Origin of the sequence: Kosakonia sp. HypNH10 (genome assembly GCF_029850615.1) — a bacterium.
GTDB lineage: Bacteria > Pseudomonadota > Gammaproteobacteria > Enterobacterales > Enterobacteriaceae > Kosakonia > Kosakonia cowanii.
The window spans coordinates 229,985-285,792 of the sequence record NZ_JAOTIU010000004.1; the positions used below are offsets into that span (position 1 = coordinate 229,985).

Genomic DNA, 55,808 nt, shown 5'->3' on the forward strand with positions numbered 1-55,808 from the left:
TCGTCGAAAATGCGCCATCAACACGCGGCGTATAGGGATAAAGACGCAGCCAACAAAGATGCAGAGTGAAGGATAACGTGTTACACAAAATCATTCGTGTTGCGTCGAGGCGGCAAGGATGAATATCCCCAGGAGCTTACAAGAGTAAGTGACTGGGGTATGAAGACGCAGCCAACAAAGAGGCAGCGCGAAGGATAACGTGTATAATCGCCGGCTCAGTTTAAAGAGGAACACGTAATGTCTGCTTTTACCCCGGCAAGTGAAGTCTTGCTGCGCCACAGTGATGATTTCGAATCTAACCATATTCTTTTTGCCGGTGATCTGCAGGATGACCTGCCTGCTCGTCTGGAGAGTGCCGCGAGCCGTGCCTGGACCCAACAGTTTCATCAATGGCAAACCCTGAGCCAGCAGATGGGCGAGCGCGCCAGTTTTAGCCTGGTGGCGGATAGCGCGATGATTGGCGAGAGCGATACGCTTATTTATTACTGGCCGAAAAATAAGCCGGAAGCGCTGTTTCAACTGATGAATTTGCTTTCGCTGCTGCCGGTGGGAACGGATATTTTTGTGGTTGGCGAAAACCGCAGCGGCGTGCGCAGCGCCGAGCAGATGCTGGCTGAGTATTGCACGCTGAATAAAGTCGACAGCGCGCGTCGCTGTGGGCTTTATCATGGCCGCCTCGATAAAAATCCTGCCTTTGATCCTGACGGTTTCTGGGGCGAGTACGCGCTGGACTCCCTGACCATTAAAACCATGCCGGGCGTCTTTAGCCGCGATGGGCTGGATGTGGGCAGCCAGTTGCTGCTCTCCACGCTGACGCCGCATACCAAAGGCAAAGTGCTGGATGTTGGCTGCGGCACTGGCGTGTTGGCGGCGGCGCTGGCAAGCCATTCGCCGAAAGTACGTTTGACCCTGTGTGACGTCTCGGCACCGGCGATTGAAGCCAGCCGCGCGACGCTTGCGGCGAACGGGCTTGAGGGCGAGGTTTTCGCCAGTAATGTCTTCTCTGAGGTGACCGGTCGCTTCGATATGATCATCTCCAATCCGCCGTTCCATGACGGGTTGCAGACCAGCCTCGAAGCGGCACAAACACTGATTCGCGGCGCGGTTCGTCATCTCAACAGCGGCGGCGAGTTGCGCATTGTGGCGAACGCCTTCCTGCCCTATCCGGACGTGCTGGATCAAACCTTCGGTTTCCATGAAGTGATCGCGCAGACCGGACGCTTTAAGGTTTACCGCACCGTGATGACGCGCCAGGCACTGAAGAAATAAGCCCTCTCCCCGGCGGGCCTGCTCGCCGGGTGAATTTCCCTGGCTGTTAGCCGACGCCCATTTTTGCAGCAATCGACGACTCTGCGCGCAATTAACTGTTGACGAAAAGTTGAAAACATCTAGAATGCGCCTCCGTGGTAACGATACTTCTGGTATCGATGGTATGCGAAGGTGGCGGAATTGGTAGACGCGCTAGCTTCAGGTGTTAGTGTCCTTACGGACGTGGGGGTTCAAGTCCCCCCCCTCGCACCATAAACCACGCAGATATCGCTCGCACTGTGCGAAGGTGGCGGAATTGGTAGACGCGCTAGCTTCAGGTGTTAGTGTTCTTACGGACGTGGGGGTTCAAGTCCCCCCCCTCGCACCAACGAGGCGATATCTACAAGTAAGATGACTGTGCGAAGGTGGCGGAATTGGTAGACGCGCTAGCTTCAGGTGTTAGTGTCCTTACGGACGTGGGGGTTCAAGTCCCCCCCCTCGCACCAGATATCTTGCTCACCCCTCTTCTCTCCCCTTCTGTTACATCATCATTTTCAAATTCAGCAGCATCAAAATGACTCCGCCAATCAGAGCAATGCTTGATGGCAACAGGACGTAATGACGTAACCGTTTGTGGTAAAGCATTACTGGCGTCAATAACAAACCCAGTAAAATTACCGCGCGCCAGCTGTTGACCGAAAGGTCTGCCAGCACTAATGCGGCCACAATCATGCCCGGAAAAACGATCCCCCAACGACTTCCCAACGCGCGCTGCAGCATGGTTTCATCTCTTCAATCACGAATGATAACCAATATCATATGATAAAATTTCTCATTTGTCAGCGAGGTCGTACTGTCTGAAGATTCTGCATCTTCTAATGACAGCCATTCAGTAAGGTGATAAATTAAGCACCGCTTAAATAAAAATTCTTATTACTAATATTTCGCGATGACGATTTCATTGCGTAACTTTATTTTACGACTCATAACGCACTGAAAAACTGCGGATAAATACGACTTATAGGTATGACATCACAAACATGGCAATCTCTTTGTAATAAGAGATATCGATTGTCCCTACGTCTCTTTTTACTGCTCAACGCCATTTCAGCACTCTTTTCTATGATGGTGCCGCTCTACAATCTGCACGCTGTGACCGTGCCGGTTGGCGCGATCTTCACGCTCAGCGCGGTATTGCCCGCGTGGCACAAATTTTACCCCAGAAGCAAAATCAACATCACACTGATCTCACTGCTGTTTGGCTGCCTTTGGGCGTGGCATGTGGTTCTTAAAGCGAAACTGATAGGAGATGATGCTTCGGCCTATCTGTTAATTGCGCTGCTCAGCGTTCTGTTTATTGGCACTATCGCTTTCTCCAATAATGTCATCGCCTTCCTGCTCCACTCCCTACCGCTTTTTGTAACCTGTTTGTGGCTGAATGAATCTGAAAGCTGCATGCGCCTCATCTATAGCTTCTCTCTACCCGTTATCGGCATTGCTATTCAGCATGCGATTCAGAAGCGTAACGATAGCTTCGCCCGCGCTTTGATGCAGCGCCTGATGCAGGAGCGGAAAACGCTTAACGACCTGAGCATGCTCGACCCACTCACCGGTCTCTATAACCGCCGCGGATTGCAGCATAAACTCGATAACCTGCTTGCTGTCGATGACAGCAGCCGTTTTGTCCTGCTGTTGGATATCGATCACTTCAAAGCCTATAACGACCATTACGGGCACATGATGGGCGACCAGGCGCTTATCCGCGTCTCTGCTGCGCTGCGCGACGCGGTGCGCTCACGGGATATCGTGGCGCGCTTCGGTGGCGAAGAGTTCATGATTTTGTTGAATAACATCGACCAGGATCAGGCGCGGATGGCCGCAGAGCATATCCGCCAGCGGGTCTACGACCTGAAGATCCCCCATATGTTTAATGAAAGCGTCGCCACTAATGTCACCGTCAGTATCGGTATTGCGCCGTTGCAGAATAACGATATTGATGCCGCGCTGACGCAGGCGGATAAAGCGCTGTATGAAGCCAAGCACTTAGGCCGTAACAGTATTCTGGTCAGCGGAGACTTACAGATCGCCTGATGTGCGCTGGCGCTAACTTTACGATAAACATCTTGCTATCGGTTTCGCCTCTGGATAGGATTGGCAATCATTATCATTTAGATTCCTTCTCCAGCTGGGGCTATGGCATACCGTACCGCATCGATTACGCAACATGTTATCTGGCAAAGCCCGCTTCATGATGAGCGCGACTCGCTGGCGACTGCCATGCGGGACGCCATTGCCAGCACGCGGGCCCATCTGCTCGATTTCCTTCGCCTTAATGAAGATGCGCCTCATCAGGCGATGACCCTGGCAGAGTGGTCGCGCCCAACGGCGCTAAGCTCGCTTATTGCCACCTACTCCGATCATATTTACCGTAACAATCCTACTCAGCCGCGTGAAAGCAAACCGCTGCTCTCGCTGTGGGCGCAATGGTATCTCGGGCTGATGGTGCCGCCACTGTTGCTGACGCTGTTAACGCAAAAAAACGCGCTGGATTTAGACCCCGATAACTTCCACGTCGAATTTCATGAAAGCGGGCGCGCCGCCTGCTTCTGGATCGATGTTCAGCAGGATCACAGCCTGACGCTGAAAAATGATGCGGAACGTATTGCTGCCCTGGTCACCCAGACCATTCAACCGGTAATAAAGGCGCTGGAAGCGACGGGCGACATCAATGGCAAACTTATCTGGAGCAACACCGGTTACCTGATTAATTGGTATCTGGGCGAGATGATACCGCTTATCGGCGAAGCCCGGCTCGCGGCCCTGCGCCAAATCTGCTTTTTCGAAAAATCGCTTGCCGACGGAAGCGACAACCCGCTGTGGCGCACGGTAGTGCTGCGCGACGGCGCGCTGGTTCGCCGGACGTGCTGCCAGCGCTATCGCCTGCCGGATGTTCAGCAGTGTGGCGATTGCACGCTGAAATAGCGTTGTACGCTGGAATAAAAAGGGGCGATGATTCGCCCCTTTTTTGTATCAGGCAACCTGTCGATTCTCCTCTTCTGCGCGGCGCGCCTCTTCTGCCTCTTGCTCCAGCAGCTGCTTCTCATACACCTTGAAGAAGGGGTAGTAAATAACCGCCGAGATCGCGGCGAGGAGCAGAACCAGCACGGCGGCACGGAAATCCCAGCCTAGTGCCCACGCGGCACCAATCGGCGCGGGTGCAGTCCACGGCACAACCGAAATCACGCGGCCAATCAGATCCATCTTCATCACCGCCCAGGCAATGATCGCGTTGAGCGTCGGTGCCAGCAGGAAGGGGATAAAGAACACCGGATTCATCACAATCGGCGTGCCGAAAATCACCGGTTCATTAATGTTAAACAAGCTTGGCACAACGCTGAGACGGCCAATCGATCGTAAATGGACCGAGCGGCTGCGCAGGTAGCAGAACACCAGCCCCATCGTCGCACCCGACCCACCAATCACAATAAAGAAGGTCCAGAATGCCTCCATAAAGATGTGCGGCAGCGGCGCGCTCTGTGCCAGCGCGCTCTGGTTGATACCCAGGTTGGTCAGCCAGAACATTTGCAGCATGCCGGAGACAATCGCTGCGCCGTGGATACCGGCAAACCAGAGCAGATGACCAATGATCACCGCCAGCAGGATCGCAGGCAGAGAGTCTGCCGCCGACACCAGCGGTTTAAACAGCGCCATGATCGCCTGCGGGATGAGCATGTTGAACTGGGACTGAATCAGCAGGCTGAGCGGATAGAGCGTCAGTACCACCACCAGCACCGGAATCAGCAGATCGAAGGAGTTCTTAATCATCGGCGGCACCTGGTCCGGCAAGCGGATGCCGATATTGTGCGCCTTCAGAAACCGCATCATCTCTACGCAGTAGATTGCCACCAGGATCGCGGTGAAAATCCCGGTGCCGCCAAGGCTGTCCACCGGCAGCGTGCCGCTGGTTTTCGGCGCGGCAACCAGTAAAAATGCCATCAGCGAGAGCATTGCGCACATAAAGGGATCAAGCTGATATGACTTCGCGTAGTGCTTGCCAAGGTTGTAGGCGATAGCGGCGCAAATGTAGATCGACATGATCCCCATCGTCATATCAAACGGCGTGAGGATCCGCCCTTCATACTGCTTCGCCAGATCCAGCCAGCCGCGGGCAAAGCCCCATGTGGTATCCGGCGAAAAAGGCGGGTAAGCAAACACCAGTAAAAATGAGCCGACGATCATGAAAGGCATCGCGGAGATAAAGCCATCGCGGATCGCCATAACGTGACGCTGGGAAGAGATACGCCCGGCTATCGGGCTGACGTAGTTTTCAATAAACCGAAAGATAAGGTTGAACGCAGCATGGTTAGCAGACATCGTCGATCTCCTGTCAGAGTTGCAAGGTAATGGCAACAGCAGCGGTGCAGCCGTGCCGCGATCGGTTTCGGATGGTTGAAACCATGCTGATTGTCAGGCCAGCATTACAACTGAGTAGGGTAGGTTTCATAAGAGGCTCTTTTTTATTTTAGGGTCAGGGGGAGTGACAAAATGAGTATTAACCTGCCCTGACAACACTGCAACTGGTTCATGTAACCGGTTTCCGCGATTGTGAAGGGGATCGAGAAACGTAATGTAAGCGGTTTGTCATGAAGGATTATTTACAGAGATAACTCGCTTGTGACAGATTAGCTGCGGTCTTTCGCAGGAGAACATCATGAGTTTGCAGTCCGTGCGGCAATTCTTTGCCGATAACGCCCCCGATATCGATATTATTGAACTCAATCAAAGCACGGCAACCGTTGCGCTGGCTGCGGCGGCCCATCGCGTCGAGCCGGGACAGATCGCCAAGACGCTGTCGTTGAAGGTGAAAAACGAGGTCATTCTGGTTGTCGCGAAAGGGGACGCCCGGCTTGATAATAAAAAACTGAAAAACACCTTTGGTGCCAAAGCGCGGATGTTGAGCAGTGATGAAGTGGTCACCATTACTGGTCATCCGGTCGGTGGCGTCTGCCCTTTTGGGCTGGAAACTCCGCTGGCGGTCTATTGCGATGTTTCGCTCAGGCAGTACCCGGAAGTGTTACCGGCGGCGGGCGCTATTCATAGCGCGGTCCGTATCTCACCGGAACGCATGGCGGCACTAACCTCTGCAAAGTGGATTGACGTTTGCCTGTAGTGTTTCTGCGCCAGGCCCGGTCCTGGCGCTTATGCGCAATGTGGCGAGCGTTACATCAGCTCTGATGCCGCCCGGGTACTGGGCGGAATCCAGGTCAGAATATCCGCGGCATCAAGTAAACCGACATCGGATGTCACGCCCAATTTTGTCATGGCATTAAATTTATGCGCGCGGATGGTTTTCACATTGCGGTCCAGCTGCGAGGCAATCTCTGCAATGGAAAAGCCCCGCGTCATATAGTGCAAAATCTCCCTTTCAGTTGGGCTCAGCATACGAAACTGGCTGACGTAGCCATGATTAATCATGTTTTCGTTAACCCGCCGGGTTTCGCCAAGCAGCGTAGTGAGTTGTTCAAGCAGCATCGGCAGCTCTGATGATTTACTTAAAATACCGTGCAGGCGCGACGGCGAGAGATGCCCCACCAGCCGCGCTTCTCTGTCATCTCCCGCCAGCACAATGCGCTGAACGCCCGGGCAGGAGAGCGAGAGCAGATGCAGACACATCAGGCATTCGCGCCGCTCTTTACGCTGACCAAAAAGCGAATAGATGACCGAGAAATAGGTAGACTTTTTTAATGCCTGCCTAAAGGCAATATGATCCTTAAAAAAATGAAAAGAGTAGTTTGCAAAAACGGGCTCGCTGAATAAACTCTGCAACCCTTCCCGACTCATCATGCATTTTTCAATGATGGCTACATGTCCCGCTTGGCTAATGTTTTCCATTCATTATGGTCTCCATATGCTGATCCTAAATTCAGCTCTTTCATACCCTGATGGCTATTAATCCACGTGTACAAATCTGCATTACTGCGCAGCGATAAACGTCGCATTGCGCTATTTTTCTGCGCGCTGACGGTTTTGTTGCTTTTTTTGAGCAACATGGCGATTTGGTTTATTCCCCACCCCTTTCCAAGAAGGCGTAACACTTTCCGTTCGGAAAAGGTGAGTAATTTTCGCGGCGCTGGCGACTCTGCACAGTGCTGTCGTACCGCAGAAAGTAGCGTCGGACTCACTTTAGGAGCGTTTTCATCTCCGCCGCGTAGCGCATTAACCACACTTTCGATCGGCTCAATATCGGCGAGCAGCATGGTTTGCGGCTGGATTAAAAAGTCCACCGCATCAGGATAAAATTCTGGGGAAATAAAGAAGAGCCAGCGCGTTTTATCGCACTGCGAGATTAAGGTGTAGTAGTGTTCACAGCGCTGCTGCGCAGACCGCAACCCACCGGAGAAATCAATGATAACCAAGCCGCTACCCGCTAACTGCGGCAGCGTGACCTCCTCTATCGTGGCGTAATGCGTTACCGGATACTCAGGAAAATGATGCTCAAATATGCTGCCAATACCGGCCCTAAGTACGGGAGCCTGGCTAATAATAATCCCGTGATTGCCGCCTGGTGATAGCATAAAAACCTCCGCTTCCATTTGCGCTCTCTATCAATCCTCGTAATGAGTATTTACTCAATCGGTACCAATATTGCGTAAATTAGCAATAATGTTCCGAACCAGCCGTTATAAGAATTGTTGGAGTTTATGATTAGCTATTTAATATAAATATTTAAAATCATAATATTGCCAACGTGCGTGACAACATAGCACAAGGACTCTTCAAATACTTAGTGCCTTATTAAAAATAAAATAATTAAAAGAATACAATCAAATTGTATATAGTTAATAAAAGATCAATAACCTTAATAAATATTTAAGCGTCCGTGTAAAGTAAGAATATTAACGCTTACCAGGATTATCCGTAATATGTCGCCGTAATTTATATGGCCTTTGTAATAATATTCTTAGGTCTATTGCTATGGTAAATAATCAAAGGCGACTCATTACCAGAATTTATTGCACACTTCTTGATCTGCGTTAGCGCCAGCCTCACCCGCTCTTGTGCTAAAAAGAGGTGTTCCGTTCCCCCTTTGCGAGCGGTGTGACCAGATAACCAGGGCAAGCATGCAAACAGACCACTCAACGCAGCGAACCATTACGCGCTTGTGTATTCAGTGCGGCCTTTTTTTGTTACAGCATGGCGCAGAGAGCGCGCTGGTGGAGGAGCTGTCGACGCGCCTGGGGAAAGCCCTCGGTATGGACAGCGTCGAGAGCCTGATCTCCTCAAATGCCATTGTGTTAACCACCATTAAAGAGGGCCACTGTCTCACCTCAACGCGCAAAAGCAGCGATCGCGGCATCAATATGCATATGGTGACGGAGGTGCAACATATCGTCATTCTCGCCGAGCACAAGCTGCTGGATCTTCAGGATGTTGAAAAACGCTTCGCCCAGCTAAAACCGCTGCGCTATCCGCGCTGGTTGGTGACGCTAATGGTCGGGCTCTCCTGCGCCTGTTTCTGCAAACTCAATCGCGGCGGCTGGGACGGTGCGTTTATCACCTTTTGCGCCAGCAGCTTCGCAATGTATGTCCGTCTGCTGCTGGCAGGAAGGCATATGCATCCGCAAATCAACTTTTGCATCACCGCTTTTGTCGCCACTACCGTTTCCGGGCTGCTGCTCACCCTGCCCGCTTTTCTGCACTCCTCAACGGTGGCGATGGCCGCCAGCGTGCTGCTGCTGGTGCCGGGTTTTCCGCTTATTAACTCTGTGGCCGACATGTTTAAAGGGCATATTAATACCGGGCTGGCGCGCTGGGCGATTGCCAGCCTGTTAACACTCGCGACCTGTATCGGCGTGGTGATGGCGATGACACTCTGGGGGCTGCGCGGATGGATATAATGTCGTTCTTCTACGCACTGGCACAAGATATGCTCCTGGCCGCTATTCCGGCGGTCGGGTTTGCGATGGTGTTTAATGTCCCTCACCGCGCGCTGCGCTGGTGCGCGCTGCTGGGTGCTATCGGTCACGGATCGCGTTTCGCCATGATGCACTGGGGTTTTAATATCGAATGGTCGACGTTTGTCGCCTCAATGCTGGTAGGCTGCATTGGGATCCGCTGGTCGCGATGGTATCTGGCGCACCCCAAAGTCTTTACTGTGGCAGCGGTCATTCCCATGTTTCCGGGAATTTCAGCCTATACGGCGATGATCTCGGCGGTAAAAATTAGCCACGTCGGCTACAGTGAAGCATTAATGATCCTGCTGTTGACCAACTTCCTGAAGGCCTGCTCGATCGTTGGCGCGCTGTCGATCGGTTTATCCCTGCCGGGGTTGTGGATCTACCGCAGACGGCCGCGCGTTTAAGCGGCCCAAAAATAACTTGCAATTAAATCGTGCGCTACCTATATTTAAAACCATGAAGAAAAACTCAACTTCCACCGCGAACGAGCAGCTCGCGTTAGATAACCAGTTTTGTTTTGCGCTCTACTCAACAAACCTGGCGCTGCATAAGCTTTATCGGCAGTTGTTAACGCCGATGAACCTGACCTATCCGCAGTATCTGGTCATGCTGGTGCTGTGGGAGAAGGACGATCTTACGGTGTCGGAGATTGGCGAGCGTCTGTTCCTCGACTCCGCCACGCTGACGCCGCTGTTAAAACGTCTGCAAAGCGCCGGGCTGATCGATCGCCAGCGTTCGCGCCATGATGAACGCCAGGTGGTTATCACCCTGAGCGAAAGCGGCCGTGAGTTACAGCAGCAGGCAAAAGCCATCCCCGAAGCGATACGCTGCGCGGTGGCCTGCGATGATGCAACGCTGAACGACGTCAAAAAGCAGCTGGAGCAGTTTCGCCAACAGTTTCACCAGGCATAAATTCCCTTTCGGGTATTTATGCTGATATATAAATCGCACGCTATTTTATAGCAAACACTCAAGATAATAAGGAACCTGTCATGTCTTTAGAAAAAGTTGTTTACACTGCCAAAGCCAAAGCAACCGGAGGCCGTGACGGCCGCGCAACCTCTTCTGACGGCGTTCTCGACGTCAAACTGGGTGTGCCGAAAGAGATGGGCGGCGCGGGCGGTGAAGTAACCAACCCGGAGCAGCTGTTTGCCGCAGGCTACTCTGCCTGCTTCCTCGGCGCGATGAAGTTCGTGGCTGGCCGCGACAAGATCAGCATGCCTAAAGAAGCCTTTATCGAAGGTGAAGTGGGTATCGGCCCGTTGCCGACCGGTTTTGGTATTGAAGCCAAACTGAACATTCACCTGCCGGGGATGGACGCTGAAGAAGCGAAAAAACTGGTCGACGCCGCGCACATCGTCTGCCCTTACTCCAATGCCACCCGTGGCAACATCGACGTTACGCTGAACATCATCGCGTAACGCGTTTTTAGCCAGCACGTTTGGGAAATGACAAAGCCGGGGCAACCCGGCTTTTTTCGTGCTGTGATCCCCTTTCCGCGCGCTGTGTTACTATGTGCCTTTCTGTCGGCGGCCTGTACTGTGCCCGCTACTCTTTCTGTCGTTACCCTGTTTGAGAACGTGTTATGTCTTCCAGAATCCTGACGTCGAATGTTATCGGCATTGATGAATTTATGCGCGATAACGCCGCGATACTGGCGCGCGCGGAAGGCGGTACCGTCGCCGTATTTGCAAATAACAGCCCCGCGTTTTACGCGCTCACCACCGAGCGCCTTGAACAGCTACTGGCGCTGGAAGCGCAGCTTTCGCGCCCGCCAAGCGACGTGTCGCTTGATGCGCAATTCTATGAAGAGCCCACCGCCACGCCGGTAAGCGTGCCGATGGGCAAATTCGCTATGTATCCGGGCTGGCAGCCAGACGCCGATTTTCAGCGCCTGGCCGCGCTGTGGGGCATCGCCCTCACCCAGCCAGCCACGCCGGAAGAGCTGGCGTCGTTTGTCGCTTACTGGCAGGCGGAAGGGAAAGTCTTCCACCACGTGCAGTGGCAGCAGAAGCTGGCGCGCAGCCTGCAAATCGGGCGCAGCAGCCAGAGCGGCGCGGCGAAGCGCGATATCAACACGCTCTCTGAACCGGACAACCACATTCCACCTGGCTTTCGAGGTTAGCGATGAAAAACGTTGGCGAATTGATGAAGCGGCTGCAAAAGATGATCCCGGCTCACGTCGAACCGGCGTTCAAAAACAGCGAAGAGTTGATGGCCTGGCAAAAGCAGCAGGGCGAACTGCGCTCGGCGGCGCTTGAGCGTGAAAACCGCGCCATGAAGATGCAGCGCACCTTTAACCGTTCCGGCATCCGTCCTCTGCATCAAAACTGCTCTTTTGATAATTATCGCGTCGAGACGGAAGGCCAGATGCGCGCCCTCAGCCAGGCGCGGCAGTATGTCGAAGAGTTTGATGGCAACATTGCCAGCTTTATCTTCTCCGGCAAGCCGGGCACCGGCAAAAATCATCTTGCCGCCGCCATCTGCAACGAACTGCTACTGCGCGGTAAATCGGTGCTGATTATCACCGTAGCGGACATCATGTCGGCGATGAAAGAGACCTTCGGCAACCGCGAAAGCAGCGAAGAGCAGCTGCTGAACGATTTAAGCAGCGTCGATCTGCTGGTGATCGACGAAATTGGTATGCAGACCGAGTCGCGCTACGAAAAAGTGATCATCAATCAGATTGTCGATCGCCGCTCCTCCTCTAAGCGCCCGACCGGCATGCTGACCAACAGCAATATGGATGAGATGAATAAGCTGCTCGGCGAACGCGTGATGGATCGCATGCGCCTCGGCAACAGTTTGTGGGTCATCTTCAACTGGGACAGCTACCGCAGCCGCGTCACCGGTAAAGAGTACTAGAATCAGCCGCTTCAACGCCGTGTTATCTCCAACGCGGCGTTTTTCTCCTTTTCTCGCTGTGCGATAGCGATCACCTTTCCCGCTTTCTAAACCAATTCTGAATAAACCGCCAATAAGATGACACTACAATTGCAGGTGTGTGACATCGTCATTAAATTATGCTTCCTGTTACAAATATTCATGACCAGTAATATCTCTGGCACTTTTGAGGAATAACGGTTGTCCGGATTGCTCTCCCTTGCCCTGTTTATCGCCTCGGTGGCGATTTATGCTACGAAAGCGGGCCGCAATAAGTGGTGGTTTAGCGCCACGCTTCTCGTATTAGGCCTGTTCGTTCTATTAAACATCACCCTTTATGCCAGCAACTACTTTACCGGCGACGGTATTAACGATGCGGTGATCTATACCCTCACCAACAGCCTGACCGGCGCGGGCATCGGCAAATATCTGCTGCCCGGCGCAGGCTTAGTGCTGGCGCTGGTCGCCGTCTTTTGCGCGCTCGGCTGGGTGCTGCGCCGTCGCCGTCATATGCCCCACCATTTCGGTTACAGCCTGCTGGCGCTGGCGCTGGCCTTAGGATCGGTGGATGCCAGCCCGGCCTTTCGCCAGATAACGGAGCTTGTGAAGTCGCAAACCCGCGAAAGCGATCCCGATTTTGCCGCCTGGTACAAAGTGCCTGCAAAACAGATCCCCAATCCACAACTGAACCTGGTCTATATCTACGGCGAAAGTCTGGAGCGCACCTACTTTAATGAGGATGCTTTTCCCGGACTGACGCCGGAGCTTGGCGCGCTGAAAGCCGAAAGCCTCGATTTCAGCCATACTGAACAGTTGCCGGGCACCGATTACACCATCGCCGGCATGGTCTCTTCCCAGTGCGGCATTCCGCTCTTCGCGCCGTTCGAAGGCAACGCCTCCGCCTCAGTCTCCAGCTTCTTTCCGCAAAATCTCTGCCTCGGCGATATTCTGAAAAACTCCGGGTATGAGAACCACTTTGTGCAGGGGGCGAACCTGCGTTTTGCCGGTAAAGATGTGTTCCTCAAATCCCACGGCTTTGACCATTTGATTGGCGCCGAGGAGCTAAAAAACCAGGTCGCCGATCCCCGTTATCGCAACGACTGGGGCTTTTACGACGATACGGTGCTGGATACCGTCTGGCAGCAGTATGAATCTCTCTCCCGCGCCGGGAAGCGCTTCTCCCTGTTTGCGCTGACGGTGGATACCCACCACCCGGACGGCTTTATCTCCCGCGGCTGCGAGCGCAAAAGCTACCGTTATGACGATAAAGTGAACCAGTCATTTAGCGCGGTGACCTGCAGCCAGCAGAATATCGCCAGGTTGATTAACCGGATAAAAGCGTCGCCGTGGTTTAAAGATACGGTCATTGTGGTCTCGTCCGATCATCTGGCGATGAACAATAGCGCCTGGAAGTACCTGAACAAGCAGGATCGCAGCAATCTCTTCTTCGTCCTGCGTGGCGACCAGCCGCAGCAGGATCTCTCCGGCATTAAGCGCAGCACGCTGGATAATGGCGCCACCGTGCTCGATATTCTCGGCGGCGATAACTTCCTCGGCCTCGGTCGCAGCAGCCTCTCCGGTCAGTCGCTCTCCGGCGTCTTCCTCAACATGAAGCAGAAGGTGCTGGCGTGGAAGCCGGATATCATCCGCCTGTGGAACTTCCCCAAAGAGATGAAAGATTTCACCATCAATGGCGAAAAAGAGACCATCACCTTCTCCGGCAGCCAGTTCCGCCTGCCGCTGCTGGTGCGCGTGTCGGAGAAAATCGAGCCGTTGCCGGAGAGTGAATACTCCGCGCCGCTGCGTTTCCAACTGGCGGATTTCGCGCCGCGCGACAACTTTGTCTGGGTCGATCGCTGCTACAAAATGGCACGGCTCTGGGCTCCTGAACTCGCTCTTTCAACCGACTGGTGCGTCTCGCAGGGCCAACTGGGCGGAGAACAGCAGGTGCAGCGCGTCGATAAACCGCAGTGGCAGGGGAAAGCGGCGTTTAAACAGTCGGTTATCGATACCGATCGCTATCAGAAGAGCGTCGAGACGCTGAAGATCCTTGATAATGACATTCGCTACAAAGCGGACAGCTTTATCTTTAATGTCGCGGGCGCGCCGGAAGAGGTGAAACAGTTTAACGGCATCTCCCGCCCGGAAAGCTGGGGGCGCTGGTCAAATGCCCAGCTCGGCAAAGAGGTGGCTATCGAGTACCAGCAACCGCTACCGGCACAGTTCGATCTGGTGATCACCGCGAAAGCCTTTGGTGATAACGCTAATCGCCCGATTCCAGTGCGTGTCGGTAACGAAGAGCAGATGCTGACGCTAAGTCATGAGGTAAGCACCACTACGCTCCATTTCACCAATAGCGCGGGCAGTAACAAGCTGGTGATTGTGCCGCCGGATCCGCAGTCGACCAACGAAGGGAATATCCTCGGTCACGCGCCGCGTCAGCTGGGAATTGGTCTGGTAGAGATAAAAGTGGTGAAACGCGAAGGGTAAAAGCGCGCCCTGCAGAGCAGGGCGCAGCGGGAAATCAGAAGGTTTCCCAGTTTTCGCCAGAGGTGGTCGCTACCGCTTTACGCGGCAGCACTGCCGGCGCAGCTTTGTTACCACCGGCTGTTTTCGCAGCAGCACGCTGCTCGTTCATCAGGCGGAACACGGCAACCGCTTCGGTCAGACGGCTGGCCTGCTCTTCCAGCGCGGCGGCCGCCGCGGCAGACTCTTCCACCAGCGAGGCGTTCTGCTGTGTGACGCGATCCATCTCGGCAACGGCAAGGCCAACCTGGTCGATACCGCGGCTCTGCTCATCAGAGGCAGAGGCGATTTCGCCCATAATATCGGTCACGCGGGTAACGGCGTTAACGATCTCATCCATCGTTTCACCGGCGCTCTCAACCAGCGTGGAACCCACTTCAACGCGTCCAACAGAGTCTTCAATCAGGCTCTTAATCTCACGCGCTGCCTGGGCACTGCGCTGGGCAAGGTTACGCACTTCACCAGCAACCACGGCAAAGCCACGGCCCTGTTCACCAGCACGCGCCGCTTCCACCGCCGCGTTGAGCGCCAGGATGTTGGTCTGGAAGGCAATCCCATCAATCACGCTAATAATGTCAGCGATTTTCTGCGAACTGGCGGTGATATCACGCATGGTCTGCACCACGTTATCCACCACTTTGCCGCCTTTCTGTGCCGTTTCCGACGCGCTCAGCGCAAGGTTGCTCGCCTGACGGGCGTTCTCGGCGTTCTGTTTCACCGTCGCGGTCAGCTCTTCCATGCTGGCAGCGGTCTCTTCCAGAGAAGCGGCCTGCTGTTCAGTACGTGAAGAGAGATCGTTGTTACCAACGGAGATTTCGCTGGCACCGCTGTAAATCGCGTTAGCGCCATTACGCACGTCGCTAACGGTGCGCACCAGTTCGCCCTGCATATGACGCAGGCTATCAGCCAGCACGCCCATTTCGTTGGAGCCCTGCACTTCAATGCGCTGGCCCAGATCGCCACCGGCGATATGGCGAATGTTGTCGATCAGGTGGTTCAGCGGTGCGATCAGCGCACGTTTGATGCCGACCCATACGGAGATAATCACCAGCAGCACCACCAGCAGCACGCTGATAATGATCCAGATGGCAGAACCGTAGGAGCTCTCACTGTCAGCCACGGCGGCGTCATACAGACGATCGTTCTGCTGTAAGTAGGAGACATACTGCTTCTCGAAGCCATCCTGGTAACTTTGCGTCGGCTGATCGAAGAACTCGTTGATCTTGCCTGCGCCAAGTAACTGGATCAGATCCGCCAGCGCGTTGTGGTAGATATCGTAATTACGCTTGATCTCCGCCGCCGCCTCTTCGCTCTGACGCGGATCGCGCGGCAATGCCTGGTAGGCATTCCAGTTCACTTCCGCCTGTTTTAGCGAGGTGCTGGCAATCTGCATCAGTTCCGGAACGGTCGCGCCGCTGCCGATATTGTTCTGATCCATCATGTAGCGGATACCCGCGCGGTTCAGGGTGTTACGGGTTTGCAGCAGCGCAACCCAGCTGCCGTTAAGCGTGGATTGTTGCTGACGAATGGTTTGAAGGACGGTGAAGTTTTCTTTGTCTTGCTTTAGCGAATTAAAGAACAATCCGCCGGAGGTGAGTTGTAAAAGGCCAAATAATCCGAGAACCAGTAACAAGCTGGTCACGATTTTGATGCGCGTTAACATATCATTCTCTTTCCTTATAGATAGTAAGTAGATTTTCGGCCTGACGAGGAAAAACTTTATGGGTAAATGCACTATTTTGTAGGGATATTAATAGCGGCATCAGCTTGTTACGTTGGCTAACCTGTTGCGATCTTACGTGATCTTGCTCACATAATTTTTCGGAATAGTTGCAGTGTAAAACCTCTTAGACCCACTTCGATACCGCTCACCGCGCTTATATAACCGCTCGGCAAAATCGCCCCCTTTCACGCGCGTGATTTGCCATCATGGCGGGCAGCATTTGTCCTGTTTAACACCACACACATCTCTTCCCTATTTCTGATAAAAACCAGGTCTGCTATGGATACAAAAAAACTCTTTAAGCACGTTCCGTGGGTCATCCTTGGGGTCATCGGTGCTTTTTGTCTGTCGGTCGTCGCGTTACGCAGGGGTGAGCATGTCAGCGCCCTGTGGATCGTGGTCGCCTCCGTCTCTGTTTATCTTGTTGCTTATCGTTACTACAGCCTCTACATCGCCCAGAAGGTGATGAAACTCGATCCAACCCGCGCCACACCTGCGGTGATCAATAACGACGGTCTTAACTACGTACCAACCAACCGCTACGTGCTGTTTGGTCACCACTTTGCCGCTATCGCCGGGGCCGGTCCGCTGGTCGGCCCGGTGCTCGCCGCGCAGATGGGCTACCTGCCCGGCACGCTCTGGCTGCTGGCGGGCGTCGTGCTGGCCGGTGCGGTGCAGGACTTTATGGTGCTGTTTATCTCGTCACGGCGTAACGGCGCGTCGCTCGGCGAGATGGTGAAAGAGGAGATGGGCCGCGTGCCGGGCACCATTGCCCTCTTCGGCTGCTTCCTGATCATGATTATCATCCTGGCGGTGCTGGCGCTGATCGTGGTGAAAGCGCTGGCAGAGAGCCCGTGGGGCGTCTTTACCGTCTGCTCAACGGTGCCGATTGCGCTGTTTATGGGCATCTATATGCGCTTTCTGCGCCCGGGCCGCGTCGGCGAAGTGTCGGTGATCGGCATTGTGCTGCTGGTGGCCTCAATCTGGATGGGTGGCGTGATTTCCCAGGACCCTTACTGGGGCCCGGCGCTGACCTTTAAAGACACCACCATCACCTTTGCGCTGATTGGTTATGCCTTTATCTCTGCCCTGCTGCCGGTATGGCTGATCCTCGCCCCGCGCGACTACCTGGCAACGTTCCTGAAAATCGGCGTGATTGTCGGCCTGGCGCTGGGGATTGTGATCCTCAACCCGGAACTGAAGATGCCTGCGGTAACGCAGTATATCGACGGCACTGGCCCGCTGTGGAAAGGTGCCCTCTTCCCGTTCCTGTTTATTACCATCGCCTGCGGCGCGGTCTCCGGCTTCCATGCGCTGATCGCCTCCGGTACCACACCGAAGCTGCTGGCGAATGAGACCGATGCGCGCTTTATCGGTTATGGCGCGATGCTGATGGAGTCCTTTGTGGCGGTGATGGCGCTGGTCGCGGCCTCCATTATCGAACCGGGCCTCTATTTCGCCATGAACACGCCGCCTGCGGGTCTTGGCATCACCATGCCAAACCTGCATGAGCTCGGCACTGCAAATGCGCCGATGATCATGGCGCAGCTACAGGATGTCACCGCGCACGCCGCGGCGACGGTCAGCTCCTGGGGCTTTGTGATTTCGCCAGAACAAATCCTGCAAACCGCGAAAGATATCGGTGAACCCTCCGTGTTGAACCGCGCAGGCGGTGCGCCGACGCTGGCTGTCGGTATCGCCCATGTGTTCCACAAAATCATTCCGATGGCGGATATGGGTTTCTGGTATCACTTCGGCATTCTGTTTGAAGCGCTGTTTATTCTGACCGCGCTGGATGCGGGCACCCGCGCAGGCCGCTTTATGCTGCAGGATCTGCTGGGTAACTTCGTGCCGTTCCTGAAGAAAACCGACTCGCTGGTCGCCGGAGTAGTGGGGACTGCCGGTTGCGTCGGCCTGTGGGGTTATCTGCTCTATCAGGGCGTGGTCGATCCGTTAGGCGGCGTGAAGAGCCTGTGGCCGCTGTTCGGTATCTCTAACCAGATGCTGGCCGCCGTGGCCCTGCTGCTCGGCACCGTGATCCTGGTGAAGATGCAGCGCACCAAATACATCTGGGTAACGGTCGTTCCGGCCACCTGGCTGCTGATCTGCACCACCTGGGCGCTCGGCCTGAAGCTCTTTAGCAGCAACCCGCAGCTGGAAGGCTTCCTCTACATGGCTAACCAGTACAAAGCGAAGATTGCCGCGGGCGGCAGCGAGCTGAGCGCAGAGCAGATTGCCAACATGAACCATATCGTGGTGAACAACTACACCAACGCCGGGTTAAGCATTCTGTTCCTCGTGGTGGTTTACAGCATCATCTTCTACGGCATCAAAACGTGGCTCCAGGTGCGTACCGATAAAGAGACACCGTATGTGCCGGTGCCGGAAGGCGGCGTCAAAACCTCTTCGCACCATTAATCTCAACTCAATGCCGGAGCGGGCTCGCCCCTCTCCGGCATTACCAATATCTGGAGGCGCGAATGTTTGGTAACTTAGGCCAGGCTAAAAAGTACCTCGGGCAGGCGGCAAAAATGCTGATTGGTATTCCGGACTATGACAACTATGTTGATCATATGAAAACCAACCATCCCGATACGCCCTATATGACCTACGAAGAGTTTTTCCGCGAGCGTCAACAGGCGCGATACGGCGGCGATGGCAAAGGCGGCGTCCGCTGTTGTTAAAGGAGAGTCCATGACACCTGTTGCAGTTACCCTGCTGACCGGCTTTCTCGGTGCCGGCAAAACCACCCTCTTGCGCCACATCCTTAATGCACAACACGGCTATCAGATTGCGGTTATCGAAAATGAGTTCGGCGAGGTTTCCGTTGACGATCAGCTGATTGGCGATCGCGCCACGCAGATCAAAACGCTGACTAATGGCTGCATCTGCTGTAGCCGCTCGAATGAGCTGGAAGATGCGTTGTTGGATCTGCTCGACGGGCTCGATCGCGGTGAACTCCATTTTGATCGGTTAGTGATCGAGTGCACCGGCATGGCCGATCCCGGCCCGATCATTCAGACCTTCTTCTCTCATGAGATCCTCTGCCAGCGCTATCTGCTCGACGGCGTGATTGCGCTGGTCGATGCGGTGCATGCCGATGAGCAGATGAACCAGTTTACGCTGGCGCAATCGCAGGTCGGTTACGCGGATCGTATTCTGCTGACCAAAACCGATGTCGCGCCGGATAACGCGCCGCTACGCGAACGGTTGGCCCGCATCAACGCCCGCGCGCCCATCTACACCGTGACCCAGGGCGATATCGATCTGGCGCTGCTGTTTAATACCAGCGGTTTTATGCTCGAAGAGAACGTGGTTACCGCTAAACCGCGCTTCCACTTTATGGCCGATAAGCAGAACGATATCAGCTCGATTGTGGTGGAGCTCGATTACCCGGTGGATATCAGCGAGGTGTCGCGGGTGATGGAAAACCTATTGCTGAGCTTTGCGGAGAAGCTGCTGCGCTACAAAGGGATGCTGTGGATCGATGGCGAGCCGAACCGCCTGTTATTCCAGGGCGTGCAGCGCCTCTACAGCGCGGACTGGGATCGCCCGTGGGGTGACGAAACACCGCACAGTACGCTGGTGTTTATCGGCGTGCAGCTGCCGGAGGAAGAGATACGAGCGGCGTTTGCCGGGCTGAAAAAGTAACAGCCTGATGGCGCTACGCTTATCAGGCCTACAAAAACACAGCAGCACGTATGTACGCCGAGCAACAAATGCACTGGCTGACCCGTAGGCCGCATAAGGCAACGCCGCCATCCGGCAAAACGGAATGGCGACTCACAATGGATATGGGGTCGCGCGTAGGCCGGATAAGCGCAAGCGCCATCCGGCAAGCGATGCCAGCTACGGCTACTGGCGCACCACCACCAGCTTCTGGTTAACAAACTCTTTGATCCCCAGATCTGACAGCTCACGACCAAAGCCCGAACGTTTCACCCCACCAAATGGCAGTTCCGCTGCGGTATCGGTCAGCCAGTTGATGTACACCATCCCGGTTTCAATCCGCGAGGCCAGACTTTTCGCCCGCTCAATATCGCGGCTGAAGATCGCCCCGCCGAGTCCATAATGAGAGTCGTTCGCCAGGCGTACTGCCTCCTCATCGTCCTGCACCACATAAATCTGCGCCACCGGGCCGAAGAACTCTTCGAAATACGCCGGGTTGTCGCGGGTAATATGGGTCAGAATCGTCGGCTCAAAGAAGTTACCTTCGCTGTTCGCCGGTTTACCGCCGAAGTGGAGTTTTGCCCCCTTCTGCACCGCTTCACTCACCTGTTTGCTAAGGGTCTCCAGCGCATCTTTCGACGACAATGGCCCAAGCGTGGTGCTCTCATCAAGCGGGTCGCCCATCTTCACCTGCTGGAAAGCGTCAGTGAACTGGCGCAGGAACTGATCGGCTACCTTCTGGTGCACAATAAAACGTTTTGCCGCCGTACAGACCTGCCCGGCGTTAGCCAGACGCGCCTGCACACCGGTTTTCACCGCCTTCTCCAGGTCGGCATCATCCAGCACGATAAAGACATCATTACCGCCCAGTTCGAGGGTCGATTTTTTGATGTGCTTCGCCGCCTGCGACGCCACTGCACTACCCGCTTTTTCCGAGCCGGTCAGGGCTGCGCCCTGCACGCGCGGATCAGCGATAATCGCCGAGACCTGATCGGAGGAGATAAACAGGTTAGTCCATGCCCCTTCCGGTGCACCCGCTTCGCGCACCAGATGGGCGAAGGCTTCGGCGCAGTGCGGCACGATGCTGGCGTGCTTACAGATCACCGGGTTACCGGCGGCAAGGTTCGGAGCCAGCACGCGAATGAGCTGGTAGTACGGGAAGTTCCAAGGCTCGACCGCCATGATGATGCCGATCGGATGGTGCTCAACCCAGGCATCGCCCAGTTCGGTGTCATATTTCACCGGGGCGAGGAATTTTTTCGCGTTGTCCGCATAGTAACGGGCGATCTGCGCGCAGATCTGCACCTCGCTGCAGCTCTGGGCAATCAGTTTCCCCATCTCCTGGGTGGCGATTTTCGCCAGCTCCTCCTGATGGCTCTCCAGCAGGTCAGCCAGTTTATGCAGTACCGGCAGCCGCTGGTCGATGCTCCCTTTTGCCCACTCGGAGTGGTAAAGGGCGTCAGCCTGGCGCAGCGTCGCCTCAATATCGGCATCGCTATGGTTCGGATACTCTTTAATCAGCTGATTGTTGAAAGGATTCACTGTCTGGTAAGCCATATGGGTCTCCTTAATTTACCGCTTAGGGTAATAAGGGTAGTAAAGCGTCGGCAGACCTGAAGTAAAGTTGAGTATATCCGGAGTGTTCTTATGTTTCATTTAGCGTGATATTTTTGCCGCCATGAAATTTAAAACTCAAACAAGAAATTAAAAATCAAAGGCTTATATTATTTTTAAAGTAACATAACCTTATTTAACCCTGAACTATTTCTGGATAAGTAAATAAACGCTCCTGCCTGTCACTTTTTGTTCAATTAAAGCTTAATTAACGCCGCTTTATTTCCACCCCGTCTGCTTCCGCTATGCTTAATACCAGACAAATAACAGGAGGAAATATGCAGCAGAGCATTCGCGGAATTGATCATATTGGTATTACCGTGCCGGATATAAAAGCCGCTACCCGTTTTCTTACCGAGGCATTGGGCGCGGAGCTGATTTACCAGTCCGTCGCACCGGAAGATGAGGATATCGATAGCGAAGCGCAGCAAAAGACGCTGCGGCTGGTGCCGGGCACGGTGATCAAAGCAGTCAGCATGCTCAAGCTGCAACACGGGCCGGGTATTGAACTGTTTGAAATGCAGGGGCCGTCACAACGTGAACCACTGCGGGCAAATGACTTTGGCCTGCAACACTTTGCGGTCTATGTCGACGATATTGACGCCGCGCTGAAACAGTTTTCTGATGCGGGCGGGGAGGTCTTTACCGAGCCGCAGCCGCTCGGTTTCCCGACCGAGAAGGGTGACGGCAACTGCTTTTGCTATGGCCGCACGCCGTGGGGCAGCATCGTCGAATTTATCGCTTACCCAACGCCAATGCCCTACGAGCGCGACATGCCGCTGCGCCGCTGGAAACCGTGACGATTAACCCGCGCCCACCATATGTGGCGGCTTCTGCACAACGCGTTTCACGATCCCAGGCGCGCTGTGTTATACCGGAAAACCGCCCCCGACCGAGGTGATGAATGGCCGTAACCCGCGATATCGCACAAACCTTTTTCCGCTCAGCGGCGCTGCCCGGCGTGGAGTTGCGTAGCACCCGCAACAGCACGCAGGCGTATAAGCGCCACCGCCACGCGGAACTCTCCATCGGCGCGATTATCGACGGCCAGACCCGCTGCGTCTGCCACCAGCAGGAGTACCTGCTGCGCCCAGGCGATCTGATTGTGATTCCAGCCCTGACGCCGCACAGCTGCAACCCGCTTGCCGGGCAGCCGCGCAGCTACCATATGCTCTATCTGGCAGATGAAAACCGCGCCCGGCAGGTGATTCGCGATCCGCAGTTGTTCGAACACTTCCTGCATATTGTCGCGCTGATGGAGAACAACCAGACGCAGCCATTGCCTGATGCCATCAGGACTTTGCTCGCCGCCTTACCGAAAGTGCCTGACGATGAACCACTCCGCGCGATTAGCGAGCAGGTGCAGATAGCATTGCAGGAGAATTTGCAGCAGCCACCGACGCTGGATGCGCTGGCCCACGCCTTTTCGCTGCGCAAAGAGACGCTGATCCGCACCTTCAAGCGTGACACCGGCTTAACCCCCGGCAGCTTTCTTAACCTCGCCCGCGTTGAGTTTGCCAAAAGCCGGCTGCGCGCCGGAGATAAGCTGGCAGATGTCGGCTACCAGAGCGGTTTTGCCGACCAGAGCCACTTTCATAAAACCTTTGTCAGCTATACCGCCGCCACGCCGCGCCAGTACGCGCTCGGATCAATATCAGACAATAAATAGCGCCGCGCAGCGGCTATGGTGACCGCAATTTTTATGCGAGGTCACTATGGATATCTTTCCCGCCGCTTTTCCCGCTCTGGCGCTGGCGCATTTTGTCGCGCTACTCAGCCCCGGCCCGGACTTTTTCCTGCTGATAGGTTACGCCATCCGCTACCGCCTGCGCGGCAGCGCCGGGCTCTGCCTCGGCATCGCTTTGGGTAACGCGCTCTATATTCTGCTGGTGATTATCGGGGCCAGCGCGCTGCGCCACTTCCGCGGGCTGTTTACCGCCATTGAACTGCTCGGCGCGCTTTATCTGCTGTGGATTGGCTCACACCTGGTGCGTAGCCGCCCGCAAACGCTGGCGCTGGATGAGACGCGTCGGCGCTGCCCCGGCATCGGTAAACAGTTTTTACTTGGCCTCGGCTCGGCGCTGCTCAACCCGAAAAACGCCCTCTTCTACCTGGCGTTAATGACCGCCCTGCTCGGCCCGGATGTGACGCTACTGCAACAATCGGTCAGCGGTGTCTGGATGGTGATGGTAGTGCTGCTGTGGGATGTAGCGCTGGTCAGCCTGATTGGCCTGCCTGCGCTGCAACGGCGTCTGAACCGCAGCATCTGCTGGATAGAGCGCATCGCGGGCGTAGTGCTGATGGTGTTTGGCGGGTGGATCTTATGGAAAACCCTGTAGGCCGTTATTCGAATAGCTCGGCATGGGTACCCAAATCGGTGAATACCACCAGATGCTTTTCGTCATCAAGGCGATAGACCAGCAGATAGTCGCCGCCAATATGCAGCTCGCGAAACCCCTGCATATTCCCGGTTAAAGCATGATCGTTATAGTGGGCGGGAAGTGGGTTGCCGGAGAGCACCATCGACATGATAGCAGCCGTCTCATGCATATCCCGGCGTCCCGCTTTGTTGTATCGCTCCCAAGCCTTTACAAAGGTTTTGGTGTAATCGGAGCGGAATGGAAGGCGCGCGCGTTTACTCTTTCCCATCGTTTAAGCTGTCCATTAGCTGTTCAACACTCTCAAAGCGTCCCTGCTTTTGCGCGGCGATCTCTTCGGCTTCTATCATTGCGTTACGTAACCGGGCGGTTGGTTTCGTACTAATTTCAAAGGGTATCCCTTCGTTTTTTACAATTTGCTCAGCAAACAGACGTATCGCCGTGCTCCAGTTGAGGCCGCAATTTTCAAGCACCAGCCCGGCGCGTGCTTTAAGTTCACTGTCGATACGCGATCGGATAACAGAATCCATATAACCTCCTGTGCATTTGTGGGCACAGTGTAGCTACAAAATTGATTCTTTGCACCTTCCCCTCGTCTCGCTCTATGCTTATCAGATGGAAAAATTAGCTGAACTGAAGCGCGCCAAACGACTGGCGCTGTCGCTGCTGCTGATCGCCGCCGCGGTATTTGTTACCACTCTCTTTCTGCCGCCGAACTTCTGGGTGAGCGGGGTCAAAGCCATTGCCGAAGCGGCGATGGTCGGCGCGCTGGCCGACTGGTTTGCGGTGGTGGCGCTGTTTCGCCGCGTGCCGCTGCCGTTTATTTCTCGCCATACGGCGATTATTCCGCGCAATAAAGACCGGATTGGCGACAATCTCGGTCAGTTTGTGCAGGAGAAGTTTCTGGATACCCAATCGCTGGTGGCGCTGATCCAGCGGCATCAGCCCGCGCAGATGATCGGCGTCTGGTTCAGCCAGCCGGAGAACGCGCAGCGCGTTGGCACGCATCTGTTGCAAGTAATGAGCGGCTTTCTCGAGATGACCGATGACAGCCGTATTCAGCGGCTGATCCGCCGGGCGGTGCATAAAGCGATCGATAAAGTCGACTTAACGCAGACCAGCGCCCTGATGCTGGAGAGCCTGACGCGTAATAATCGCCATCAGAAGCTGCTGGACACGTTAATTACTCAACTGATTGCGCTGTTGCAGCGAGAAGGTACGCGCACCTTTATCGCCCGCCAGGTGGTGCACTGGCTGGAGACCGACCATCCGGTGAAGGCGAAAGTGCTGCCGAAAGAGTGGCTGGGGGAGCAGAGCGCGGCGCTGGTCTCCGACGCCGTCAACTCTCTGCTGGATGATATCAATGCCGATCGCACGCACCAGATCCGCCAGGCGTTCGATCGCGCGACGATGAAACTGATCGCTAACCTGAAAAGCGATCCGGAGATGGCGGAGCGCGCGGAAAACATCAAAGAGTATCTGAAGAATGATGAGGCCTTTAACCGCTACGTAGGCGAGATGTGGGGCGAGCTGCGCAACTGGATGAAAGCGGATATGCAGTCTGACGATTCAAAGATGCAAAAGCGCATCAGCGAAGCCGGGCTGTGGTTTGGCGAAACGCTGCTGGCGGACGGCGCGCTGCGCGCCTCGCTTAATGAGCACCTTGAGCAGGCGGCCCATCGCGTGGCACCGGAGTTTTCGGCTTTCCTGACGCGTCATATCAGCGACACGGTGAAGAGCTGGGATGCGCGGGATATGTCTTACCAGGTGGAGCTGAACATCGGCAAGGATCTGCAATTTATCCGCATTAACGGCACGCTGGTCGGCGGCTGTATCGGCCTGATTTTGTACCTCTTGTCGCAGATCCCGACGCTCTTAAACCTCTCTGCCCTCTGAACTGCCGGATGGCGGCTCACGCCTTATCCGGCCTACAAAAGCGCCCTGCACGCGAATCGTAGGCCGGATAAGCGCAGTGTCATCCGGCAATTCGTCGCCTCGTACGACCAAAAGCATCACCACACCGTAGGCCGGATAAGCGCAGCGCCATCCGGCAGTGAACTCACTCCTCAATCACAAACCGTGTCGCTTCAAAGCGGTTCAAAATCAGGTGCACCAGATAAACCATCGTAAGCGTCGCCACCAGCGAAACCGTGACGGAGACAATGCGGTACAAATCACTGAACACCAGGTCGGTGTCCGGGTGCAGGTTCTGGCCAAACATAATGCCGATGGTGGTGACGCTGGCGAAACCGACGCCTGCGCCCACCTTCTCCATCACATGCAGCCGCGCGCTAAACGCCAGCCCCAGGCCGATCAGCGGCATCATCAGCAGCATATGGCTGCTGTGGTTATAGAGAATCAGCTGCACCAGCAGGATATAGAGACACGCCAGCACTACGCCCACCACGCGCCACAAAGAACTCAGCACCGACCCGCGATAGTGCATCGGAAAGAGGATCAAAATTCCCGCCATCAATGCCGAAAGGGAATCGCTCAAATCGCTCATCTGGAAGACAACAAAAATCATCGTCGCCACCGTGCCGGAGAGCAGCGATTCGTGGCGCACCCGCGCAGCGTTTTTCTCAATCAGCGGCGGACGGGTGCGCGGCTCGACGTCCGGCAGCAGAAAGTGCATCAGCGCGCTAAGGGCGACGGCCATAATACTGGCCTCAATATTGGAAAAGAGCAGTGTGTGCCAGTCGCTTGACGGGTAGCTCATAAAGTTAAGCATCGTGCTCTGGCACACCACGCCGGTAGAACCAAAGAGAAACAGCGGGCCTTTGCTCATAAAGCGAAAACGCATCACATAGAGCCCAAACACCACCAGCGTCATGATCACCGGCCACTGCATCAGATAGCCGATGATAAACACCATTTCGATGCAGTTAATCACCGCGCTGAACACAAACTGTTTGGCGACATGGCGGTTAAAGACCGGCACCAGCGACAGCAGCATCACCGGGTAGATAACATAGAAGACGCCATACTGCGTGTTGTAAAAGCTCGACACGCTCAGGGCGATCATCCCGGAGAAAACGATGCGCAGCGTCTGGCGAAAATCATTCGCCGTGTAGACGATATTGCCGTGCGGCGTAAAGACGCGGGCCAGCGTGTTAATAGACATAGTGCAGCAGGCTTACCAGGCGGATTTGCAGCCCGGAGAAGAAGCGGGCGAAGATCCCTTCGCTGTTATAGAGCTGCACCGTGGCGCGCGCGCCGGTCGGCAACTCTTTTGGCAGCGGCTCATCCAGCGCCACATGAATGCGCATGCGCTGCGCATCGCGCACCCAGCGGTTGGAAGTTTCCGGCTTCGATAGCTCGCCGTTTACCGCTTGCTGCCCGGCAAGTGTCCCCGCATCGCTGCTGGTGACATGCGCGTGAAACACCTGGCCCGGCAGCGCATCAAACACTACCGCCGCATCGGTGCCAACATGGGTATGGCGCAGGCTCTTTTCACGAAAATCGGCGACGATATCGCTCTTTTCATGCACCAGCGCCAGCGACGCGCCGCCCGCCTGGGCATAAAAACCGGGGCTGAGTTGCAGGTTGCTGACCGTGCCGTCCGCTTCGGCGCGTACCTGCGTCCAGCCAAGGTTCAGCTGCGCCTGTTGCAGGGCGTTGCGATATTTTTGCAGCGTGACGTTATGTGCTTCATCACGTTCACCGCGCTGAATACGCAGTGCTTCAATGCTGGCGTTAAGGTTCGTCACCGACTGCTCGCTCCCCTGCCAGGTGGTGCGCACGTTATCGAGATCGGACTGCGAGACACTCTGCATTTTGCCGAGTCGCTGGTAACGCTCAAAGGTGACGCGATTATTCTGCGCCGTCAGCTGCGCCGTTTTCAGGCTTGCCTGCGCAGCAGCGATCTGCGCGTCGAGCTGTTGATTAGTCAGACGCGCCTGCGCCAGCGCAATCTCCGCGGCTTCCACCTGGTTTTCAAAGGGAGTGGCGTCGAGTCTGTAGAGCAGATCGCCGCGCTTCACCCGGCTGTTGTTCTGCACGTAAACCTCAGAAACATAGCCAGAGACGCGGGCAGAAATCGGCGTCACCACGCGCATTACGGTGGAGTCCGGCGTCAGCGGGATCCAGATATCCGCGACAATAAAATAGACAAACATCAGCAGGAAAGAGGCAATACTGACCCTTACCCAGCGGGCAAATTTTTGTTCAGGTGTCATCATTTTCTTATTCGGTTTTATTATCTTCTTCGCGCATCACGCGCAGATTACAGGCGAGTTGGCTCAGCGTGGCGCTGAACTTTTGCAGATCTTCCGCCGGGATATTCTTCGTAGCCCGCAGCTGGCAGGCTTCAATCACTTGCGTGATTTTCTCCAGCAGAGCACACCCTTTGGCGGTCAATTTCAGCAGGCGGATGCGCTTGTCGTACGGCGATGTCGTACGCGCAATCAGCCCCTGCGTCTCCAGCTGGGCGAGCGTGCGCATCAGCGGCGGCAGCTCAATGCCCTGCACTTCCGCCAGCTCGCTGACCGAAATATTGTCCCCCAGTTGCTGCAACTGCATCAGCACCGTCCAGCTCGACTGAGTGATGCCGGTGTCGCGCAGGGCATGATCAATGGTTGCTCGCCACTGGCGCACCACCATTGCCATGCGCATTCCCAGCGGTCGGCGGGCAAACAGTTCATCTTCGGTCATTACGTCCCCTCACATTAGCGGAGGGGCACGATAAAGGTTATCAGGGTAACTATCAAGAAACGGCGGGGCAAAGAGCATGGATTGTGAAAGGCGAGGAGGTCAATCAAAAAACACCATTCCCTTATAGGGCTTCGCACGACAAGCCGCCAGACGCTGCGCCAGATCGCCGACATGTGCTTCCAGCTTATGACCGTCCGGGTCAAGGAAGTAGTACGACGCCCCTTCGCTTTTGTTCACCTTCCAGCTCACCACGCCCGCCTGTTCCAGCCGCGTAATAAACGCCGCCAGTTCGCCCTCGCCAATGCTGAAGGCGTAATGGGTGTAATCGCTTTGATCGGCAGGCGTCACCCGGCGCACCTCATCGACGGAGAGGCAAATCCAGAGATCGCCGCAGGTGAGATATGCGCCGTTATCCCAGCGCGCATGCAGCTTCAGGCCGAGAAACTGATGGTAGAAATCAACGCTGCGCGCCAGGTCGCTGACCGCCAGCGTAAGGTGGTTAAGGGTAGTTAGCACGGTCTCGTTCTCCATTAAAAGTTAAACGCCGAAGCCATTCTTTCCTGCTCGCTACGCGCGATGCCCAGCGTTTCAGCATGGCTGCGCCACTGGCTTACGCTGCTTAGTACTTCTTGTTTAATCGTGTGCGCTTGTGAACGACTCAACTGGAAAAAATCGATAACTGACATCGCCAGTTCAAAATCGAGGCTGTTATCGCTATCGCTGATATTAAGATGCAACCCTTGTGCATCCGGCACCGGGTTAATGTCATAAGCGGGCGACAAACGCCAGCCACCCTGCTGATAAATAAAACCGTGGTTACGCAGGTGATCGTCGTTATTAGAAACGGCGATATTGAAAACGATGCGTCGCCACAGCTGGGCTAAATCGTCGCGGCTGCGGGCACCCTTTTCCGTCAGGAACTGCGCCAGCTCGAGGTAAGACGCCTCGTAATCACCGTCGTAATAACCAAGCTGCGTCATTGCAGAGGTAAAGTGCAGCCGCGAATCGGCCGTTCTGTCAAAGCGCTTAGTCAGAAAAGTATGGTACTCGCGGTCGAAACGCTCAATACGGCATTCAGCCATATCGATTCCCGCATTACGCGCCAGTTGCCAGGTCAGAAACTCCCACGCCGCGATATCGTAATCATCGTAGCGGCTGGGAAATTTGGCGATCCATAAATGATCATCTTCATCACGCACGCTGGCTTTAGGCCGCGCGCCACCCAACGAGGAGCCCGGTGACATCAGCATTTCCAGCCATTTTAGATATTCAGCATCGTCACGCTCGTCATGACGTTCGACCTGCTCTGCCGCATGCTCCAGCTCTCTTAACGAGGTCAGTGGCGGTGCCGCTAACCGGTGATTATCGTCAAGAAAAGTGCCGTCAGGATCGCGTTTGAAGCGCAGCGCGCCCTGGCGGTGAAAATCATGCACCCCCAGCAGAAAATCGATTTCGCCCAGTTGCCGTGGACGGCGCGCTTCATGCCGGGCAAGAATGGCCTCCCGCCGTTTCATCAGTAGCCGCCCCCAGCGATCCGGGCAGGAGTCGAGAAAAACGCGAAAATTCCGTGATGCCTGGCTGTGCTGCTCGCCGGAGTAGAGTTCCAGGTCGGGATCGACTTTCTGCGCGAAGGGCGAAATTAGCCACTCATCGTCATAGCGAAAACTAAAATGCTCGCCATTGCGTATTCTGTCCGCACGCAGCAGGCCAACCCGCGCAGGCTCAGCAAAATCTTGCCAGTCGGCATACACCCAAACATCCGTTGTCATTAACGCGGCTCTCCTCTCTTCCTTAAAAGCTCAATATCCTGCAACTTGCGCCCCAGCTCATCATCCCTGGCAAGCAGAAGAAAATCATCGACCAGCCCGAGTACGCCAAGCACAGCCACATAGTGCCCAAGCGAAACCTTTGGGTCGCCCTGCTCGATTTTCCGCAAGGTAAGACGGCTCAACCCCGTTCGTTCTGAGAGCATAGTCTGAGTGAGTTTTCGGCGTTTACGGGCAAGTTTGATGTTCTCACCAAACTGCGTAAGCACTTGCTGATGGCGGGGAAAGATAACCGCGCTGCGTTTATCTCTTGCTGTCATGGTCACTATACTTACCATTAATATTGAATTTGGTAAGTATAGTGACCATTAAATCGAAGGTAAAGTATATAAAATGAACACCCACGCATTCTTTTATCAGGTCGCGGGGGTGTTCAGAGAGTTATTTCGCGGCTTTCACCTCGGCAACAAACTCGGGAAGCTCCCAGGCACCGCCCGCGCGAATGCCGCGGCACAGGCCGGTAGTGCTTCCGCTGCTCTTACGAAACGCTTCGCCGTCCCACACCCACTCGGCTGATGCCCAGCAGTCGCCAATTCCGCGCCCGCGCTGAGCGAGGGTGATGGCACCATCACTGTAATCCGTTCCCGAGCTGGTGATGAACTGCGGTTTCTCTTTCAGGGCGTTATCAACTACCCAGTAGCCGTAACCTTCGTTGTAGGCGGCGCGCCAGCAGAGTGTGGACACCAGGCCATGTTTTGCGTCCAGCGGCGTCAGGGTGAGATCATTTTCACCTTTGATCACCTCCTCTTCCGGACTGGAGAGCCGGCCACAGTCATCATCTTTAGCGATGGCCGCCAGCAGCCGGGGCGTGAGTTCTTTTGCTTCAGCGGCACTCAGGGCGCGCGCGTTTTCCTTGCTGACCGGCGCGGCCTGGATCACCGGGGCGGGGATCGCAGCGGTAACCGAGGTTTCGGGCTTATTGCCTTTTTTACTCAGTGCGCCCGGCGTGCCGACGCGCCCCTGCACATCGTCAATCTTCAGCAGCGCGGCGGAAGCGCCGTCGCCAGAGAGCACAAACGTTTTCGCGCCGCCTTTAAAGACCACCATGCCGCTGCCCTTCACCGCAGCAATCATCTGCGCTGCCTGCTCGTCCGTCAGACGCCAGGTGTCGTTATCGCCGGGGGTTAACGCGCCGAGGGGTTTACCGTTAATCCACAGTGCCAGCTTCGGCGGCGACGGCGGTTCACTGCCGTCCATATCTGCCAGCACCACCTGCACGGAAACCGGCGTCTGCGGCCCCGCTTTACGGGTGATCAGCACCGAGCCGGAGGCATCCTCTTCCGTGCTGTAGCCCGCAGCGCGGCAGGTCAGGGTGTTATCGCACACCACTTGCCAGTCTTTATGTTCGAACGAGACGCTGGCAGGTGCCGCCAGCACGGGAAGGCTCAGGGTCGCTGCGGTTATCAGCGCCGCGGTGATACTTTTTTTCATGCCATCACTCCATTGAGAAAGGCGTCAGGGGTGCGAAACAGAATCAGGAAAATGATGAGGCGAGAGAGTTCCCGCCTCAGAAAAGCACAGTCGATTAGTCGAGGTTGAGATCGGCGTAGGAGTTGACCACGCGGGAGACAATGCCGTAATCCATCGCCTCTTTGGTGTTCATCCAGAAGTTGCGATCGGTGTCCTGCTTCACTTTCTCCACCGGCTGGCCGGTCGCGTCAGCAATCATGCGGTTGACGCGCTCAAGGGTGCGGATGATCTCTTTGGCTTCGATTTCGATATCGCTCGCCTGACCACGCACGCCGCCCAGCGGCTGGTGGATCATAAAGCGGGTGTTCGGCAGCGAGTAGCGATGCTCTTTTTTCGCCGCGAGGAAGATGGTGATCCCGGCGCTGGCGACCCAGCCGGTGCCGATGATATGCACTTCCGGGGTGATAAATTTGATCATGTCGTGGATGGTATCTGCCGCTTCGACATGGCCGCCCTGGCTGTTGAGATAGATTTTGATCGGCGCATCGCTGATGCCCTGTAACAGCAGAAGCTGGGTTACCACTTTCTCTGTCAGCGCCTGGTTGATCTCACCGGAGATGATGATCGAACGCGCATCCAGCAGTTTCTGCTGCATCAGCTGGCTGGCATTGCCCGCTTCTTTCTCTTTTTTGTCGTCATCATCGTGGTTAGTAATAAAATGCATGGGCTCTCTCCCTTCAGGTTATGGAGCTAAGCATAGCCCAACGCAGGGTGGGCGGGAACCACCAGATATTTCCAGCGCCCGTTTTGCCTTCAGCTTATATCGCTACGCCGTAGTCCCATATCTTTTAACTGTTCGTCACTCAGCCTGCGCAGTTCGCGTCGGGTTTTCGCCAACAGGTGCCAGCGCCGCAGCTGGTGCCAGAGTAAAACAAACCCGGAAAACGGGCGCTGTGGTCGATTTTCGAAAAATTCCATGTTGCTCTCCTCGCCTGAAAAGAGCTCTATCTTCGCTGCGATCGTCCTGCACAATACAGACTCAAAAAATAGTTTTCTTTACCATACAGATGACGTAAAAAGGGATCTGCACGCCGCTTTCTCGCCCAATCTGTACTGTTTTTTGCAACTGTATGGTGACTTTTTAGGATACAGCATGACCCGCTACCAACATCTGGCCACTTTGCTTGCAGAGCGTATTGAACACGGCTTATATCGCCACGGTGAAAAATTGCCTTCGGTGCGCAGCCTGAGCCAGGAGCATGGCGTCAGTATCAGCACCGTACAGCAGGCTTATCAGGTACTGGAGACGTTGCAGTTAATCACTCCGCAGCCGCGCTCCGGCTACTTTGTCGCGCCGCGCAAAGCCAAACCGCCGGTGCCGGCGATGTCGCGCCCGGTACAGCGCCCGGTTGACGTCACACAGTGGGATGAAGTGCTAACTCTGCTTGATGCGCGCACGGATAAAGAGATTGTCGCTTTCGGCGGCGGCGCACCGGACCTTAACCAGCCGACCCTCAAACCGCTGTGGAAAGAGATGAGCCGCATCGCGCAGCACCAGGTGATGGATGCACTCAGCTATGACCCCCTGCCCGGCCAGCAGGAGCTGCGCGAACAGATCGCCCGCCTGATGCTTGATGGCGGCACGTCGTTAAATGCCGAAGAGATTGTTATCACCGCCGGCTGCCACCCGGCGCTGTCGCTGGCGCTGATGGCGGTCTGCGGCCCCGGCGATATTGTCGCCGTCGAGTCGCCCTGCTTCTACGGCACCATGCAGCTGCTGCGCGGGCTGGATATCAAAGCGATCGAAATCCCCACCGATCCGGAAACCGGGATCAGCATTGAAGCGCTGGAACTGGCGCTGGAGCAGTGGCCGATCAAAGGGGTGATCCTGGTGCCCAACTGCCAGAACCCGCTCGGGTTTACCATGCCGGAAGCACGCAAAAAAGCGGCGCTGTCGCTGGCACAGCGCCACGATATTGTCATTTTCGAAGATGATATTTATGGCGAGCTGGCCACCGACTATCCGCGCCCGAGTACCATCAAATCCTGTGATATCGATGGCCGCGTGCTGCTGTGCAGTTCACTGACCAAAACCGTGGCACCGGGTCTGCGTATTGGCTGGATCGCGCCGGGGCGCTATCTGGATCGGGTGATCCATAAAAAATATGCCGCCATCGGCACCAACGTCCCTTCCACCCAGCTGGCGGTGGCGGCGTTTATCCGCGACGGGCACTATCACCGCCACGTACGCCGGATGCGCCAGATCTACCAGCAGCGGCTGGCTGTCTACACCTGTTGGGTAAGGCAATATTTTCCATGCAATATCTGCGTGACGCGCCCGCAGGGGGGATTTCTGCTGTGGGTCGAACTGCCGGAAAGCGTCGATATGGTCTGTGTTGCACGCCAGCTATGCCGGTTAAAAATCCAGATCGCACCCGGGTCGCTCTTCTCGGCTTCCGGCAAGTATCGCAACTGCCTGCGCCTCAACTGCGCTCTGCCGCCGGATGAAGAGAGACGGGAGGCAATCAAACAGCTGGGCGCGGCGATCCACCATGCGCTGGAGGAGTAGCCTCAGAGAATCGCCTCGTTAGTCAGAATACGCCGCGCGCCGAGGTAGTGATCCTGCCAGTAATCATTGGTCAGGTTACTGATACGGATCTTCAGCCCGCTGCGCGGTGCTTCGATAAAGGTATTGTTGCCAAGATAGACGCCAACGTGATCTGCCGGGCCGCGCGTTTTACTGCGGAAGAACACCAGATCGCCGCGGCGAAGTTTATGGCGGGCTACTTTTTTCAGCCCCTTATCCCTGAACATCGCACGGGTGGTGCGCGGCAGTTTTCGATCCAACACTTTGTTATAGGCGTAGACCACCAGCCCGCTACAGTCGAACCCCCGCTGCGGTGAGACGCCGCCGCGCACGTAAGGTTTACCGAGCTGTTTCTCCAGGCGGTTCATCACCGCAAGTAACGATGCGCGAACGCGCGCTTTTCGCTGCGCCTGATGATGCGCGGCAGTTGTCTGCGCGTTCGTCTCAGATGCGGTTAACAGAGGCGCCGCTGTGCGCGAGGGCGTTTGTACACACCCGGTTGCCAGCGACAGCACAAGAAGAGTAAAAAAAAGCCCCAAAAACCCTCGGAGCAAGCTCCGACTGGGGGCGACGATGGATGACAAAATCACAGCTTTCACAAGAACAACACATTTATACCAACGAGTTAAACGTAAGCACCGGCAATAGCCAGCACCGCGGATAGCGCGTTTATTGACGAGTAAACGCCTGAACCTTCTGGGCAATCACTTTATTAAGCTGGCAAACACGCGCTTCCGATACGCCGATCACCTGCGCAATCTCTTTCAGGTTCAGTTCATGCTGGTAATAGAGCGCGAGGATCAGCTGCTCACGCTTGTCGAGGCTGGCTACCGCGCTGCGTAACGTGTAGGCGGGAAGCAGTTCATCCTCGAGCTGGCGGCTATAGAGCGCGCTGGCGTGCAGATCGCTCTCCAGCAGGTTATCCAGGCTCTCCAGCGCACTGGCCGAGTGCAGCAGCAGATATTGCTGCCAGGCTTCCGGCGTTACCGACAGCCGTTCACTCAGCTCCTCAAAGCGCGGCTCATACCCCAACTCACGGGTGATCTCGCGGATCGCATCCGTCAGCTTATGCGTCTGTTGACGCAGCCTGCGCGGCCGCCAGTCCTGCTGGCGTAACTCATCCAGCACCGCGCCGCGAATACGCTGAATGGCGTAGCCGGCAAACTGCGCGTCCGGCGGGCCATAGCGGCGCAGCGAGGCCAGCAACCCCATCAGGGCAATCTGCCGCATATCCTCTTTGCTCATTACGCTGCTGGTCTGCCAGCTGAACTGTTTGACGACTTTATGTACCAGCGGCAAATAATCACTGATATAACGCGCTTCATCAGCGGGATTTAAGGTTTTTGCGGCAGTTAAATTCATCATTTACATTACGTATGAGGAACAGCGGATAAAACAATTAATAAAAAGTTTCGGCAACACCTAATTAACAAAATGAGAAGAGAAGTAGCGAATAACTTACAAAAGCGCTCCTCAACGGCGTCAAACAATACACCACAAACCCGTTTTTTAATCCTTTGAAAAGCGGCAACTAATGAAATCACATGTAATTTACCCGTAGCCTTCCGTATTATTAACGCCACAAACCGGTGAACTACGAATATTTATTCTATTATTTATCCGATTCAGCCGACGACATTATTTCTTGTGATAAGCCTCTGCCGGATTGGCCTCAATCGTTAACCTTTTATGAATAAAACCAATTGCACCGTGAATAACTGGGTCATCGTTCCCGCCTCAGGCGCGATCCACCATGTGGTGACTGGCGAGGAGAGACGGCTGGGAACGCACCCGCTCAGACTGCTGGCTGTTTTGCAGCAACACCCCGGCGAGATCCTCTCCCATGAGGCGTTGACTGCGCAGGTGTGGGAGGATCGCGCAGTCAGCAGCCACAGCCTGCCCAACGCCATTCACACGCTGCGTACCGCCCTGGCGGATAACGGCAAGCAGCAGCGAATTATTCGCACCATCCCGAAACAGGGCTACGTGCTGGAGGCAAAATATTGTCGCCCTCTGGTCAGTGGGCCGCCGCCAGATCCGCGCTCTTTAACGCCTGAAATCGATATTCCCCCGCAGGAGACGCCACCTGCCGCGCCTGCGTTACCCGCACCAACCCGGCAACAGACGCCTGTTGCTGCACAACCTTTTCCCTATATAAAGGTCCTGCTTATTATGCTGATCTTAATATTCAGCACTCTCTGTAGCGGCTATCTGGCGCTCACCTATAACAACAAAATAGTGGCAAAAGAGGTGGCGAAAAATATCTACAGCCATCTGCGTATTTTTGCGCTGCTGGCACCGGGCGAAAGAATGAAAGAGCCGACGGCTATTTATGATCGATTAAAGGAGAGCTATACCCGGCTTAATCAGCAGGCAAAGCAGAAGGCGCTGCGTATTGCTATTTACTATCGAAGCCAGAACCAAACACTGAATTATACCTTCCGCATACATACTCCCTGCGAGCAGCGGGTACTGGTGATGCAAATTGACCACTGGCGCTCCGACACGGCGTTATTAAATAAGCTGATCATGAGTGAAACACGGAGAAAAATGGATGAAATGGCACTTTGTCACCGCCAATAAACAGTCACTATTACTGCTTGCCACCACTCTGGCGGCGCTGGCCTGCGGCATCGTTTTCCAGCGTGAACAGCGCGCCCTTTATCAGACGGGGGAGATCGTACAGCAGGTGGGGTTTTATGATTTGATGCTGCACCAGCAGGAGATCTACGATTCGCGCATCAGCACGGCGGGCAATATTATTGTCAGCACGCTCAGCAGCCCGCACGATGCGGCCTTTATGCTCAAAAGTAACTTTGTCCACACGCGCCAGCGCTACGGTAAACACTATTTTGCCTACGCACCGGTGCTGTTCAACCCGGCAAAAGGTAACCGCATGGTGACCAACAATGTTGATCTGCTGACCTATTCAGAAAACGCCATGCAGCAGATTGCACCCGATGGCGTGCCGCTGGTCTGTCAGCAAAATGGCATGATTTTTCGCTATCAGCTGGAGCGGGATTAAGCAAAAACCCGGGGATTAAGTTTGCAGCGACGGTGGTCGTTTTAGGTAGCCAGATAGCCGCCAAACGTTAACCGCCCTCTGTGAGACGCACATCATGACAGCGCCCCCATTTTCTGACGCGACCCTCTTTTTGCTTAACCAGGCGCAGGCCGACCTTGATCAATTGCCGGAGGTTGACCAGCCTAAGATTGAACGCCTTCGCGCAGCGCTTAACGCTGGCGAACTTGAGTTCGATCCGGATGCGCTGGTGCAGGCCATTTTCACTTTTCATCAGCGCTGACGCGCCGCTTAATGATGACTTATGCGCATCATGAGCAGCGTCACACTCTCGTTTCGCGCCCCGTGTAAGAATAAATTATTCTTAAATTGATAGTTATGAATAATATATTATTCCTTTTTCGGTTGCCGGGGCCGCGACGCGGCAGGCAGAAAGTCATAACGCAGAGTGAAGTGAGACGTGATGAACATTGATCTATCCACATTGACGACCGAAGGCCGCAACAGCGCCAGCGCCAATATCGACATGCTTGATACCGAGGCGATGTTACGGGTGATTAACCGTGAGGATCAGAAGGTCGCGCTGGCGGTTGAGCAGGTGATCCCGGCGATTACGCAGGCGGTCGATGCGATTGTCAGCGCCTTTAAAAAGGGCGGACGTCTGATTTACTGCGGCGCGGGCACCTCCGGGCGTTTAGGCATTCTGGATGCCAGCGAATGCCCGCCCACTTACGGTACGCCGCGTGAGCAGGTTGTCGGCCTCATTGCTGGCGGCCATCGCGCGATTTTGCAGGCGGTGGAGAACGCCGAAGATAGCCTGACGCTCGGCGTCGACGATCTTAAATCCCTCAATTTCAACGCCAACGACGTGCTGGTCGGCATCGCCGCCAGCGGGCGCACGCCCTATGTGATTGCCGCCATGGAGTACGCCAAAAGCCTGCATGCCACCACCATATCGCTGACCTGCAACGCCGGTAGTCCGATGACGCAGATTGCCGATATCGCCATTACGCCGGTGGTCGGCGCGGAAGTGGTTACCGGCTCCTCGCGCATGAAAGCGGGCACGGCGCAAAAACTGGTGCTCAATATGCTCACTACCGGGGCGATGATCCGCAGCGGCAAAGTCTACGGCAACTTGATGGTAGACGTGGAAGCGACGAACCAGAAGCTGGTGCAGCGCCAGGTCAATATTGTCATGGAAGCCACCGGCTGCGACAGCGATGAGGCGAAGCACGCGCTACAGACCAGCAACGGCCACTGTAAAACCGCCATCCTGATGGTGCTGGCGCAGGTTGACGCCGAAGAAGCTGCGCGTTTGCTCGCGGATAACGGCGGGTTTATTCGCCAGGCACTGGCCCACGCAGGAGTGAAGTGATGGCCAAAATCACGCCGGAACTGATCACCTCCATCCTGCAACGGGTCGGTGGCGAAGCAAATATCAAAAGCTGCGGCAACTGCATGACGCGCCTGCGCCTGGCGCTGCATAACGACGCGCTTGTCGACAAGGCCGGGCTACAGGCACTGCCGGGCGTGCTCGGCGTGGTAAACAGCGACGATCAGTTGCAGATCATCGTTGGCCCCGGCAAAGCGCAAACCGCGGCAGAGATGATGAGTATCTTAATCAGCCGTGACAATGCGCCCGCAGAATCGGCCTCGCTTAAAGAGGTCGCCCGCGACACCAAACAGCAGATGAAGGCGAAGCAGACCAGCGGCCTGCATCAGTTTCTGGCGAAATTCGCCACCATTTTCACACCGCTTATCCCCGGCTTTATCGCCGCCGGGATGCTGCTCGGCTTCGCCACGCTGATTGAGCAGAGCCTGCTGGTTGGCGCGCAGGATAAGAGCAGCGCGCTCGCGCACGTCGTCGGTTATATGAAAGTGTTCGGCAAAGGGTTGTTCACCTTCCTGCCGATCTTGATTGGCTACAACGCGCAGAAAGCCTTTGGCGGCAGCGGCGTCAACGGCGCAATTATCGCCGCGCTGTTTGTGCTTGGCTACGACGCGAAAGCGACGGTCGGCTACTTCTCCGGGATCGATACCTTCTTCGGCATGAGTATCGATCCGCGCGGCAATATTATCGGCGTGCTGATCGCCACGATCCTCGGCGCGTGGATCGAGCGGCAGATCCGCAAATTTGTGCCCGACAATCTCGATATGATCCTCACCTCGCTGCTGACGCTGCTGATCACCGGTGCGCTCACCTTCACATTGATCATGCCGATCGGCGGCGAGCTGTTTAAAGGGATGTCGTGGCTGTTTCTGCACCTGAACGGCAACCCGTTTGGCTGCGCGGTGCTGGCGGGCCTGTTCCTGATTGCCGTGGTGTTTGGCGTGCATCAGGGCTTTATTCCGGTCTACTTCGCCCTGATGGATGCGCAGGGTTTCAACTCGCTCTTTCCAATTCTGGCGATGGCGGGCGGCGGCCAGGTGGGCGCGGCGCTGGCACTTTACTTCCGCGCGGCGCGTGAATCGACGATCCGCAACCAGATCCGCGGGGCGATCATTCCCGGCCTGCTCGGCGTCGGTGAACCGCTGATCTACGCCGTGACCCTGCCGCGCGTTAAACCTTTTGTTACCGCCTGTATTGGCGGTGCCTGCGGTGGATTTTTTATGGGTGCCGTGGCGTGGCTTGGCTTACCGGTCGGGTTGAATACGGTGTTTGGCCCTTCCGGGCTGGTGGCGCTGCCGCTGATGACCTCCGATCATGGCATCTACGCCGGGATGGCGGTCTATGCGGCGGGCGTGGTGGTGGCCTATCTCGGTGGGTTTATCGTCACCTGGCTCTTCGGCCATAAAGGCGTCGATCTCAGCTAAGAAAAAACCCAGCGCAGCGGCCGGGTTTATCACATCAGAATGCGTAAGAGAGGCTGCCGACGATGCTGCGCTCGGCACCAAAGTAGCAGTAGTTGGCGGAGTTACACGAGGCGACATAGCGCTTGTCGGTGAGGTTATTCACGTTCACCTGTGCGCTCAGCCCTTTCAGCCCGATATTCGACAGATCGTACCCGACGGCCAGATCCACCAGCGTGTAGGAGGGCAGCGTGTGGGTATTCTCACGATCGGAGGTGATGCCGTTAACATACCGCACGCCGGAACCGAGGGTCAGGCCGTTCAGCGCACCCGCTTTCACGTCATAGCTCAGCCAGGCGCTGGCCTGGTTACGCGGGGCGTAAACCGCGCGTTTGCCCTGCTCCTCGGCGCTGCTTTTCTTATAACGAATGTCGTTATAGGTGTAAGCCGCTTGTAAGCGCAGGTTATCCGTCAGCTGACCCACCGCTTCCAGTTCAACCCCTTCTGACTCAATCTCGCCGATAGCGCGGTAGGGATCGGTCGGCTCCACTTTGGTGGCGATATTGTTCTGGTTGATGCGGTAGACCGAGGCGCTGTACATGGTCTGCGACCCTTCCGGCTGGAACTTCAGCCCCGCTTCCCACTGCTTGCCCTTCATCGGTTGCAGGATCTTGCCGTTCTCATCGGTAAAGCTGGTCGGCGTAAAGGCCGTCGAGTAGCTTACGTAGGGCGCAAATCCGCTGTCGAAGAGGTACATCAGTGCCGCACGGCTGCTGATATGGTCTTTCTCCAGCGTATCGTGAGTGTCACCGATCTTATTGCTGTTAGTGATCTTCACCTGATCGTGACGGCCGCCGAGGGTCAGGCGCCAGCGATCGAGCGACATCTGATCCTGTACATAGATCCCGGTCTGCTCCAGTTTATGCTTTTCACGGCCATACACGGAAATTGAGAGCGGATCGGCACCGTAAACCGGGTTAAAGGCATCGATCGCCGGGAAGCTGCCATAGGACGAGGTGACATTATTATTGCGATGCTGATAATCGACGCCCACCAGCAGACGGTGGTTAATGGCACCGGTATCGACGCTGCCATCAAGCTGGTTATCCAGCGTCACCGCCGAGAGGGACTCATCCGAGCCGGAGTAACCGCGGTTCAGCTCGGTCTCATTCAGCCAGCCCGAGGCATAAACCTGATTGAGATCGACTTTGGTACGCAGGTAGCGCAGCTTCTGGCGCACCGACCAGCCGCTCTCAAACATGTGCTCAAAGTTATAGCCAACCATGTTTTCACGGCGTTTGTACTTGTCGTACTGATCTTCGCCCTCAAAGAAGGTGTTGGAGATTTTGCCCCCGGCGTGCGGCACTACGGTGCCTTCATAGGGCAGGCCAGAGTGGCTGCCACCTTCCGGATCGCGATGCAGATAGGCCATCACATCGAGGCGCGTGCTGTCGGTAATACGCCAGGTGACGCCCGGCGCGATGGCGTAACGCTGCTCTTTCAGGTGATCAAACTGGGAGTCAGCATAGCGGGTCATACCGGTTAAACGCACCGCCACGCGATCGTTATCATCCACCGGCCCGGTCACATCAAACGCCGCGCCGCGCTGGTTGTTATTGCCCGCGAAGAGTTTCACTTCACCGCCCGGATCGAACGACGGTTTACGCGAGTTCAGCGCCACAATGCCGCCCGGCGACGAGCGGCCATAGAGCACGGATGCCGGGCCGCGCACCACTTCAACGCTGTCTAAAAACCACGGGTCGATCACCAGCGAGCTGTGGGAGTTGGTGTCGCCCATCATCTTCAGGCCGTCGAGATAGACGTTATCGAGGCTGCCGTCGGAAAAGCCGCGCAGCACGATGTAATCGAAACGGTTGGAAGCACCAATTTGGTTGCTGTAGACGCCCGGCGTGTAGCTCACGGCCTGGCGCACGCTGGTTGCGCCCTGCTCTTCATACTGCTGGCGCGTGACGATCGAGACCGCCTGCGGCGTTTCGATATCCGGCGTCTCCAGCTTGGTCGCGCCGCTCTGCACCTGCGACGTTACTACCACGGTATCTTTGGCGTTTTCCTGCGCCAGCGCCGAAACGCTCATCCCACCGGTTATGCAGCCAATCATCAATGCCAGTCGCGTTTTTGCGAACATGAAACTCTCCAGAAGCGGTTATTATTGTAAATAAGAATTATTACCCTTTTGGATTCGCCAATAGCTATGCGCAATGACAATTCACATATGCGCGGTGACAAAATGGCGCCCAGGGCGAGAGAAAAGGTCTACGGGGAGGCGATCGGCTGGCGCGCTTCGCTCGGCGCGATGCCGTACCGGCGGCGAAAGGCGGTAGAAAAGTTGGTGGCGTGTTGATAGCCCGACATCCAGGCGGCTTGCTGCACGCTGTAACCCTGGACGAGGTAGCGCCGCGCCAGCGCCAGGCGGCAGTCGCGCAGATAGTCAAACACCGAGTGGCCATACGCCTGGCGGAACTTCACCCGCAGGCTGCTGGTGCTCATCGCCGCCAGCTGCGCCAGCGCGGTCAGGGTGTACTCTTTTTCCGGCTGCTGCTCGAGCAAACGGCGCACCGACTCAAGCCGTTGCCCCTCACCGCCGCAGGCGCGCGTACAGCGTTCAACGCCCGCCATCCGCTGTGACAGCGCGTGCCCGACCAGTTGCAGCATCACCCCTTCGAGGATCAGTTCGCGCGACAGTGCGGGCAGCGTCGAAAGCTGGCTCTGTTGTAAACCGGAGAGCAGAAACTCGGGCACCTGCCATAAAAAGGTTGGCGCACCGTGGGATTCCCACTGCTCCAGCAGTGCGGTAAGCAGCGGAGAGCGCTGGCAGCTGGCGGGATCGACGCCGAGCGACAGCGTGCGCAGGGCGTTATCCGCCAGATGACGGGCGTTCATCACCTGCTGCTCGCTCAGGCGCGAGGTAAAGGCCATGCCGGAACGGACGATAAACTCCTCACCGTTAAGGCGCAGCATTACGCTGCCTTCCAGCACCACCAGCATATAGAGCGGGCAGCTGTGCAGGGAGGTGGTTTCATAGGGTTGCAGAACGCGAATATCGGAGCGGGTCAGGTTCAGGCCGCTGGAGAAGCGCATCTCCTGCACATCGCCCTGAATCACGATGCGTCGCTCTTCGCTCAGCGAGCGGCAGGAAGCCAGCGCCGGAAAGCGGTAATCGATGCCGTAGCGCTCGCCAAAGCCGATAAAATCTTCAACGGAAAAGTCTCTTTTTTGCATAACCGGCAGCCGTTCGTTCTCGGTCAAACCCAGGCCCCACGCCGGGCGAAACGGCCTACACCTTACCATCCGCTCCCGGCTGCTTCAATGCTATTGAGAACGATTCTCATAAAAGGATCACAGTCAGAAGGATAACCGGCGCGCTTACCACTTTTTGCCGCCCGGCTTTAAGCCCCGGTGAAACTCATTAATGCGTTTCACCGTTTTTATCGCCCGCTGCGAATTGGCTGACGCCACCGACAGCACAATCATCTCCAGGCAGAGCAACACCGTGCCGTGCAGCGGGATTTTGCCCTTCTCGCCGCCGCGCGGGACATGGATCACCACATCCGCTTGCTGGCTGAAGCGCGAGTCGACGGCGTTGGTCAGCAGGATCACCGGAATGCCGAGCCGCCGCGCCTCTTTCAGCGTGGTCAGCCCTTCGCGGTGCGCCGATTTCTGCGCCATCATCACCAGCACATCGCCGCGCTGTAGCCCAATCAGCTGCTCAGAAAGGGCGATGCCGGTGCGGTTAAGTTCAATAGCGGGTAAGCCGATGCGGTTGAAAAGCCGCGCGCTGTACTCCGCCAGGATCCCCGATGCGCCAATACCGAAAATCGCCACCTGGCGGGCGTCGACCAGCAGTGCCACCGCCTGCGCGATGGCGTAACGGTTGGCGGGCGCGGAGAGCACTTCGCAGGTGTGTTGATGCCCTTCGAGGACAAAATCGATACCGGAATTGACGTCGCAGGCGAGCGCATTCACCGTGGTGCTCATCTTTTCGGCCGACGAAGCCGCCGGGCCAAACCACTGCTCCAGCGTCTGCTTCAGATCGCGCAACCCGGCAAAGCCCAGCGCCTGAATTGCCCGCACGACAGTGGCGTCAGAGGTGTGGGTGGCGGCGGCAATCTCCATCGCCGTCTGCTCCAGCACCGCTTCGCGATGATCGTGGATATAACGCGCCACCGCCTGCAAACGCGGCGACAGCGTCTGCGCCCGCGCGCGAAAACGCTCGCCGTAGACATCGACGCGGCTTCTGGCCCGCTTTGCGTTCTGCATCTTCACTTCCCTTGTTGCGGCAGCGGTCGCCCGGCAATCTGCGACTGCACCTGCGCCACCATCAGGCTTAACGAGGCAAAGGAGTTAGAGATCGCCTCTTCCCGTGAAATCAGTACATAGCGCCCGTTGTGACAGGCGGTGAGGAAATCGCACCAGCCGGGCATCACCGCGTTCATGGCGGCCATCTCATCCTGCGGTGTGCCGCCGGTATCGCCGCGCCATGTCGCAAAGACAAAGTCCGCATCCAGCTCCGGTAGCCGCTCGGCGCTGACGTCCATCCGCCCGCCTTCGGGGATGCTGTCGATAAGCGGCGGGAAGCGAAAACCGGCATCCCGCAGCACGCGGCCCAGCGAGTGGTAGCTGTGCAAGACGTTGATTTTGCCGTTGTTCGCCTGAATAACCGACACCGTTATCTTGCGGGTATCAATGGTCTTTTTCAGCGCCGCAATCTGCTCCTGATAGCGCCGCATCAGGATCGCCAGCCGCGCCTGCGTGCCGGTCAGCTGCGCCAGCTTGCGGTAGATCTCCGGCGCGCCGCCCTGCAGGTGATCGATGCTCACAGTCGGCGCGATCTTCTCCAGTTGCTCTACTGGCGTATTACGGCTGGGCTCGGTGATGATCAAATCGGGTTTTGCCGCAGCCACCGCTTCCATATCGATATCGGCAGAGCCGATAAAGCGGATGTCAGAGTTATCAAAGTCGACGCCGGTTAACAGCGCGCCGGAGCGTAAAACGTGGCGACCATCCGCCTGCGTGCGCCCGTGGCTGGCGACCGGCGGCACGCCAAGCTCAATCAGCGGAATGGTGATATCAAGATCGTGCAGCGAGACAATGCGTTTCGGGTGCTGCGGTACCTTGACCACGCGCCCTAAATCGTCGGTGAAACTCTGCACAGGCTCTGCGGCAGCGGCGGCGAAACCGGCCAGCAGCAGCAGGGAGAAGAGGATGCGCATAGAACTCCTTAAGGTTACAAGCGATCGCGCCGCTGCCAGAGCAGCAACAGGAAAAAGGGGCCGCCCACCAGCGCAATCACAATCCCGGCGGGAAGTTGCAGTGGCGCAAACGCCAGCCGCCCAATCGTATCGGCAGCCAGCACCAGCAAACCACCGAGCAGTGCGCTGCCCCACAGCAGCGCGCGCTCGCCGCCGCGCAGCAGAAAGCGCGCCATATGCGGGGCGATCAGCCCGACAAAGCCGAGGCTGCCGACGCAGGAGACGCTGGCCGCGGTCAGCAACACCGGCGCGAACACCCGCAGGCCGTTAAGCAGCATCAGCCGCACGCCGAGACCGGTTGCCGCCTGGTTACCCAGTTGCGCGACATCCGCCGCGCGGGCGGTGAGCAGCAAAATAAGTGCCGCAGGCAGCACCCAGCAGAGCGCCACGCCCAGCAGCGGCAAGCTGGCAGCCTGTAAACTGCCCGCCAGCCACAGCATCGCGGTCTGTACGTCGCGCACATCAGCGGTGGTCATAAAGAGGCCGATACCGGCGGCGAAAGTCCAGGAGAGGCCAATACCCAGCAGCACAAAGCGCGGGCGGGAGACATCCCGCGCCAGCGCGATCACCAGGCCTGCGGCAAGCAGGCCGCCCGCCATTCCCGCCAGCGGGCGCCAGACAACGCTCACCGCCGGAAAGCTGAACACCAGCGTTAACACCGCAACGCTGGCCCCCTCTTTCACGCCAATTAAGCCCGGATCCGCCAGCCCGTTGCGCGTCATGGATTGCATCGCCGCGCCCGCCATGCCGAGCATCGCTCCGCAGAGCAGCGCCATGCAGAGCCGCGGCAGGCGCAGATCCCACACCACATAGTGTTGCTCGCCGCTGAGCATCTGCGGCATAAACAGCGCCCGGGCAAGGTTTGATGTCGGCACGGGCAGCGATCCGTGCGAAACGCCGAACAGCAGCAGCCCCAGCGCCAGCAGTAGCAGGCCGCTCAGCCACAGCAGCGCACGCGGGCGCAGCAGGCGGGAGAAGCCGCCGATCCGGAATACACGCAGCCCGGCGCGATGCAGTTGGTGGCTCATTTGAAGAACCTCGCCGCCAGCAGCATGAACAGCGGCGCGCCGACCAGCGCAGTCATCACCCCGGTCGCCAGCTCCTGCGGCGACAGCAGCGTACGCGCGGCGATATCCGCCAGCAGCAGCAGCGCCGCGCCTCCAAGGGCGGAAAGTGGGATCACCACGCGCAGATCGCTCCCCGCCAGGCGGCGCACCATATGCGGCACCACCAGCCCGACAAACCCGACCGGCCCGGCAATGGCCACCGCCGCGCCGCACAGCAGCGCAATGGCGAGTAAGGAGAGCAGGCGAATGCGCGCCAGCGAAACACCAAGGCCGCGCGCCAGCGTATCGCCGAGCGCCAGCATATTCAGTGCCGGTGCCAGCCCAATCGCCAGCGCGAAGCCAGCGGTGGCAGCCATCGCCGCAGGGGTGATTTGCGCCCAGCTTAGCCCGGCAAGATCGCCCGCCAGCCAGGTGCGCATGCTCAGCAAGGTCTGCTCATCAAGGATCAGGATCGCGGCGGTGATTGACGAGGCAAAGGCCGACAGCGCCACGCCGCAGAGCGTCACCTTCATCGGCGTGAAGCCAGCGCGCCCGGCCGAACAGAGCAGCATCACCAGGGAAAAGAGGATGGCCGCGCCGGTGGCGGCAATCAGCGGTCGGCTAACGGCGGCATCGCCCACCGTGATGCCAAGCGCGGTAGTTGCCACCACCGCCAGCGCGGCTCCGGCATTCAACCCAAGGATGTGCGGCTCACCTAAGGGGTTGCGAATAACCGACTGCAAGAGTGCTCCGGCAACGCCCAACGCGCCGCCGGTAAAGATCGCGGCGACGAGGCGCAGCAAACGCAGGCTGATGATCACCCGGTGATCGAAATTGTGCGGATCAAAGGCGATCAGCGCCTGCACCACTGTCGGCGGTGCGATGTAGCGCGCGCCAAGTCCCAGGTGGGCAATGGCCGCCATCATCACTAATGCCAGCAGGCCAAGCGCGGCGATGCTCACGCGGGCAGAGTGACGAATGATCATGCGCCGCTACCGCCCGGTTTGCGAAAGGGGATAAAGAAGGGCTTGCCGGTCAACGGGTTAACCGACATCTGTACCTCGACATCGAACACGCGTTTGATCAGCTCCGGCGTGCAGGCTTCGCCTTCGTTGATCACCCCCTGCAAACGTCCCTGCTTGAGGAAGATCAGCGTGTCGGCGTAGTTCACCGCGAAGTTAAGATCGTGCAGCACCACAATCACCGTGCGGCCATGATCGCGGGTTAAGGTGTGCAGCAGTTCGAGGATCTCCACCTGATAGCGAAGATCGAGGAAGGTGGTTGGTTCATCAAGCAGGATCACCGGCGTTTGCTGCGCCAGCGCCATCGCAATCCAGCAGCGCTGCCGCTGGCCGCCGGAAAGGCTATCCACGGGCTGATGGGCAAACCCGGCAGTGCCGGTCATCTCCAGCGCCTGCTGCACTGCGTTTTCATCCTCCTGGGACCACTGGCGCATAAAGCTCTGCCAGGGGAAACGCCCGCGCGCGACCAGCTCAAACACCGTCAGCCCTTCCGGCACGACCGGCGACTGCGGCAAGATGCCCAACTGGCGGGAGACGGCTTTTGTCGGCTGCTGATGAATCGCTTTGCCATCCAGCAACACGCTGCCGCCCAGCGGTTTCAGCATGCGGGCAATGGTGCTGAGCAGAGTGGATTTCCCGGAGCCGTTTGCGCCCACCAGCACACTCATTTTGCCGAGGGGAATGGTCAGGCTGATCTCATCGACAATTATCTGCTTGTGATAGCCCGCCGACAGGCGTTCGAGCACGATACCTTGCCCGCTTTCAGGTTGTTCCACGTGTTGTGGCATGTTGACTCCTGCGCCGCAACAGCGTGGCTACCCGCGCGTGCGTTAGCATCAAATAAAAATAAATCTCATTCTCTTTTGAAATTTTGCAGTTTGCCGCTGTAGTAGTCAAGTATCCAAATGAGCGAGTTCACTTAGCCGCTCTGGCAGATTGCGTCCGCATATTTGAAAAACAGAATGAGCCATTAAGTTATTTATTTTTAATAAGTTAATTAACTAAACCTACTGCACAAACTGCCCTCTTACCGCTGCGCTTCTGCTGTAGTGAATATCTCACTTTTATCATTTACTACTACATAAGCCCATGATTGAATGATTATCAATTACAAATCCGAAGCCGCACACTACGGTTAACGGATAGCGCTTTATCCACCAGCAATAACCATAAAAAAACGTTCACGCCTGCCGGTAACGCAGGCACGCTTCGGGAAAGAAGAAGACATGGCAGATTTAACGGGTTGTTATTCCGGGCAAAAAGGGCGCGCGCGCCTCTCTGCGCTCATTTTAGGCGCGCTCGTTTCACCACTCACGCACGCCGCAGATAACAAAGAGGGCGACACCGTAACGGTAGTGGCAGATGCCGCCGCCGATAAACCGGCCACCTCCGGGTATCAGCCGCTCAGCTCCTCCACCGCCACCCTGACCTCGATGCCGCTGCTGGATATTCCGCAAGTGGTGAACACCGTCAGCGACCAGGTGCTGGAAGATCAACACGCCACTACGCTTGATGAAGCGCTCTACAACGTCAGCAACGTTGTGCAGACCAACACGCTCGGCGGCACGCAGGATGCGTTTGTGCGCCGCGGTTTTGGTGCCAACCGCGACGGCTCGGTGATGACCAACGGCCTGCGCACCGTGGTGCCGCGCAGTTTTAACGCCGATGTCTCGCGGGTGGAAGTGCTGAAAGGCCCGGCCTCAACGCTGTATGGCATTCTCGATCCCGGCGGGCTTATCAACGTGGTGACCAAACGCCCGGAAACCACCTTTGGTGGCTCCGTTTCCGCCACCTCCAGCAGCTTTGGCGGCGGCACCGGTGAGTTTGACGTTACCGGCCCGATCGAGGGCACGCGGCTAGCCTGGCGCTTGATCGGCGAATATCAGAACGAAGATTACTGGCGTAATTTCGGCAAGCAGAAAAGCACCTTTATCGCCCCTTCACTGAGCTGGTTTGGCGACAACGCGACGATCAATGTGCTCTACTCCCATCGTGATTATCAGATGCCGTTCGATCGCGGCACGATCTTCGATCTTGCGACCAAACAGCCGGTCAATGTCGATCGTAAAACCCGTTTTGATGAGCCGTTTAATATTACTGACGGTGAATCTGACATCGCGCAGCTCAACGCTGAATACCGCTTTAACAGCCAGTGGACCGGAAAGCTGGAGTATGGTTTCAGCCAGGATAAATACAGCGATAACCAGTCGCGGGTGATGGCCTATAACGCCGCCACCGGTGGGCTGACGCGCCGGGTGGATGCCACGCAGGGATCGACCCAGCGCATGCACACCACGCGCGCCGATCTGCAGGGCAACGTGACGCTCGGCGGCTTTTATAACGAGATCCTCACCGGCGTCGCGTATGAAAATTACGATCTGCTGCGCACCGATATGATCCGCTGTAAGAACGTGAAAGATTTCAATATTTACAACCCGAGCTACGGTCGGGCGAGCAAATGTACAACCGTCTCGGCCTCTGACAGCGATCAGCGCATCCAGCAAGAGAGCTACTCGGCGTATGCCCAGGATGCGCTCTATCTGACGGACAACTGGATCGCGGTCGCCGGGATGCGCTACCAGTATTACACCCAGTATGCGGGCAAAGGGCGGCCGTTTAAGGTCAACACCGACAGCAGTGATGAGCAGTGGACGCCGAAATTTGGCCTCGTTTATAAACTCACACCGTCGATCTCACTGTTCGGTAACGTGGCGAAAGCTTTTATGCCGCAGTCGTCGATTGCCAGCTATATCGGCGACCTGCCGCCGGAAACGTCGACCTCCTATGAAGTGGGTGCCAAATTTGACCTGTTCGACGGTGTTACTGCCAACATTACGGCGTTTGATATCCACAAACGCAACGTGCTGTATAACGAAATCATCGGCGATGAGACGGTAGCGAAAACCGCCGGGCGCGTGCGCTCTCAGGGTGTTGAGATGGATCTGGCGGGTGCGCTGACGCCGAATATGAATGTGATCGCCAGCTACAGCTATACCGCGGCGAAAGTGCTGGAAGATCCGGACTACGCCGGGAAACCGCTGCCGAACGTGCCGCGTCACACCGGTTCGCTGTTCCTGACCTATGACATTCACAATGTTTACGCCGGTAATACGCTGACCCTTGGCGGCGGTGGGCACGGCGTCAGCCGCCGCTCGGCCACCAACGGCGCGGATTACTACCTGCCTGGCTATGTCGTCGCGGATGCCTTTGCCGCTTACAAAATGCAGCTGCGCTACCCGGTGACGCTGCAACTGAACCTGAAAAACCTGTTTGATAAGACCTATTACACCTCATCGATGGGCACCAATAATCTGGGTAACCAGATTGGCGATCCGCGTGAAGTGCAGTTCACGGTGAAGATGGATTTTTAAGGTTTAACCGGTAACCCTTCTGCATTGCCCGATGGCGCTTCGCTTATCGGGCCTACGTGTAAGCACTCGCTTTTCGTAGGCCGGGTAAGGCGTAGCTGCCACCCGGCACCTCCCCTGCACTGCCCGATGGCGCTTCGCTTATCGGGCCTACGTGTGAGCACACCCTTTTCGTAGGCCGGGTAAGGCGCAGCCGCCACCCGGCACCTTCCCCGTACTTCCGGTTCATTAAACAGTCACCTGCACGCCATGCTTTTGCAGCATTGGTTTCACACAATGCCCGCTTTCGAAACCCGTGACGTTTTTTTCAGGCAACTATGAAAAAGTACTGGCTTCCCTGGCTTATCCTCTCGCCGTCGCTGCTCTTCCTGGCGCTGTTCACCTACTTTCCCCTGCTGCGCTCGGTCTACGACAGCCTGTTTGATACGCGCATGGCGAGCGACAACCCGCCCTTTGTCGGTGCGGCTAACTTTATGCGCCTGCTGGAAGACAGCGTCTTCTGGCAATCGCTGCTCAATAACCTGCTCTATATCCTGCTGACGGTGATCCCGGGCGTCACGCTGGCGCTGCTGCTGGCCGTCGCGCTGTGGGAAAACCACCGCGTCAACCGCTGGCTGCGCACCGCCTTTTTCTTCCCGATGATTATCCCGATGGTCAGCGCCGCCGCGCTGTGGCTATTTATCTTTATGCCCGGCCTCGGCATGCTCGATCACTACCTGGCCACCCTTTTTGGCCCGATGAACAACAACTGGCTCGGTCGCAGCAACAGCGCCCTGTTTGCGCTGGCGCTGATTGGCGTATGGAAATTTGCCGGCTACTACATGCTGTTCTTTCTTGCCGGATTGCAGGGCATTCCCGCTTCCACGCGCGAAGCGGCGGTGATGGAAGGCGCAACGCCAAGCCAGGTTTTCTTCAAAGTGACGCTGCCGCTGCTGCGCCCGACCCTGAGCTTTGTGCTCACCACAGCGCTGATCTACTCCGTAACGCAGATCGATCACGTTGCGGTGATGACCCACGGCGGGCCGGACAACGCCACCACCGTGCTGCTCTACTACATCCAGAATCTCGCCTGGGAGACGCACGATCTCGGTAAAGCGTCGGCGGCCACCTTTTTAACGCTGGTCGGCCTGTTCATCTTTTCGCTGGTTAACCTGAAATTACTGGAAAGAGGAGCGCACTATGAGCGTTGAGATCTCGCCTGCCCTCAACTCGACGGCCGCCGCTGCCCGCCCGCGCTGGCTGCGTCTGCGCCACTCCCGTTCGTTTACCCTCGCGCTGTTAATGAGCTGCCTGGCGCTGCTGTGGGTCAGCCCGTTTATCTGGATGCTGTCGTCCGCTTTCAGCACCACCACCTTCGGCGAAGAGATGGCCTCGATCCTGCCGCGCTTCCCGCTGACGCTGGATAACTTCCGCGAGGCGTGGAACAGCGCCGACTGGCTGAGCCTCTATGGCAACACGCTGATTTTCGCCTTCGGCACCTTCTTCGTGCAGCTTTTTACCATCACGACCGCCGGGTATGTCTTCGCCTGCCACGAGTTTCGCGGCAAGCAGACGCTGTTCGTCCTCTTTCTGGTGCAGCTGATGATCATGCCGGTGGTGATGATGATCCCCAATATGCTGACGCTGAAAACCTTCGACCTGCTCAACACCTTAACCGGCGTGATGATGCCCTACTTCACCTCGGCGTTCGGCGTGTTCCTGATGCGCCAGGCCTTTCTCGCCATCCCGAAAGAGATCGAAGAGGCGGCGCTGATGGAGGGCTGCCGCTGGTGGCAGGTGCTGTTCCGCGTGATGTTACCGATGTCGTGGCCGTCGCTGCTCGCCTTCGCCACCGTCAGCATTACCTATCATTGGAACGAGTATTTATGGCCGCTAATGATGCTTAACGATCCCGACAAGCAGGTGCTGACGGTCGGGCTGGTCTCCTTCGCCATGGGCGCGGAGTCCGGCGGGCAGTGGGGGGTGATCAGCGCCGGGACGCTGATGGTCTGCCTGCCGCTGATGGTCGCCTTTATCGCGTTCCAGAAACAGTTTCTTCGAAGCTTTGGCTTCTCCGGCATTAAATAAGGAGTGCAGTGATGTTTTTAGCGCAAATTTCCGACACCCACTTTCGTAGCCAGCATCAGAAGCTGTACGGGTTTATTGACGTCAATGCCGGTAACGCCGATGTGGTGTGCCAGCTAAACGCCCTGCGCGAGCGCCCGGACGCGGTGGTCATCAGCGGCGATATCGTCAACTGCGGCCAGCCTGCGGAGTATCACGTGGCGCGCCAGGTGCTCGGCAGCCTCGACTATCCGCTGTTTGTCATTCCCGGCAATCACGACGACAAAGCGCACTTTCTTGAGTATATGCACCCGCTCTGCCCACAGCTGGGCAGCGATCCGCACAATATGCGTTACGCGATTGATGAGTTCCCCACCCGCCTGCTGTTTATTGACACAAGCCTCGCCGGGGAGTCAAAAGGCTGGCTGACGCCGGAGACGCTGAACTGGCTGGAAGCGCAGCTTACACAGAGTAGAGATCGGCCTACCGCGCTCTTTATGCACCACCCGCCGCTGCCGCTCGGCAATGCGCAGATGGATCGCATCGCCTGCGAAAACGGTCATCTGCTGTTAAATCTGATTGAGCGTTTCCCGGCGCTGACGCGCATCTTCTGCGGCCATAACCACAGCCTGACCATGACCCAGTATCGCCAGGCGACGATTGCCACCATTCCCGCCACCGTGCATCAGGTGCCGTACTGCCACGAAGATACCCGCCCCTATTACGATATGTCGCCGCCCGCCTGCCTGATGCACCGCCAGATCGGCGAACAGTGGGTCAGCTACCTGCATTCGCTCTCGCACTACCCTGGCCCGTGGCTCTACAACCCGCAGATCAGCTGCCCGGTGGATGAGCGCTAAGCACATGTTAAGACTCAATCAGATAAGTAAAAGTTTTGAGGGCAATGCGGCACTGAACGCGGTCTCGCTGGAGATTGCCGACGGCGAATTTGTCGTGCTGGTCGGCCCGTCCGGCTGCGGTAAAAGCACGCTGCTGCGGCTGATCGCCGGCTTAGAGAGCGTCAGCAGCGGGGAGATCTGGCTCGATAATCAGCAGATCACTTCTCTTTCGCCGCGCGATCGCAACTTTGCGATGATCTTCCAGAACTACGCCCTCTTCCCGCATCTTTCCGTGCGCGACAACATCACCTTCGGCATGAAGGTGCGCAATGAGGAGCGAGCAAGCTGGCAGCCGCGGCTGGAGCGCGTGGCGCAGATGCTGGAACTTGATACGCTGCTGGAGAGAAAACCGGCCAAACTCTCCGGCGGCCAGCGTCAGCGCGTGGCGATGGCGCGCGCCATCGTGCGCAACCCGAAGCTCTTTTTGATGGATGAACCGCTCTCCAACCTCGATGCCCGCCTGCGCAGCGACGTGCGCGACAGCATTATGGCGATGCACCAGCAGTTACAGATAAGCACCATCTACGTCACCCATGATCAGACCGAAGCGATGTCGATGGCCGACCGCATCGTAGTGATGAACGGCGGGCATGTGCAGCAGGTGGGCCGCCCGGAAGAGCTCTATGCGCACCCGGTGAACCTGTTTGTCGCTGGCTTTATCGGCTCACCGGCGATGAACCTGCAACGGCTGCCCTGCGCCGCAGGCGATGTGCAGTTGGGCGAGCAGCGCCTGCCGCTGCCGGCTCACGCCCGAAATGATGTTGAGGTGTGGCTCGGCATTCGCCCGGAACATATCACCGATGTGCCAGAAGCAGGCCATCTGATGCTGCCTGCCACCGTCACCCAGCGCGAACTGATGGGCGCGGATTACCAGCTGCATGTCACCACGCCCATCGGCAACCTGCGCTACATCCGCCGTCACCGGGGTGATGTTCCCAACAAAGGGGACACGCTCAGCGTCGGTTTTTCACCGTTTGATTGCCACCTTTTTGCTGCCGATACGCAGCGTAATTTACACCAGGAGAGAGACCATGCATAAGCTGATGCGAGTGCTTACTTACGGTATAACCCTTGCGATAAGCGCCAATGCGGCGGCGCAGGAGAAGATCGACTTTATGTTTCCGGCACCGGTCGACGGCAAGCTGACGATGGAGATGACGCGCATCATCAAAGCCTTCAACGACTCGCAAAAAGAGGTCGAGGTGCGCGGCATTTTTACCGGCAACTACGACACCACCAAAATGAAAGCCGAGTCCGCGCAGAAGGCGGGCCAGCCGCCTGCGCTGGTGATCATGTCCGCCAACTTCACCACCGATCTGGCGCTGAAAGATGAAATCCTGCCAATGGATGAGCTGTTTAAATATGGCGATAAAAAAGCGGGCGATTTCCTGCAAAGCGCCTTCTGGCCTGCGATGCATAAGAATGCGCAGGTGATGGGCGTAACCTATGCCATCCCGTTCCACAACTCGACGCCGATCCTCTACTACAACAAAACGCTGTTTGCGCAGGCGGGCATCACGCAACCGCCGCAGGACTGGAAAACGCTGCTGGAGGATGCGAAAAAGCTGACGGACCAGAGCAAAGGCCAGTGGGGCATTATGCTCCCCTCCACCAACGACGATTACGGCGGCTGGATCTTCTCCTCGCTGGTACGCGCCAACGGCGGCAACTACTTCAACGAGAACTTCCCGGGCGAGGTCTATTACAACGCGCCGACCACCATTGGCGCGCTGCGCTTCTGGCAGGATCTGATCTACAAAGAGAAAGTGATGCCCTCCGGCGTGCTGAACTCCAAACAGATCAGCGCCGCCTTCTTCTCCGGCAAAGTGGGGATGACGATGCTGAGCACCGGCGCGCTTGGCTTTATGCGTGA

General features: G+C 56.7%; 55 protein-coding genes, 3 tRNA genes and 1 pseudogene (1 of these 59 cut by a window edge). 33 read left to right on the forward strand and 26 right to left on the reverse strand.

The features are described from left to right. The first annotated feature begins 237 nt into the window (after nt 1-237). The 4 genes from rsmC (at nt 238) to N7V53_RS13415 (ending at nt 1,754) form a co-directional block, all read left to right on the forward strand. The gene (gene rsmC, locus N7V53_RS13400) at nt 238-1,269 is read left to right on the forward strand and encodes a 16S rRNA (guanine(1207)-N(2))-methyltransferase RsmC (protein ID WP_279793653.1); all 1,032 of its coding nucleotides are present in this window, start codon (nt 238-240) and stop codon (nt 1,267-1,269) included. 165 nt (nt 1,270-1,434) lie between these two features. Continuing rightward, nucleotides 1,435-1,521: transfer RNA gene (locus tag N7V53_RS13405), tRNA-Leu, on the forward strand. A gap of 28 nt (nt 1,522-1,549) precedes the next feature. Then, nucleotides 1,550-1,636: transfer RNA gene (locus tag N7V53_RS13410), tRNA-Leu, on the forward strand. A gap of 31 nt (nt 1,637-1,667) precedes the next feature. Then, nucleotides 1,668-1,754, forward strand: a tRNA-Leu gene (locus tag N7V53_RS13415). Between the two features lie 34 nt (nt 1,755-1,788). Here N7V53_RS13415 and N7V53_RS13420 read toward each other — a convergent pair. Further along, entirely contained in the window at nt 1,789-2,028 is a 240-nt protein-coding gene (locus N7V53_RS13420) for a DUF1435 domain-containing protein (RefSeq protein ID WP_023480310.1), read from the reverse strand. A gap of 246 nt (nt 2,029-2,274) precedes the next feature. Between N7V53_RS13420 and N7V53_RS13425 the strand changes: the two genes are divergently transcribed. Further along, on the forward strand, nt 2,275-3,339 hold the full coding sequence (locus N7V53_RS13425; RefSeq protein WP_279793654.1) for a GGDEF domain-containing protein: 1,065 nt from the start codon (nt 2,275-2,277) through the stop codon (nt 3,337-3,339). 102 nt (nt 3,340-3,441) lie between these two features. Beyond that, nucleotides 3,442-4,230, forward strand: coding sequence for a siderophore-iron reductase FhuF (fhuF, locus tag N7V53_RS13430; protein ID WP_279793655.1), 789 nt, complete (start codon nt 3,442-3,444; stop codon nt 4,228-4,230). Between the two features lie 48 nt (nt 4,231-4,278). Here the strand turns inward: fhuF and N7V53_RS13435 are convergent, their stop codons facing one another. Then, nucleotides 4,279-5,622: a PTS transporter subunit EIIC gene (locus N7V53_RS13435; protein WP_023480312.1), complete on the reverse strand. Its 1,344-nt coding sequence runs from the start codon at nt 5,620-5,622 to the stop codon at nt 4,279-4,281. A gap of 337 nt (nt 5,623-5,959) precedes the next feature. Here N7V53_RS13435 and N7V53_RS13440 point away from each other — a divergent pair, with 337 nt between their 5' ends. Continuing rightward, nucleotides 5,960-6,418, forward strand: a complete 459-nt coding sequence (locus tag N7V53_RS13440) for a YbaK/EbsC family protein (protein ID WP_124969981.1) — start codon at nt 5,960-5,962, stop codon at nt 6,416-6,418. A gap of 50 nt (nt 6,419-6,468) precedes the next feature. Here the strand turns inward: N7V53_RS13440 and bglJ are convergent, their stop codons facing one another. Further along, nucleotides 6,469-7,089 carry a DNA-binding transcriptional activator BglJ gene (gene bglJ, locus N7V53_RS13445; protein WP_023480283.1) on the reverse strand — a complete coding sequence of 207 codons (621 nt, stop codon included), beginning with the start codon at nt 7,087-7,089 and terminating at the stop codon, nt 6,469-6,471. Nucleotides 7,090-7,109: 20 nt separating this feature from the next. Next, entirely contained in the window at nt 7,110-7,823 is a 714-nt protein-coding gene (locus N7V53_RS13450; protein WP_124971593.1) for a LuxR C-terminal-related transcriptional regulator, read from the reverse strand. A gap of 546 nt (nt 7,824-8,369) precedes the next feature. Between N7V53_RS13450 and N7V53_RS13455 the strand changes: the two genes are divergently transcribed. The 7 genes from N7V53_RS13455 (at nt 8,370) to opgB (ending at nt 14,579) form a co-directional block, all read left to right on the forward strand. Continuing rightward, complete coding sequence (locus N7V53_RS13455; RefSeq protein ID WP_279793656.1) at nt 8,370-9,146, forward strand: threonine/serine exporter ThrE family protein; 777 nt, start codon at nt 8,370-8,372, stop codon at nt 9,144-9,146. Further along, nucleotides 9,137-9,610: a threonine/serine exporter gene (locus N7V53_RS13460; RefSeq protein WP_034813370.1), complete on the forward strand. Its 474-nt coding sequence runs from the start codon at nt 9,137-9,139 to the stop codon at nt 9,608-9,610. Before N7V53_RS13455 ends, N7V53_RS13460 begins: the two co-directional genes overlap by 10 nt. Nucleotides 9,611-9,662: 52 nt before the next feature. Continuing rightward, nucleotides 9,663-10,118, forward strand: coding sequence for a MarR family transcriptional regulator (locus N7V53_RS13465; protein WP_124969987.1), 456 nt, complete (start codon nt 9,663-9,665; stop codon nt 10,116-10,118). A gap of 80 nt (nt 10,119-10,198) precedes the next feature. Next, complete coding sequence (locus N7V53_RS13470; RefSeq protein WP_279793657.1) at nt 10,199-10,627, forward strand: organic hydroperoxide resistance protein; 429 nt, start codon at nt 10,199-10,201, stop codon at nt 10,625-10,627. A 164-nt stretch (nt 10,628-10,791) separates the two neighbouring features. Beyond that, nucleotides 10,792-11,331, forward strand: coding sequence for a primosomal protein DnaT (gene dnaT / locus N7V53_RS13475; protein WP_279793658.1), 540 nt, complete (start codon nt 10,792-10,794; stop codon nt 11,329-11,331). Nucleotides 11,332-11,333: 2 nt separating this feature from the next. Beyond that, nucleotides 11,334-12,071 (forward strand): DNA replication protein DnaC, encoded by a 738-nt coding sequence (gene dnaC, locus N7V53_RS13480; RefSeq protein WP_023480325.1) that lies wholly within the window; start codon nt 11,334-11,336, stop codon nt 12,069-12,071. 219 nt (nt 12,072-12,290) lie between these two features. Next, nucleotides 12,291-14,579 carry a phosphatidylglycerol--membrane-oligosaccharide glycerophosphotransferase gene (gene opgB / locus N7V53_RS13485; protein WP_279793659.1) on the forward strand — a complete coding sequence of 763 codons (2,289 nt, stop codon included), beginning with the start codon at nt 12,291-12,293 and terminating at the stop codon, nt 14,577-14,579. A 34-nt stretch (nt 14,580-14,613) separates the two neighbouring features. On the opposite strand, the gene tsr is transcribed toward opgB, so the two are convergent. Further along, the gene (tsr, locus tag N7V53_RS13490; protein ID WP_279793660.1) at nt 14,614-16,278 is read right to left on the reverse strand and encodes a methyl-accepting chemotaxis protein; all 1,665 of its coding nucleotides are present in this window, start codon (nt 16,276-16,278) and stop codon (nt 14,614-14,616) included. A 339-nt stretch (nt 16,279-16,617) separates the two neighbouring features. Between tsr and N7V53_RS13495 the strand changes: the two genes are divergently transcribed. The 3 genes from N7V53_RS13495 (at nt 16,618) to yjiA (ending at nt 19,989) form a co-directional block, all read left to right on the forward strand. After that, nucleotides 16,618-18,756: a carbon starvation CstA family protein gene (locus N7V53_RS13495; protein ID WP_279793661.1), complete on the forward strand. Its 2,139-nt coding sequence runs from the start codon at nt 16,618-16,620 to the stop codon at nt 18,754-18,756. A gap of 62 nt (nt 18,757-18,818) precedes the next feature. After that, entirely contained in the window at nt 18,819-19,022 is a 204-nt protein-coding gene (locus N7V53_RS13500) for a YbdD/YjiX family protein (protein WP_054802764.1), read from the forward strand. A 10-nt stretch (nt 19,023-19,032) separates the two neighbouring features. Next, a complete protein-coding gene (gene yjiA / locus N7V53_RS13505) occupies nt 19,033-19,989 on the forward strand; it encodes a GTPase (RefSeq protein ID WP_279793662.1) in 957 nt (318 codons plus the stop codon). A gap of 204 nt (nt 19,990-20,193) precedes the next feature. On the opposite strand, the gene N7V53_RS13510 is transcribed toward yjiA, so the two are convergent. After that, nucleotides 20,194-21,564, reverse strand: coding sequence for an NAD-dependent succinate-semialdehyde dehydrogenase (locus N7V53_RS13510; protein WP_279793663.1), 1,371 nt, complete (start codon nt 21,562-21,564; stop codon nt 20,194-20,196). A gap of 335 nt (nt 21,565-21,899) precedes the next feature. Between N7V53_RS13510 and N7V53_RS13515 the strand changes: the two genes are divergently transcribed. From N7V53_RS13515 to N7V53_RS13525, 3 genes are all read left to right on the forward strand, one after another. Beyond that, entirely contained in the window at nt 21,900-22,421 is a 522-nt protein-coding gene (locus N7V53_RS13515; RefSeq protein WP_279793664.1) for a VOC family protein, read from the forward strand. Between the two features lie 104 nt (nt 22,422-22,525). Then, nucleotides 22,526-23,290, forward strand: coding sequence for an AraC family transcriptional regulator (locus N7V53_RS13520; RefSeq protein ID WP_279793665.1), 765 nt, complete (start codon nt 22,526-22,528; stop codon nt 23,288-23,290). Nucleotides 23,291-23,336: 46 nt separating this feature from the next. Then, nucleotides 23,337-23,960 (forward strand): LysE family translocator, encoded by a 624-nt coding sequence (locus N7V53_RS13525; RefSeq protein ID WP_279793666.1) that lies wholly within the window; start codon nt 23,337-23,339, stop codon nt 23,958-23,960. Nucleotides 23,961-23,964: 4 nt separating this feature from the next. On the opposite strand, the gene N7V53_RS13530 is transcribed toward N7V53_RS13525, so the two are convergent. Continuing rightward, nucleotides 23,965-24,270, reverse strand: a complete 306-nt coding sequence (locus N7V53_RS13530; RefSeq protein WP_054802758.1) for a type II toxin-antitoxin system YafQ family toxin — start codon at nt 24,268-24,270, stop codon at nt 23,965-23,967. Continuing rightward, a complete protein-coding gene (locus N7V53_RS13535) occupies nt 24,257-24,529 on the reverse strand; it encodes a type II toxin-antitoxin system RelB/DinJ family antitoxin (protein ID WP_279793667.1) in 273 nt (90 codons plus the stop codon). Before N7V53_RS13535 ends, N7V53_RS13530 begins: the two co-directional genes overlap by 14 nt. An 85-nt stretch (nt 24,530-24,614) precedes the next feature. Here N7V53_RS13535 and N7V53_RS13540 point away from each other — a divergent pair, with 85 nt between their 5' ends. Beyond that, nucleotides 24,615-25,895, forward strand: coding sequence for a DUF445 domain-containing protein (locus N7V53_RS13540; RefSeq protein ID WP_279793668.1), 1,281 nt, complete (start codon nt 24,615-24,617; stop codon nt 25,893-25,895). A 163-nt stretch (nt 25,896-26,058) separates the two neighbouring features. Here N7V53_RS13540 and N7V53_RS13545 read toward each other — a convergent pair whose 3' ends face one another. The 9 genes from N7V53_RS13545 to N7V53_RS13585 form a co-directional block, all read right to left on the reverse strand. Continuing rightward, nucleotides 26,059-27,123: a DUF2955 domain-containing protein gene (locus N7V53_RS13545; RefSeq protein ID WP_023480294.1), complete on the reverse strand. Its 1,065-nt coding sequence runs from the start codon at nt 27,121-27,123 to the stop codon at nt 26,059-26,061. Beyond that, the gene (locus tag N7V53_RS13550; RefSeq protein ID WP_279793669.1) at nt 27,113-28,180 is read right to left on the reverse strand and encodes an HlyD family secretion protein; all 1,068 of its coding nucleotides are present in this window, start codon (nt 28,178-28,180) and stop codon (nt 27,113-27,115) included. The genes N7V53_RS13545 and N7V53_RS13550 overlap by 11 nt, the downstream gene beginning before the upstream one ends. A 4-nt stretch (nt 28,181-28,184) precedes the next feature. Further along, nucleotides 28,185-28,652 (reverse strand): MarR family transcriptional regulator, encoded by a 468-nt coding sequence (locus N7V53_RS13555; RefSeq protein ID WP_279793670.1) that lies wholly within the window; start codon nt 28,650-28,652, stop codon nt 28,185-28,187. Nucleotides 28,653-28,751: 99 nt separating this feature from the next. Continuing rightward, complete coding sequence (locus N7V53_RS13560) at nt 28,752-29,168, reverse strand: FosA family fosfomycin resistance glutathione transferase (RefSeq protein WP_279793671.1); 417 nt, start codon at nt 29,166-29,168, stop codon at nt 28,752-28,754. A gap of 14 nt (nt 29,169-29,182) precedes the next feature. Next, nucleotides 29,183-30,421 (reverse strand): type II toxin-antitoxin system HipA family toxin, encoded by a 1,239-nt coding sequence (locus N7V53_RS13565; protein ID WP_279793672.1) that lies wholly within the window; start codon nt 30,419-30,421, stop codon nt 29,183-29,185. Continuing rightward, nucleotides 30,421-30,738: a helix-turn-helix transcriptional regulator gene (locus tag N7V53_RS13570; protein WP_263753316.1), complete on the reverse strand. Its 318-nt coding sequence runs from the start codon at nt 30,736-30,738 to the stop codon at nt 30,421-30,423. Before N7V53_RS13570 ends, N7V53_RS13565 begins: the two co-directional genes overlap by 1 nt. Nucleotides 30,739-30,859: 121 nt before the next feature. Then, nucleotides 30,860-31,909, reverse strand: coding sequence for a DUF1176 domain-containing protein (locus tag N7V53_RS13575; protein WP_279793673.1), 1,050 nt, complete (start codon nt 31,907-31,909; stop codon nt 30,860-30,862). A gap of 94 nt (nt 31,910-32,003) precedes the next feature. Then, nucleotides 32,004-32,612, reverse strand: a complete 609-nt coding sequence (locus N7V53_RS13580) for an ATP-dependent Clp protease proteolytic subunit (protein WP_023480386.1) — start codon at nt 32,610-32,612, stop codon at nt 32,004-32,006. An 89-nt stretch (nt 32,613-32,701) separates the two neighbouring features. Further along, a complete protein-coding gene (locus tag N7V53_RS13585) occupies nt 32,702-32,866 on the reverse strand; it encodes a DUF1127 domain-containing protein (RefSeq protein WP_279793674.1) in 165 nt (54 codons plus the stop codon). 175 nt (nt 32,867-33,041) lie between these two features. Here N7V53_RS13585 and N7V53_RS13590 point away from each other — a divergent pair, with 175 nt between their 5' ends. Beyond that, the gene (locus tag N7V53_RS13590) at nt 33,042-34,457 is read left to right on the forward strand and encodes a PLP-dependent aminotransferase family protein (protein WP_279793675.1); all 1,416 of its coding nucleotides are present in this window, start codon (nt 33,042-33,044) and stop codon (nt 34,455-34,457) included. 2 nt (nt 34,458-34,459) lie between these two features. Here the strand turns inward: N7V53_RS13590 and N7V53_RS13595 are convergent. Together N7V53_RS13595 and N7V53_RS13600 are read right to left on the reverse strand one after the other, a co-directional pair. Further along, a pseudogene (locus N7V53_RS13595) lies at nt 34,460-34,843 on the reverse strand (C40 family peptidase); the annotation flags it as partial. A 301-nt stretch (nt 34,844-35,144) separates the two neighbouring features. After that, entirely contained in the window at nt 35,145-35,840 is a 696-nt protein-coding gene (locus N7V53_RS13600; protein ID WP_279793676.1) for a FliA/WhiG family RNA polymerase sigma factor, read from the reverse strand. A 324-nt stretch (nt 35,841-36,164) separates the two neighbouring features. On the opposite strand from N7V53_RS13600, the gene N7V53_RS13605 reads away from it, so the two are divergent. The 5 genes from N7V53_RS13605 to murP all read left to right on the forward strand — a co-directional run bounded on the left by N7V53_RS13605 (nt 36,165) and on the right by murP (nt 40,311). Next, nucleotides 36,165-37,058 carry a winged helix-turn-helix domain-containing protein gene (locus N7V53_RS13605; RefSeq protein ID WP_279793677.1) on the forward strand — a complete coding sequence of 298 codons (894 nt, stop codon included), beginning with the start codon at nt 36,165-36,167 and terminating at the stop codon, nt 37,056-37,058. Next, on the forward strand, nt 37,030-37,500 hold the full coding sequence (locus N7V53_RS13610) for a hypothetical protein (RefSeq protein ID WP_279793678.1): 471 nt from the start codon (nt 37,030-37,032) through the stop codon (nt 37,498-37,500). The genes N7V53_RS13605 and N7V53_RS13610 overlap by 29 nt, the downstream gene beginning before the upstream one ends. Before the next feature lie 94 nt (nt 37,501-37,594). Beyond that, a complete protein-coding gene (locus N7V53_RS13615; protein ID WP_279793679.1) occupies nt 37,595-37,780 on the forward strand; it encodes a flagellar biosynthesis anti-sigma factor FlgM in 186 nt (61 codons plus the stop codon). Nucleotides 37,781-37,960: 180 nt separating this feature from the next. Continuing rightward, nucleotides 37,961-38,872 (forward strand): N-acetylmuramic acid 6-phosphate etherase, encoded by a 912-nt coding sequence (murQ, locus tag N7V53_RS13620; RefSeq protein WP_279793680.1) that lies wholly within the window; start codon nt 37,961-37,963, stop codon nt 38,870-38,872. Beyond that, nucleotides 38,872-40,311, forward strand: coding sequence for a PTS N-acetylmuramic acid transporter subunit IIBC (gene murP, locus N7V53_RS13625; RefSeq protein ID WP_279793681.1), 1,440 nt, complete (start codon nt 38,872-38,874; stop codon nt 40,309-40,311). Before murQ ends, murP begins: the two co-directional genes overlap by 1 nt. Nucleotides 40,312-40,345: 34 nt before the next feature. Here the strand turns inward: murP and N7V53_RS13630 are convergent, their stop codons facing one another. From N7V53_RS13630 to N7V53_RS13660, 7 genes are all read right to left on the reverse strand, one after another. Beyond that, nucleotides 40,346-42,433, reverse strand: coding sequence for a TonB-dependent siderophore receptor (locus N7V53_RS13630; protein ID WP_279793682.1), 2,088 nt, complete (start codon nt 42,431-42,433; stop codon nt 40,346-40,348). A gap of 128 nt (nt 42,434-42,561) precedes the next feature. Beyond that, entirely contained in the window at nt 42,562-43,527 is a 966-nt protein-coding gene (locus N7V53_RS13635) for a helix-turn-helix transcriptional regulator (RefSeq protein WP_279793683.1), read from the reverse strand. Between the two features lie 144 nt (nt 43,528-43,671). Next, nucleotides 43,672-44,565 carry a MurR/RpiR family transcriptional regulator gene (locus N7V53_RS13640; RefSeq protein WP_279793684.1) on the reverse strand — a complete coding sequence of 298 codons (894 nt, stop codon included), beginning with the start codon at nt 44,563-44,565 and terminating at the stop codon, nt 43,672-43,674. A gap of 2 nt (nt 44,566-44,567) precedes the next feature. After that, a complete protein-coding gene (locus N7V53_RS13645) occupies nt 44,568-45,518 on the reverse strand; it encodes an iron-siderophore ABC transporter substrate-binding protein (protein ID WP_279793685.1) in 951 nt (316 codons plus the stop codon). Nucleotides 45,519-45,532: 14 nt separating this feature from the next. Then, nucleotides 45,533-46,585, reverse strand: coding sequence for an iron ABC transporter permease (locus N7V53_RS13650; protein WP_279793686.1), 1,053 nt, complete (start codon nt 46,583-46,585; stop codon nt 45,533-45,535). Then, entirely contained in the window at nt 46,582-47,589 is a 1,008-nt protein-coding gene (locus N7V53_RS13655) for an iron ABC transporter permease (RefSeq protein ID WP_279793687.1), read from the reverse strand. Before N7V53_RS13655 ends, N7V53_RS13650 begins: the two co-directional genes overlap by 4 nt. Next, entirely contained in the window at nt 47,586-48,413 is an 828-nt protein-coding gene (locus N7V53_RS13660) for an ABC transporter ATP-binding protein (RefSeq protein WP_279793688.1), read from the reverse strand. The genes N7V53_RS13655 and N7V53_RS13660 overlap by 4 nt, the downstream gene beginning before the upstream one ends. 438 nt (nt 48,414-48,851) lie before the next feature. On the opposite strand from N7V53_RS13660, the gene N7V53_RS13665 reads away from it, so the two are divergent. The 6 genes from N7V53_RS13665 to N7V53_RS13690 all read left to right on the forward strand — a co-directional run. After that, a complete protein-coding gene (locus N7V53_RS13665) occupies nt 48,852-50,996 on the forward strand; it encodes a TonB-dependent siderophore receptor (protein ID WP_279793689.1) in 2,145 nt (714 codons plus the stop codon). 314 nt (nt 50,997-51,310) lie between these two features. Then, nucleotides 51,311-52,183 carry a sugar ABC transporter permease gene (locus tag N7V53_RS13670; protein ID WP_279793690.1) on the forward strand — a complete coding sequence of 291 codons (873 nt, stop codon included), beginning with the start codon at nt 51,311-51,313 and terminating at the stop codon, nt 52,181-52,183. Continuing rightward, on the forward strand, nt 52,173-53,060 hold the full coding sequence (locus tag N7V53_RS13675) for a carbohydrate ABC transporter permease (RefSeq protein ID WP_279793691.1): 888 nt from the start codon (nt 52,173-52,175) through the stop codon (nt 53,058-53,060). The genes N7V53_RS13670 and N7V53_RS13675 overlap by 11 nt, the downstream gene beginning before the upstream one ends. 11 nt (nt 53,061-53,071) lie before the next feature. Then, nucleotides 53,072-53,896 carry a phosphodiesterase gene (locus N7V53_RS13680; RefSeq protein ID WP_279793692.1) on the forward strand — a complete coding sequence of 275 codons (825 nt, stop codon included), beginning with the start codon at nt 53,072-53,074 and terminating at the stop codon, nt 53,894-53,896. Nucleotides 53,897-53,900: 4 nt separating this feature from the next. After that, nucleotides 53,901-54,974 (forward strand): ABC transporter ATP-binding protein, encoded by a 1,074-nt coding sequence (locus tag N7V53_RS13685; protein WP_279793693.1) that lies wholly within the window; start codon nt 53,901-53,903, stop codon nt 54,972-54,974. Beyond that, nucleotides 54,967-55,808, forward strand: partial view of an ABC transporter substrate-binding protein gene (locus N7V53_RS13690; protein ID WP_279793694.1) — the 5' portion only. Its footprint extends 469 nt past the window's final position; 842 of the gene's 1,311 nt are visible here — the first part of the coding sequence; its start codon is at nt 54,967-54,969; its stop codon lies off the right edge, out of view. The genes N7V53_RS13685 and N7V53_RS13690 overlap by 8 nt, the downstream gene beginning before the upstream one ends.

What these genes read in the sequence shown, in the direction of transcription:
- rsmC (WP_279793653.1), top strand. Translation starts at nt 238, where the DNA reads ATGTCTGCTTTTACCCCGGCAAGTGAAGTCTTGCTGCGCCACAGTGAT.
- N7V53_RS13420 (WP_023480310.1), bottom strand. Translation starts at nt 2,028, where the DNA reads ATGCTGCAGCGCGCGTTGGGAAGTCGTTGGGGGATCGTTTTTCCGGGC.
- N7V53_RS13425 (WP_279793654.1), top strand. Translation starts at nt 2,275, where the DNA reads ATGACATCACAAACATGGCAATCTCTTTGTAATAAGAGATATCGATTG.
- fhuF (WP_279793655.1), top strand. Translation starts at nt 3,442, where the DNA reads ATGGCATACCGTACCGCATCGATTACGCAACATGTTATCTGGCAAAGC.
- N7V53_RS13435 (WP_023480312.1), bottom strand. Translation starts at nt 5,622, where the DNA reads ATGTCTGCTAACCATGCTGCGTTCAACCTTATCTTTCGGTTTATTGAA.
- N7V53_RS13440 (WP_124969981.1), top strand. Translation starts at nt 5,960, where the DNA reads ATGAGTTTGCAGTCCGTGCGGCAATTCTTTGCCGATAACGCCCCCGAT.
- bglJ (WP_023480283.1), bottom strand. Translation starts at nt 7,089, where the DNA reads ATGAGTCGGGAAGGGTTGCAGAGTTTATTCAGCGAGCCCGTTTTTGCA.
- N7V53_RS13450 (WP_124971593.1), bottom strand. Translation starts at nt 7,823, where the DNA reads ATGCTATCACCAGGCGGCAATCACGGGATTATTATTAGCCAGGCTCCC.
- N7V53_RS13455 (WP_279793656.1), top strand. Translation starts at nt 8,370, where the DNA reads ATGCAAACAGACCACTCAACGCAGCGAACCATTACGCGCTTGTGTATT.
- N7V53_RS13460 (WP_034813370.1), top strand. Translation starts at nt 9,137, where the DNA reads ATGGATATAATGTCGTTCTTCTACGCACTGGCACAAGATATGCTCCTG.
- N7V53_RS13465 (WP_124969987.1), top strand. Translation starts at nt 9,663, where the DNA reads ATGAAGAAAAACTCAACTTCCACCGCGAACGAGCAGCTCGCGTTAGAT.
- N7V53_RS13470 (WP_279793657.1), top strand. Translation starts at nt 10,199, where the DNA reads ATGTCTTTAGAAAAAGTTGTTTACACTGCCAAAGCCAAAGCAACCGGA.
- dnaT (WP_279793658.1), top strand. Translation starts at nt 10,792, where the DNA reads ATGTCTTCCAGAATCCTGACGTCGAATGTTATCGGCATTGATGAATTT.
- dnaC (WP_023480325.1), top strand. Translation starts at nt 11,334, where the DNA reads ATGAAAAACGTTGGCGAATTGATGAAGCGGCTGCAAAAGATGATCCCG.
- tsr (WP_279793660.1), bottom strand. Translation starts at nt 16,278, where the DNA reads ATGTTAACGCGCATCAAAATCGTGACCAGCTTGTTACTGGTTCTCGGA.
- N7V53_RS13495 (WP_279793661.1), top strand. Translation starts at nt 16,618, where the DNA reads ATGGATACAAAAAAACTCTTTAAGCACGTTCCGTGGGTCATCCTTGGG.
- N7V53_RS13500 (WP_054802764.1), top strand. Translation starts at nt 18,819, where the DNA reads ATGTTTGGTAACTTAGGCCAGGCTAAAAAGTACCTCGGGCAGGCGGCA.
- yjiA (WP_279793662.1), top strand. Translation starts at nt 19,033, where the DNA reads ATGACACCTGTTGCAGTTACCCTGCTGACCGGCTTTCTCGGTGCCGGC.
- N7V53_RS13510 (WP_279793663.1), bottom strand. Translation starts at nt 21,564, where the DNA reads ATGGCTTACCAGACAGTGAATCCTTTCAACAATCAGCTGATTAAAGAG.
- N7V53_RS13515 (WP_279793664.1), top strand. Translation starts at nt 21,900, where the DNA reads ATGCAGCAGAGCATTCGCGGAATTGATCATATTGGTATTACCGTGCCG.
- N7V53_RS13520 (WP_279793665.1), top strand. Translation starts at nt 22,526, where the DNA reads ATGGCCGTAACCCGCGATATCGCACAAACCTTTTTCCGCTCAGCGGCG.
- N7V53_RS13525 (WP_279793666.1), top strand. Translation starts at nt 23,337, where the DNA reads ATGGATATCTTTCCCGCCGCTTTTCCCGCTCTGGCGCTGGCGCATTTT.
- N7V53_RS13530 (WP_054802758.1), bottom strand. Translation starts at nt 24,270, where the DNA reads ATGGGAAAGAGTAAACGCGCGCGCCTTCCATTCCGCTCCGATTACACC.
- N7V53_RS13535 (WP_279793667.1), bottom strand. Translation starts at nt 24,529, where the DNA reads ATGGATTCTGTTATCCGATCGCGTATCGACAGTGAACTTAAAGCACGC.
- N7V53_RS13540 (WP_279793668.1), top strand. Translation starts at nt 24,615, where the DNA reads ATGGAAAAATTAGCTGAACTGAAGCGCGCCAAACGACTGGCGCTGTCG.
- N7V53_RS13545 (WP_023480294.1), bottom strand. Translation starts at nt 27,123, where the DNA reads ATGTCTATTAACACGCTGGCCCGCGTCTTTACGCCGCACGGCAATATC.
- N7V53_RS13550 (WP_279793669.1), bottom strand. Translation starts at nt 28,180, where the DNA reads ATGATGACACCTGAACAAAAATTTGCCCGCTGGGTAAGGGTCAGTATT.
- N7V53_RS13555 (WP_279793670.1), bottom strand. Translation starts at nt 28,652, where the DNA reads ATGACCGAAGATGAACTGTTTGCCCGCCGACCGCTGGGAATGCGCATG.
- N7V53_RS13565 (WP_279793672.1), bottom strand. Translation starts at nt 30,421, where the DNA reads ATGACAACGGATGTTTGGGTGTATGCCGACTGGCAAGATTTTGCTGAG.
- N7V53_RS13570 (WP_263753316.1), bottom strand. Translation starts at nt 30,738, where the DNA reads ATGACAGCAAGAGATAAACGCAGCGCGGTTATCTTTCCCCGCCATCAG.
- N7V53_RS13575 (WP_279793673.1), bottom strand. Translation starts at nt 31,909, where the DNA reads ATGAAAAAAAGTATCACCGCGGCGCTGATAACCGCAGCGACCCTGAGC.
- N7V53_RS13580 (WP_023480386.1), bottom strand. Translation starts at nt 32,612, where the DNA reads ATGCATTTTATTACTAACCACGATGATGACGACAAAAAAGAGAAAGAA.
- N7V53_RS13585 (WP_279793674.1), bottom strand. Translation starts at nt 32,866, where the DNA reads ATGGAATTTTTCGAAAATCGACCACAGCGCCCGTTTTCCGGGTTTGTT.
- N7V53_RS13590 (WP_279793675.1), top strand. Translation starts at nt 33,042, where the DNA reads ATGACCCGCTACCAACATCTGGCCACTTTGCTTGCAGAGCGTATTGAA.
- N7V53_RS13600 (WP_279793676.1), bottom strand. Translation starts at nt 35,840, where the DNA reads ATGATGAATTTAACTGCCGCAAAAACCTTAAATCCCGCTGATGAAGCG.
- N7V53_RS13605 (WP_279793677.1), top strand. Translation starts at nt 36,165, where the DNA reads ATGAATAAAACCAATTGCACCGTGAATAACTGGGTCATCGTTCCCGCC.
- N7V53_RS13610 (WP_279793678.1), top strand. Translation starts at nt 37,030, where the DNA reads ATGAAATGGCACTTTGTCACCGCCAATAAACAGTCACTATTACTGCTT.
- N7V53_RS13615 (WP_279793679.1), top strand. Translation starts at nt 37,595, where the DNA reads ATGACAGCGCCCCCATTTTCTGACGCGACCCTCTTTTTGCTTAACCAG.
- murQ (WP_279793680.1), top strand. Translation starts at nt 37,961, where the DNA reads ATGAACATTGATCTATCCACATTGACGACCGAAGGCCGCAACAGCGCC.
- murP (WP_279793681.1), top strand. Translation starts at nt 38,872, where the DNA reads ATGGCCAAAATCACGCCGGAACTGATCACCTCCATCCTGCAACGGGTC.
- N7V53_RS13630 (WP_279793682.1), bottom strand. Translation starts at nt 42,433, where the DNA reads ATGTTCGCAAAAACGCGACTGGCATTGATGATTGGCTGCATAACCGGT.
- N7V53_RS13635 (WP_279793683.1), bottom strand. Translation starts at nt 43,527, where the DNA reads ATGCAAAAAAGAGACTTTTCCGTTGAAGATTTTATCGGCTTTGGCGAG.
- N7V53_RS13640 (WP_279793684.1), bottom strand. Translation starts at nt 44,565, where the DNA reads ATGCAGAACGCAAAGCGGGCCAGAAGCCGCGTCGATGTCTACGGCGAG.
- N7V53_RS13645 (WP_279793685.1), bottom strand. Translation starts at nt 45,518, where the DNA reads ATGCGCATCCTCTTCTCCCTGCTGCTGCTGGCCGGTTTCGCCGCCGCT.
- N7V53_RS13650 (WP_279793686.1), bottom strand. Translation starts at nt 46,585, where the DNA reads ATGAGCCACCAACTGCATCGCGCCGGGCTGCGTGTATTCCGGATCGGC.
- N7V53_RS13655 (WP_279793687.1), bottom strand. Translation starts at nt 47,589, where the DNA reads ATGATCATTCGTCACTCTGCCCGCGTGAGCATCGCCGCGCTTGGCCTG.
- N7V53_RS13660 (WP_279793688.1), bottom strand. Translation starts at nt 48,413, where the DNA reads ATGCCACAACACGTGGAACAACCTGAAAGCGGGCAAGGTATCGTGCTC.
- N7V53_RS13665 (WP_279793689.1), top strand. Translation starts at nt 48,852, where the DNA reads ATGGCAGATTTAACGGGTTGTTATTCCGGGCAAAAAGGGCGCGCGCGC.
- N7V53_RS13670 (WP_279793690.1), top strand. Translation starts at nt 51,311, where the DNA reads ATGAAAAAGTACTGGCTTCCCTGGCTTATCCTCTCGCCGTCGCTGCTC.
- N7V53_RS13675 (WP_279793691.1), top strand. Translation starts at nt 52,173, where the DNA reads ATGAGCGTTGAGATCTCGCCTGCCCTCAACTCGACGGCCGCCGCTGCC.
- N7V53_RS13680 (WP_279793692.1), top strand. Translation starts at nt 53,072, where the DNA reads ATGTTTTTAGCGCAAATTTCCGACACCCACTTTCGTAGCCAGCATCAG.
- N7V53_RS13685 (WP_279793693.1), top strand. Translation starts at nt 53,901, where the DNA reads ATGTTAAGACTCAATCAGATAAGTAAAAGTTTTGAGGGCAATGCGGCA.